The 57,671-nt window shown below is 45.0% G+C and carries 50 protein-coding genes and 3 tRNA genes (1 of these 53 running past the window's edge); 15 read left to right on the forward strand and 38 right to left on the reverse strand.

Features of this window, described 5'->3' with window-relative positions:
• Positions 1-140: 140 nt before the first annotated feature.
• From QZY95_RS15975 to QZY95_RS15985, 3 genes are all read right to left on the reverse strand, one after another.
• Complete coding sequence (locus QZY95_RS15975) at positions 141-527, reverse strand: hypothetical protein (protein ID WP_290925380.1); 387 nt, start codon at positions 525-527, stop codon at positions 141-143.
• A 226-nt stretch (positions 528-753) separates the two neighbouring features.
• On the reverse strand, positions 754-1,767 hold the full coding sequence (locus tag QZY95_RS15980; RefSeq protein ID WP_290925382.1) for a bifunctional ADP-heptose synthase: 1,014 nt from the start codon (positions 1,765-1,767) through the stop codon (positions 754-756).
• Positions 1,768-1,837: 70 nt separating this feature from the next.
• Entirely contained in the window at positions 1,838-2,731 is an 894-nt protein-coding gene (locus QZY95_RS15985; protein WP_290925384.1) for a ParB/RepB/Spo0J family partition protein, read from the reverse strand.
• A gap of 86 nt (positions 2,732-2,817) precedes the next feature.
• Here QZY95_RS15985 and QZY95_RS15990 point away from each other — a divergent pair, with 86 nt between their 5' ends.
• Positions 2,818-3,258 carry a hypothetical protein gene (locus QZY95_RS15990; RefSeq protein ID WP_290925386.1) on the forward strand — a complete coding sequence of 147 codons (441 nt, stop codon included), beginning with the start codon at positions 2,818-2,820 and terminating at the stop codon, positions 3,256-3,258.
• Between the two features lie 12 nt (positions 3,259-3,270).
• Here the strand turns inward: QZY95_RS15990 and QZY95_RS15995 are convergent, their stop codons facing one another.
• The 7 genes from QZY95_RS15995 to QZY95_RS16025 all read right to left on the reverse strand — a co-directional run bounded on the left by QZY95_RS15995 (position 3,271) and on the right by QZY95_RS16025 (position 10,500).
• Positions 3,271-4,053, reverse strand: coding sequence for a ParA family protein (locus QZY95_RS15995; protein WP_290925388.1), 783 nt, complete (start codon positions 4,051-4,053; stop codon positions 3,271-3,273).
• Positions 4,054-4,413: 360 nt separating this feature from the next.
• Complete coding sequence (locus QZY95_RS16000) at positions 4,414-5,421, reverse strand: NAD-dependent epimerase (protein ID WP_290925390.1); 1,008 nt, start codon at positions 5,419-5,421, stop codon at positions 4,414-4,416.
• Positions 5,422-5,492: 71 nt separating this feature from the next.
• Positions 5,493-6,254: a slipin family protein gene (locus QZY95_RS16005; RefSeq protein ID WP_290925392.1), complete on the reverse strand. Its 762-nt coding sequence runs from the start codon at positions 6,252-6,254 to the stop codon at positions 5,493-5,495.
• Positions 6,255-6,350: 96 nt separating this feature from the next.
• A complete protein-coding gene (locus tag QZY95_RS16010) occupies positions 6,351-7,709 on the reverse strand; it encodes a nodulation protein NfeD (RefSeq protein WP_290925394.1) in 1,359 nt (452 codons plus the stop codon).
• 201 nt (positions 7,710-7,910) lie between these two features.
• Positions 7,911-8,735: a hypothetical protein gene (locus QZY95_RS16015; protein WP_290925396.1), complete on the reverse strand. Its 825-nt coding sequence runs from the start codon at positions 8,733-8,735 to the stop codon at positions 7,911-7,913.
• A complete protein-coding gene (gene coaBC / locus QZY95_RS16020) occupies positions 8,717-9,925 on the reverse strand; it encodes a bifunctional phosphopantothenoylcysteine decarboxylase/phosphopantothenate--cysteine ligase CoaBC (RefSeq protein WP_290925398.1) in 1,209 nt (402 codons plus the stop codon). Before coaBC ends, QZY95_RS16015 begins: the two co-directional genes overlap by 19 nt.
• Positions 9,925-10,500: a hypothetical protein gene (locus QZY95_RS16025; protein WP_290925400.1), complete on the reverse strand. Its 576-nt coding sequence runs from the start codon at positions 10,498-10,500 to the stop codon at positions 9,925-9,927. Before QZY95_RS16025 ends, coaBC begins: the two co-directional genes overlap by 1 nt.
• Positions 10,501-10,654: 154 nt before the next feature.
• Here QZY95_RS16025 and queA point away from each other — a divergent pair, with 154 nt between their 5' ends.
• The 5 genes from queA to QZY95_RS16050 all read left to right on the forward strand — a co-directional run bounded on the left by queA (position 10,655) and on the right by QZY95_RS16050 (position 14,520).
• Positions 10,655-11,773: a tRNA preQ1(34) S-adenosylmethionine ribosyltransferase-isomerase QueA gene (queA, locus tag QZY95_RS16030; RefSeq protein WP_290925402.1), complete on the forward strand. Its 1,119-nt coding sequence runs from the start codon at positions 10,655-10,657 to the stop codon at positions 11,771-11,773.
• Between the two features lie 140 nt (positions 11,774-11,913).
• The gene (locus tag QZY95_RS16035) at positions 11,914-12,141 is read left to right on the forward strand and encodes a 4Fe-4S binding protein (protein WP_290925403.1); all 228 of its coding nucleotides are present in this window, start codon (positions 11,914-11,916) and stop codon (positions 12,139-12,141) included.
• A gap of 2 nt (positions 12,142-12,143) precedes the next feature.
• A complete protein-coding gene (locus tag QZY95_RS16040) occupies positions 12,144-13,208 on the forward strand; it encodes a 3-methyl-2-oxobutanoate dehydrogenase subunit VorB (RefSeq protein WP_290925405.1) in 1,065 nt (354 codons plus the stop codon).
• 3 nt (positions 13,209-13,211) lie between these two features.
• Positions 13,212-13,970, forward strand: a complete 759-nt coding sequence (locus QZY95_RS16045; protein ID WP_290925407.1) for a thiamine pyrophosphate-dependent enzyme — start codon at positions 13,212-13,214, stop codon at positions 13,968-13,970.
• A gap of 1 nt (position 13,971) precedes the next feature.
• Positions 13,972-14,520: a 2-oxoacid:acceptor oxidoreductase family protein gene (locus QZY95_RS16050; protein WP_290925409.1), complete on the forward strand. Its 549-nt coding sequence runs from the start codon at positions 13,972-13,974 to the stop codon at positions 14,518-14,520.
• Positions 14,521-14,917: 397 nt separating this feature from the next.
• Here QZY95_RS16050 and QZY95_RS16055 read toward each other — a convergent pair whose 3' ends face one another.
• From QZY95_RS16055 to QZY95_RS16095, 9 genes are all read right to left on the reverse strand, one after another.
• A complete protein-coding gene (locus QZY95_RS16055; protein WP_290925411.1) occupies positions 14,918-16,246 on the reverse strand; it encodes a transcription antitermination factor NusB in 1,329 nt (442 codons plus the stop codon).
• A 114-nt stretch (positions 16,247-16,360) separates the two neighbouring features.
• A complete protein-coding gene (locus QZY95_RS16060; protein ID WP_290925413.1) occupies positions 16,361-17,206 on the reverse strand; it encodes a DUF116 domain-containing protein in 846 nt (281 codons plus the stop codon).
• 15 nt (positions 17,207-17,221) lie between these two features.
• The gene (fmt, locus tag QZY95_RS16065) at positions 17,222-18,211 is read right to left on the reverse strand and encodes a methionyl-tRNA formyltransferase (RefSeq protein WP_290925415.1); all 990 of its coding nucleotides are present in this window, start codon (positions 18,209-18,211) and stop codon (positions 17,222-17,224) included.
• Positions 18,196-18,696 carry a peptide deformylase gene (gene def / locus QZY95_RS16070; RefSeq protein ID WP_290925417.1) on the reverse strand — a complete coding sequence of 167 codons (501 nt, stop codon included), beginning with the start codon at positions 18,694-18,696 and terminating at the stop codon, positions 18,196-18,198. The genes fmt and def overlap by 16 nt, the downstream gene beginning before the upstream one ends.
• A 394-nt stretch (positions 18,697-19,090) precedes the next feature.
• Positions 19,091-19,870, reverse strand: a complete 780-nt coding sequence (locus QZY95_RS16075; RefSeq protein WP_290925419.1) for a tetratricopeptide repeat protein — start codon at positions 19,868-19,870, stop codon at positions 19,091-19,093.
• Positions 19,871-22,312 (reverse strand): DNA gyrase subunit A, encoded by a 2,442-nt coding sequence (gene gyrA, locus QZY95_RS16080; RefSeq protein ID WP_290925421.1) that lies wholly within the window; start codon positions 22,310-22,312, stop codon positions 19,871-19,873.
• Positions 22,313-22,321: 9 nt separating this feature from the next.
• Complete coding sequence (gene gyrB / locus QZY95_RS16085) at positions 22,322-24,718, reverse strand: DNA topoisomerase (ATP-hydrolyzing) subunit B (RefSeq protein WP_290925423.1); 2,397 nt, start codon at positions 24,716-24,718, stop codon at positions 22,322-22,324.
• On the reverse strand, positions 24,718-25,872 hold the full coding sequence (gene dnaN, locus QZY95_RS16090; RefSeq protein ID WP_290925425.1) for a DNA polymerase III subunit beta: 1,155 nt from the start codon (positions 25,870-25,872) through the stop codon (positions 24,718-24,720). The genes gyrB and dnaN overlap by 1 nt, the downstream gene beginning before the upstream one ends.
• Before the next feature lie 135 nt (positions 25,873-26,007).
• The gene (locus tag QZY95_RS16095; protein ID WP_290925427.1) at positions 26,008-27,348 is read right to left on the reverse strand and encodes a DnaA/Hda family protein; all 1,341 of its coding nucleotides are present in this window, start codon (positions 27,346-27,348) and stop codon (positions 26,008-26,010) included.
• Positions 27,349-27,891: 543 nt separating this feature from the next.
• Between QZY95_RS16095 and QZY95_RS16100 the strand changes: the two genes are divergently transcribed.
• From QZY95_RS16100 to QZY95_RS16110, 3 genes are read left to right on the forward strand one after another with little or no spacing between them, the layout of a single operon-like run.
• Positions 27,892-28,818, forward strand: coding sequence for an RluA family pseudouridine synthase (locus QZY95_RS16100; protein ID WP_290925429.1), 927 nt, complete (start codon positions 27,892-27,894; stop codon positions 28,816-28,818).
• Positions 28,819-30,081 carry a DNA repair exonuclease gene (locus QZY95_RS16105; RefSeq protein WP_290925431.1) on the forward strand — a complete coding sequence of 421 codons (1,263 nt, stop codon included), beginning with the start codon at positions 28,819-28,821 and terminating at the stop codon, positions 30,079-30,081.
• On the forward strand, positions 30,081-33,152 hold the full coding sequence (locus QZY95_RS16110; RefSeq protein ID WP_290925433.1) for an AAA family ATPase: 3,072 nt from the start codon (positions 30,081-30,083) through the stop codon (positions 33,150-33,152). The genes QZY95_RS16105 and QZY95_RS16110 overlap by 1 nt, the downstream gene beginning before the upstream one ends.
• A gap of 197 nt (positions 33,153-33,349) precedes the next feature.
• Here QZY95_RS16110 and QZY95_RS16115 read toward each other — a convergent pair whose 3' ends face one another.
• From QZY95_RS16115 to kdsB, 5 genes are all read right to left on the reverse strand, one after another.
• Complete coding sequence (locus QZY95_RS16115) at positions 33,350-33,775, reverse strand: DUF1634 domain-containing protein (RefSeq protein ID WP_290925435.1); 426 nt, start codon at positions 33,773-33,775, stop codon at positions 33,350-33,352.
• Between the two features lie 12 nt (positions 33,776-33,787).
• On the reverse strand, positions 33,788-34,777 hold the full coding sequence (locus QZY95_RS16120) for a sulfite exporter TauE/SafE family protein (protein ID WP_290925437.1): 990 nt from the start codon (positions 34,775-34,777) through the stop codon (positions 33,788-33,790).
• A 509-nt stretch (positions 34,778-35,286) separates the two neighbouring features.
• Positions 35,287-36,087, reverse strand: a complete 801-nt coding sequence (locus tag QZY95_RS16125) for a tetratricopeptide repeat protein (protein ID WP_290925439.1) — start codon at positions 36,085-36,087, stop codon at positions 35,287-35,289.
• Between the two features lie 29 nt (positions 36,088-36,116).
• Positions 36,117-37,241: a glutamine-hydrolyzing carbamoyl-phosphate synthase small subunit gene (gene carA / locus QZY95_RS16130; protein ID WP_290925441.1), complete on the reverse strand. Its 1,125-nt coding sequence runs from the start codon at positions 37,239-37,241 to the stop codon at positions 36,117-36,119.
• Positions 37,241-37,990: a 3-deoxy-manno-octulosonate cytidylyltransferase gene (kdsB, locus tag QZY95_RS16135; RefSeq protein WP_290925443.1), complete on the reverse strand. Its 750-nt coding sequence runs from the start codon at positions 37,988-37,990 to the stop codon at positions 37,241-37,243. Before kdsB ends, carA begins: the two co-directional genes overlap by 1 nt.
• A gap of 236 nt (positions 37,991-38,226) precedes the next feature.
• Between kdsB and QZY95_RS16140 the strand changes: the two genes are divergently transcribed.
• Positions 38,227-39,420, forward strand: a complete 1,194-nt coding sequence (locus tag QZY95_RS16140; protein ID WP_290925446.1) for a DNA polymerase IV — start codon at positions 38,227-38,229, stop codon at positions 39,418-39,420.
• A 20-nt stretch (positions 39,421-39,440) separates the two neighbouring features.
• On the opposite strand, the gene QZY95_RS16145 is transcribed toward QZY95_RS16140, so the two are convergent.
• The 3 genes from QZY95_RS16145 to QZY95_RS16155 form a co-directional block, all read right to left on the reverse strand.
• Complete coding sequence (locus tag QZY95_RS16145) at positions 39,441-40,046, reverse strand: hypothetical protein (protein ID WP_290925447.1); 606 nt, start codon at positions 40,044-40,046, stop codon at positions 39,441-39,443.
• Positions 40,047-40,058: 12 nt separating this feature from the next.
• Positions 40,059-40,487 carry a hypothetical protein gene (locus QZY95_RS16150; protein ID WP_290925449.1) on the reverse strand — a complete coding sequence of 143 codons (429 nt, stop codon included), beginning with the start codon at positions 40,485-40,487 and terminating at the stop codon, positions 40,059-40,061.
• A 308-nt stretch (positions 40,488-40,795) separates the two neighbouring features.
• The gene (locus QZY95_RS16155; protein WP_290925451.1) at positions 40,796-41,305 is read right to left on the reverse strand and encodes a periplasmic heavy metal sensor; all 510 of its coding nucleotides are present in this window, start codon (positions 41,303-41,305) and stop codon (positions 40,796-40,798) included.
• 239 nt (positions 41,306-41,544) lie between these two features.
• Here QZY95_RS16155 and QZY95_RS16160 point away from each other — a divergent pair, with 239 nt between their 5' ends.
• From QZY95_RS16160 to QZY95_RS16170, 3 genes are all read left to right on the forward strand, one after another.
• Entirely contained in the window at positions 41,545-43,365 is a 1,821-nt protein-coding gene (locus QZY95_RS16160) for an ATP-binding protein (protein ID WP_290925453.1), read from the forward strand.
• Positions 43,365-44,720 (forward strand): sigma-54 dependent transcriptional regulator, encoded by a 1,356-nt coding sequence (locus tag QZY95_RS16165; protein WP_290925455.1) that lies wholly within the window; start codon positions 43,365-43,367, stop codon positions 44,718-44,720. Before QZY95_RS16160 ends, QZY95_RS16165 begins: the two co-directional genes overlap by 1 nt.
• A gap of 167 nt (positions 44,721-44,887) precedes the next feature.
• Positions 44,888-45,823: a hypothetical protein gene (locus QZY95_RS16170; RefSeq protein WP_290925456.1), complete on the forward strand. Its 936-nt coding sequence runs from the start codon at positions 44,888-44,890 to the stop codon at positions 45,821-45,823.
• Between the two features lie 205 nt (positions 45,824-46,028).
• Here QZY95_RS16170 and QZY95_RS16175 read toward each other — a convergent pair whose 3' ends face one another.
• Together QZY95_RS16175 and QZY95_RS16180 are read right to left on the reverse strand one after the other, a co-directional pair.
• Positions 46,029-47,045: an amidoligase family protein gene (locus QZY95_RS16175; protein WP_290925458.1), complete on the reverse strand. Its 1,017-nt coding sequence runs from the start codon at positions 47,043-47,045 to the stop codon at positions 46,029-46,031.
• A 211-nt stretch (positions 47,046-47,256) separates the two neighbouring features.
• Entirely contained in the window at positions 47,257-48,558 is a 1,302-nt protein-coding gene (locus QZY95_RS16180) for a GGDEF domain-containing protein (protein WP_290925460.1), read from the reverse strand.
• A 301-nt stretch (positions 48,559-48,859) separates the two neighbouring features.
• On the opposite strand from QZY95_RS16180, the gene mtnA reads away from it, so the two are divergent.
• A complete protein-coding gene (gene mtnA, locus QZY95_RS16185) occupies positions 48,860-49,909 on the forward strand; it encodes an S-methyl-5-thioribose-1-phosphate isomerase (protein WP_290925462.1) in 1,050 nt (349 codons plus the stop codon).
• Positions 49,910-50,212: 303 nt separating this feature from the next.
• On the opposite strand, the gene QZY95_RS16190 is transcribed toward mtnA, so the two are convergent.
• The 6 genes from QZY95_RS16190 to QZY95_RS16215 all read right to left on the reverse strand — a co-directional run bounded on the left by QZY95_RS16190 (position 50,213) and on the right by QZY95_RS16215 (position 53,310).
• A tRNA-Lys gene (locus QZY95_RS16190) sits at positions 50,213-50,288 on the reverse strand.
• Positions 50,289-50,431: 143 nt separating this feature from the next.
• Positions 50,432-50,507: transfer RNA gene (locus QZY95_RS16195), tRNA-Lys, on the reverse strand.
• Between the two features lie 137 nt (positions 50,508-50,644).
• A tRNA-Lys gene (locus tag QZY95_RS16200) sits at positions 50,645-50,720 on the reverse strand.
• Positions 50,721-50,790: 70 nt separating this feature from the next.
• Positions 50,791-52,080, reverse strand: a complete 1,290-nt coding sequence (serS, locus tag QZY95_RS16205; protein ID WP_290925464.1) for a serine--tRNA ligase — start codon at positions 52,078-52,080, stop codon at positions 50,791-50,793.
• Between the two features lie 132 nt (positions 52,081-52,212).
• Positions 52,213-52,593, reverse strand: a complete 381-nt coding sequence (locus QZY95_RS16210) for a hypothetical protein (protein ID WP_290925466.1) — start codon at positions 52,591-52,593, stop codon at positions 52,213-52,215.
• A 318-nt stretch (positions 52,594-52,911) separates the two neighbouring features.
• Complete coding sequence (locus tag QZY95_RS16215; RefSeq protein WP_290925468.1) at positions 52,912-53,310, reverse strand: PilZ domain-containing protein; 399 nt, start codon at positions 53,308-53,310, stop codon at positions 52,912-52,914.
• Positions 53,311-53,664: 354 nt separating this feature from the next.
• Between QZY95_RS16215 and QZY95_RS16220 the strand changes: the two genes are divergently transcribed.
• Positions 53,665-54,156, forward strand: a complete 492-nt coding sequence (locus QZY95_RS16220) for a YchJ family metal-binding protein (protein ID WP_290925470.1) — start codon at positions 53,665-53,667, stop codon at positions 54,154-54,156.
• Positions 54,157-54,229: 73 nt separating this feature from the next.
• Here QZY95_RS16220 and cydB read toward each other — a convergent pair whose 3' ends face one another.
• The 3 genes from cydB to QZY95_RS16235 all read right to left on the reverse strand — a co-directional run.
• Positions 54,230-55,258 carry a cytochrome d ubiquinol oxidase subunit II gene (gene cydB, locus QZY95_RS16225; protein ID WP_290925472.1) on the reverse strand — a complete coding sequence of 343 codons (1,029 nt, stop codon included), beginning with the start codon at positions 55,256-55,258 and terminating at the stop codon, positions 54,230-54,232.
• Between the two features lie 44 nt (positions 55,259-55,302).
• A complete protein-coding gene (locus tag QZY95_RS16230) occupies positions 55,303-56,601 on the reverse strand; it encodes a cytochrome ubiquinol oxidase subunit I (protein WP_290925473.1) in 1,299 nt (432 codons plus the stop codon).
• Positions 56,602-57,233: 632 nt separating this feature from the next.
• Positions 57,234-57,671: the 3' portion of a universal stress protein gene (locus QZY95_RS16235; protein ID WP_290925475.1), read on the reverse strand. Its footprint extends 15 nt past the window's final position; 438 of the gene's 453 nt are visible here — the last part of the coding sequence; its start codon lies off the right edge, out of view; it ends in the stop codon at positions 57,234-57,236.

Genomic DNA, 57,671 nt, shown 5'->3' on the forward strand with positions numbered 1-57,671 from the left:
TGGGCTGCTCCGTTGCAGCGAGAGACGTTCTATGCAAACCAGCCCTCTCCGTCAACAAGTTTTTAAAACTTTTTTGATTCTTTCTTCAAAAAAACTGACTAAAATAAACTAAATATCTGTTTTTACAACACCTTTATGCATTAAAAAAATAAAGGATTTTCAAAATTTTTCAGATCATACCAGCAGTCTTTATCTATGATCTGTCCATTTTCTATAACTAAAACACGGTTGTTCGCATTGGTAAGCCATTTTGAAAGAACACCTTCACCCTCAAAATTCCCTACAACTCTTACAACATCACCATTTTCAAGACCTATTCGAGCAATTTTTTTTATTTCGTCCTGTTGAAGCAACACAATTACCCTAGAATTAAGCTCAATAAACATGTCATTCAGCTTGCTTTGGTCTATCCGAGTAATTGTTCCTTCAACATGAACAATCTTTCCATCCAGCGACAACACAACTTCGTCTTTTGCCAAATAGCCTCTATAAAGCTCATTCGCACTATAGTTCTTTAATTTGGACATAGATGCACATCCAGTAACCAAGAAAAAGCAAATACAAAATAGCAGTGTTCGTACTAATGGAGTTCTTTTCATGCTCATGCGCTATACCAAAAAAAGCCCAGAGAACAGTCTCTGGGCTTTTTATATGCTTATTATGATGAACCGTGATGATTGTTGCAATACAACTTACGGTATAAAACATATCCCTAAACTAACGTTCCAGAATAGTTCTACACCTAACCATCAGCTAAGTCCATTTTTCAACTGGTGGAAGTGGTAACGTATGAATGGTCTCTACTAACTGTTCAGGAGTAACAGACGCTGCACCAACATGACCGACAACAACGCCTGCCGCGTAGTTTGCAAGAACACAAGAATCAACAAGGGAACAACCAGATGCTACAGCCAAAGCAGCTGTTGCTATAACAGTATCTCCTGCGCCGGTAACATCAAAAACTTCCTGCGCCATTGTAGGAACATGCCAGACCGTCTCTTCATCATCGAAAAGAGCCATTCCGAGAGGACCAAGAGTTGTGAGTAACTTATCACAACCAAGCAAACGAAAAATCTCACGTCCTGCTTCAAGAATCTCTTCACGACTGCCAACCGGAAGCTTGGCACCTTCGCTGGTTTCCTTGGAGTTTGGTGTAAGGATAAATACGTTTTGGTATAACTCAAAGTTTGGAGTCTTTGGATCAACAAAGATTTTAGGTCGATTTTCCTGAGCATCACAAAGGAAACTCAATCTATTCATAAACTCCTTACTTACAATTCCCTTCCCGTAATCAGAAACAATAACAACTTCATAATCACCAATGCAACGTTCTACACGAGCCATCAAGTTATCTAGATCTTCACCGCAGATGGTAGAAGTATCTTCACGGTCAATGCGGATCATTTGCTGATTACTGGCAAGAATGCGTGTCTTGCGTGTTGTCTTGCGTGTACCGATCTGCAAAATATCATGATCAATTCCCTCCGAATCCAACAAGGCATTCAAAAGGTCTGACCCCATCCCCGCACCGGAGACTGTAATAATTTTGGGTGCGCCGCCTAACGTACGAACGTTTTTAGCAACGTTTCCAGCCCCGCCTAGAACGTGGCGGTCACTGCTGACATGAACAACAGGAACAGGCGCTTCAGGAGAAATACGATCAGCACTCCCCATCAAATACTCATCAACCATAATATCACCGATGATGAGAACTTTAGATCCTGCAAAGCTGTCAACGCGTCCTGCGAGTGTATCTTTATTTACCATATATAATGTTATCCTCAGAATACTCCCGTATCACTTTATATATCAGCTTAAAAAAGCTTATGATACGCGGTTATCCTGCCTGTTCTAATCCTAATTTAGTGAGCAGTTCATGAAGCTCTTCCTCAGTGCTGTAGCTGAGGGTTACTTTTCCTTTTTTCTCAGTCCCTGTCATCGTGACTTTACTTGAAAAAAGCGTGCTCAAACGAGTTTGAAATTCTTTAAGTGCTTCCGGTTTTTCAACTTTTGCACTGTCTTTTTTTGCCTCTTCCGGAGCCACAAAACTTTTGTGCTGTTTCCAGGAAGCTGCCAATGCTTCCGCCTCACGGACAGTAAGCATCTGGGAGACTATTATACCGAGAAAATCAATTCGGGCAATTTCATCAACGGAAAGAATGGCACGTGCATGCCCTGCTGTAATGGTTCCCGTTGACAATGCGTCTTGTGCCATAGCCGGAAGCTGAAGAAGACGCAATGTGTTTGCAATGGCTGAACGGCTTTTACCAACCTGTTTGGCCAACTCTTCCTGTGAAAGATTAAACTGATCTTTTAATTCCTGAAGCCCCTTAGCTTCTTCAAGTGCTGTTAAATCTTCACGCTGTAAATTTTCTATCAGAGCAATGGCCAAGGTTTCCATGTCATCAAGTTCACGGATAACCACCGGAACCTCACGGATACCTGCAAGCTGACTGGCTCTGAAACGTCGCTCTCCAGCTACAATTTCATATATATTTTCTCCACCAACAACCTGAGGGCGGACAAGTAGCGGCTGAAGCACACCTTTTTCACGAATCGAGGCTGCAAGCTCTTCCAACGCCTCATCGTCAAACTGCTTACGCGGCTGATTCGGATTCGCTTGAAGAAGTCGCAATGGAAGCATGTTAGGACTCTCCTGCTCTGCTTCCGGTTCGGTATTTTTAAACAGTGCGTCTAGTCCTCTACCAAGCCCTCTTTGTGCGCCGGCCATATATATCTCCTTGACAATAAATCTATTCAAAACGACTCTTGGACATTCACACTCTTAAACAATCGGCACGTTATATGGAGGCTGAAATGTCCGAATATGAAAACCATGTTAAGCGGCTATACGACCGTGAAGGCAACTTACACGGTGTACTGCTTAGTCCAGAAATCTGGAAAAAAGCTGGAAAAAAAATATCAGAGATTCTTGATCAGGCTCAGGAAAAACCTGCTTCTGAGATTCATCAAGAACCTATTGAAGACTGGCAGATGTTCAAGGATTACTGGGATTTTAAATACCCATTCAATCCTAAAGTTACCTGTAAAGCATGTGGTGAAGAATCTGAAAATTGGGAAACAGATTCTCCAAGAAAATTTTACTTAACCAATGCTTCACTCAGCGGCCTGCTTGTTTTCCACTGTGAAAAATGCGGGGGAACCGTTCGTAAAAAGCATTTTAAAGACCATATATGCTTTGAAGCAACATCTGCTTCCGGTGAATCTTGTGAACCGGAATGCATCTTCCCCGAATAGAATATTACTCTTTTAAGACTTCACAGGCGCAGAGGCATTTCTCATTGCTACTTCTTTAGCAAGAGCAAGATATGCAGCTGCGCCTTTTGATTTTATATCATAATGAATGATAGATTTTCCATAACTTGGTGCTTCAGATAAACGTACATTTCGAGGAATAATTGTCTTAAAAACATGCTCAGGGAAACAACGCTCAACTTCACTTTTAACTTGTGTTGAAAGCTTGTTCCTTGTGTCAAACATAGTGAGCACAACACCTAGTAAAGAAAGATTTGTATTGAGCCGTTTTTTTACCTGCTCATAAGTTTGCAAAAGTTTAACAATCCCCTCAAGAGCATAAAACTCACATTGAAGCGGAATCAGCACCTCATGGGCAGCACACAAAGCATTCAACGTAATAAGTCCCAAAGACGGTGGACAATCTATAATAATGTAGTCAAATCTTGAAGCAACGTTGTTAAGAACATCTTGCAGGTAATACTCGCGTCCCATTTTATCAACAAGTTCAAGTTCAACCGCTACGAGATCAGTGGATGCAGGAAGTACGGAAAGATATGGTGTTCTGGTAGGGTAAATGGCATGCAGCGCTTTTTCCGGACTAAAAAAGGTACGGTATAAATTGCTGGACAAACTCTCTACATCAAGGCCGATACCACTTGTCGCGTTTGCTTGTGGATCACAGTCAACGAGTAATACCCGCTTTTCCATCACAGCCAAAGACGCTGCCAAGTTTACAGATGAAGTAGTTTTTCCTACCCCACCTTTTTGGTTAGCTACAGCAATAATCCGTGCCACATGAACCTCTCTTGTACAGTTGAAGTAGGAGTATTTTTCCTGATGTTTCACGTGAAACTACGAAAAAAACTCCAGTCCCACCCTCTCGAAATACAACTTTGCGTAGTAACTTTTCCATTGCTAGTTAAATTATTATGTTTATGTCAACACTGAGAAAAGTTTACTAAACAGATAAAGAGACCTCATTCCCCCGTTATACAAGAATCCCGACCGTAAACTAATTAGAAAATTTATTTAAACTTTTTTATGTTTCATGTGAAACACACACCCATCTTTTTTTAACCGAAAAGATCCTTTACTCAAAAAAAGGCAGCTTATCCGTTGATAAGCTGCCTTTGATGTTTCACGTGAAACGAAAAATTACACGTTGTAGTACCCACGATACCAATCAACAAAAGCACCAATGCCTTTTTCGATTGAGGTATCAGGTCTGAATCCTACATCGTTCATCAAATCGTCAACATTCGCATATGTCGCTTCAACATCACCTGGCTGCATCTCCATCATATTTTTAACTGCTTTCTGGCCAAGCTTTTCTTCAAGAACTTCGATAAAGCGTCCAAGCTCAACACTATTGTTGTTACCAATATTGTACACACGGTATGGCGCAGAACTGGATGCCGGATCCGGATTATTGCTATCCCACTCAGGATTTGGTTCCGGAGTTTTATTGGTCACACGCACTACCCCCTCAACAATGTCATCAATGTAGGTGAAGTCACGCTTCATTTTTCCATGATTGAACACATTGATAGGCTTGCCTTCAAGGATTGCTTTGGTAAACAGGAACAACGCCATATCAGGACGTCCCCAAGGGCCGTACACAGTAAAGAAACGTAACCCTGTTGTCGGTAACCCGTAAAGATGGCTGTACGTGTGTGCCATCAGTTCGTTTGCTTTCTTGCTCGCTGCGTACAAACTTACAGGATGGTTTACAGCCTTGTGGGTATCAAAAGGCATATTCGTGTTGAGACCGTAAACAGAACTGGAAGAAGCGTACACAAGATGCTTCACACCGTTATGACGACATCCTTCGAGGATATTACCGAAACCAACAAGGTTCGCATCAACATATGAATCTGGATTTTCGATGGAGTAACGAACGCCTGCCTGCCCTGCAAGGTTTACTACGTGTGTGAATTGTTCTTTTGCAAACAACTCACGCATAGCAACACGATCAGCTAAGTCAATTTCGGCATGGCGAAAATCAGAATTTTTAAGAAGGGGGGCAAGGCGGTCTTTTTTCAATTGAACACTGTAATAGTCGTTCAGGTTATCAAGACCAACTACAGTGTGACCTGCAGCTAAGAAACGCTGGGAAAGTGCTGAGCCGATAAAACCGGCAGCTCCAGTTACAAGAATATGCATTCAATAGCTCCTAAAGATGCAGTGATGTGTATGTAATCCGAGCCGCCGGTTTGTCATCCGTGGGTTCGGAATTAATTATCGTCTGTTGATTCAACGCCTTTTTGTGGCATGAGTTTAGTAACAATGTCTAGTGGTATTGGAATGAGTGTTGCTCCGGCATTGCTGGACATTTCCTGCATAGTTTGCAGATAGCGTAACTGCAATGCTTGAGGATGACGGGCAATAATTTCTGCTGCTTCAGATAATTTAGTTGCAGCCTGATATTCACCTTCGGCGTTAATAACTTTCGCACGGCGTTCACGTTCTGCTTCTGCCTGTTTAGCCATTGCGCGCTGCATTTCCTGAGGAAGGTCAATATGCTTCAGTTCTACTGAATTAACCTTAATCCCCCAAGGGGCGGTTTGTTTATCTAACAAATCTTGAATCTGCATATTCATCTTTTCACGATGAGCAAGAAGTTCATCAAGCTCTGCTCCACCACAAACACTACGTAATGTCGTTTGTGCTAACTGAGATGTCGCAAAAAGAAAATCTTCAACTTCAATGATCGACTTAGTCGGCTCAACAACCTTGAAATATACAACTGCACTCACCTGTACAGATACGTTATCTCGAGTGATCACGTCCTGTGAAGGAACATCCAGTGTTAATACACGCATAGAAACCCGAATCATCCGGTCTATAACAGGAATGAGGATGATAAGCCCCGGTCCTTTAGAATGCAGAACACGACCGAGTCGAAAAACGACGGCACGCTCATACTCATTCATAACACGGATAGAAAGTACCAAAAAGACGACAACGACACCTAATATTGCTGAAATAGAATACATAATTTCTCCTACTCTCTGCTTTGCTGCAGTTACGTTCGTCTAGTGTCCAATACTCTACGCTAGATGCAGAACAAATACTCCACTGCCTCTATCGTTTTATTCAACATCGATTGTTACCGTAAGCCCATCAACAGCCTTAACAACAACACTCGAACCATTTTCCAACTCTATTCCCTCAGGATACTTTTCAATATCTACAGTTGCAGACCATAACGTCCCATAGGCAAAAACCTTTCCTTTCGTGCCCTTCCATGACGCAACCTCAGCCTTTTCACCAATCATTGTCCCCAATCCGCTGGCCGGTCGCTTACGCAATGCTTTGGCTGCAAGATACGCGGTACCACCCATAATGACTGCAATTGATCCTGTTGTTCCTAAAATAAGAGAAATAGGAAGCGCCATGTGCCCCCCCTCTTCTGGGAATAAGATCAATGAACCTATTAAAAGAGCAGCAACACCGCCAATAGATAATAAGCCATAGCTTGTTACTTTAATTTCAAGAGCAAACAAAACTAAGCTGAAAAGAATAAGCAGCAGACCTGCAATATTTGTAGGAAGGATAGACATGGCATACAGCCCGAGCAGTAACGAAAATGCTCCTAAGATTCCGGGAATCATGGCACCGGCATGAGTAAATTCAATAAACAGACAAGCAACACCGGCAAGAAGAAGCAGGTACGCTATCTGCGGATCAATAAGCCATGAGAGCACACTATAACGGAAGGTTTCTTTATATTGAATAATTTCAAGCTGACTGGCTTCAAAGTGGACAAGACCACTTTGTGTTTTAATTCCATGCGTTCCAGCCTGAACTAAAAAATCTTCAATGGAAGGAGCAACAACTTCAACAACCCGCGCCGTGGCAGCGCGCTCACTTGTAATTGTTGTGCTGTTACGAACCGCATCTTCATACCAGTTTAAATTTCTATCCTGTCTCGCTGCAACTGTTCGAACCAGACTAACAAGGTCGTTGATAACTTTCTTGCTCATAGTGGAATCAATATTTTCACCACCTGCATCAACAGGTGAAGCAGCCCCCATTGTTGTCTGCGGAGCCATACCCGCAAACGTTGAAGCAGCTACTATAAATACACCAGCACTTGCAGCGCGTGCCCCTCTCGGCCCAACCCATACAAAAACAGGAATAGGAGAATTAAGCATGCTCTTCACAATTTCACGCATGGATGAAACTAATCCACCGGGAGTATCTAACTGCATAACAACAAACTGAGCACCAATACTCCCAGCCTGCCGCAAAACACTTTCAGTTAACTCCGCCTGTGCAGGGCCAATCCCTCCATCAATTGTATACTGTAGAATTTTAACTGAAGAATTTTGTCCATTTTCAGAGGCTTCTATGGGCGTTTTTTCTTCAGCTGGTAAGGTGTTTGCTTGGAAAAATACAAAAAATGCCGCAAACAGGCTAATAATGGCAATAAAACGCAAATGGCTCATTTTGACCCCCTAATAAGGAGCTAAAAAGGAATAATTCCTAAAAAGTATTCCAACAATAGAATCATTTAAGAGATAACACCAGTATGAACAAAAAATAAATTGTATTTTCACATACACCAAAGCTTCACGTGAAACATAAAAAAAGACTGCCTGTAAAAAACAGACAGTCTTTTTTCTTGTAATAAAAATTCAACCAACTCTCTAACGAGAAAGTCGAATAGCAGTTCTCAAATATGCAATGACCGGCGCTAGCATGTTTGGTGATTTCACCAGATAATCTACATCCGGCAACGCAATCAACCGGTGCCCTAAAAACTGTGTAAACAGATACGGGCGTAACTTGGAATCAGGCATAAAACTTTTTAATGCCTTAGATCCAAACACGACGCTATATCGAGGACGCAAGCGCCTCAAGCCGGCAAGATAAATCTCAGGAGCCGCTGTCAGCGAATCAGGAGTGTCACCACTGGAAGCAACAGGCCAAAATGAACTGGTGCCGCGTGGTAAGTTTAAACTGCTGATCAACCGTTTCAATACATCCCGACGTTTCGGGTCTGCATGTCCTGAAAGATCGTCCCCAAGAGACCAATATGTCCAGACCACAGGGCTGGGAATTTGGACTTTATTCCAATATCCCTGCCACTGCTGCGGCCACTCCTCCGGCGGCTTGTTGGTCGGATGAATAACAAGCGACGGCATAGCTCTAGGGGGAACAGCATTTGGACGCTGTTCCTGTTGCTGCCCACGAGGTGGTCTAGCCTGAGGAGTTTGTGAAGATCTCTGTTGAGGCTGTGATGCCGGTCTATTTTGCTGAGAATATTGCGGTGCGTGATCGGTATGTGAAGCCTGATGCGGCATAGACGCAACTGTAGATGAAGGACTTTCCTGAGCTACAGGAACAGACTGTGCAGTTTGTGCCTCAGCCATTGCCTGTGCAAGGGAACCATCTTCATCAAAAAGAAAGCGGAGTCCGGCATTATGCCAAGGACGTATCTGCTCACTAAGAACTACAGTTGAAGTAGCCAATCAAACACTCTCCATGCAACTTCAGGCTTCGGAGCCAAAGGCCAATCCTCCTGCCTGCCGTTACGGTCTACAATACACACTTCATTAGTCGCAGTCCCGAATCCGGAACCGCTCTTTGCGACATTGTTACCAACAACAATATCAGCATTTTTTGCAGCAAGTTTCTTTTTCACATTCTCATGAATATTATCAGTCTCTGCTGCAAATCCGATTACACGCTGGTCATCACGCTTTGCGTTTCCAAGGGTCTTAAGAATATCTACCGTCCGTGTAAAGGAAACAGTGAGATCATCTCCACCCTTTTTAAACTTGGAATCACCAAAAGGAACCGGAGTATAGTCAGCGACAGCCGCAGTGAACACACCAATACTCATGTCATTCCATAACGAATCAGCGGTCTGGTACATTTCAGCAGCGCTTGTAACATCATGCCTATGAATTGCAGAAGGAAGCCAAGGAGCTCCCGCACCACAAATGGCATGAACATCCGCTCCGCGAAGCCAGGCGGCAATAGCAAAGGATGCGCCCATGGTTCCGGATGATGGGTTAGACCAGAAACGCACACCGTCCCACTTCTCACGAGTAGGTCCTAATGTGATCATAACTGTCTGCCCTGCCATATCCTGTGGTGACAAAGCACGCAGACCGTGCAAATAAATATCGTCAACACAGGCAAGACGTCCCTGCCCTTCTTCCATGCAGGCAGTACGCCCGCATCCCGGCTCAACAATAACGTGCCCACGCTGACGGAGTTTTTCAACATTCTCCTGAGTAGCAGCATTGTGCCACATACGCGGATTCATTGCCGGAGCAATTACCAGTTTTTCTGGAAACGCCAAAGCCTGACAAGACAACATGTCGTCTGCCAAACCGTTAGCAAGACGCGCAAGCGTGGTTGCTGAGGCAGGAGCAATTACAAAAGCATGACACGCCTCACCCGGCATAAGATGTCCGAAAACGTCATCACCGACAGGATACATTTTCGAAAAAACAGGTGATGCACCAAGTGCTTCAAAACTTAACGGAGTAATAAACTTTTGTGCAGAATCAGTGAGAGTTACTCCAACATCTGCACCGCTGTCTTTAAACATTCTCAGCAAGTCCAACCCCTTGTAAGCGGCAATAGAACCGCTTATGCCAAGGTGCATACGCTTGCCAAGAAAGCCTGTAAAAGCTGTATGTGATTTCACTAGCTGTCCAATCCTTCTTCTGCCGGAAGATCTGCAACAGGGGCAGGGGTGCTTTTCGGCTTTGGAGTAGTAGTATTCATAGAAGATGATTTTGGCACATCAAGAAACGGAAGAGGCTTTTCAATCATCGTAGAATCCTGATCAGGACGAGGGGAAACCCAAATCTCAAGATCAGTATTAAACGAACTTGTATCTGTGATGTTCAAAATCGCAAAACGGGTCGGTTTGGTAAAAAGCAATAAGGTACGCGGAGAGGTAAACTGGAAACGCAGTTCCCATCCGTCCTGCTGCATTGTTGCGATCATGGCTTTCGTAAGAGACATAAAATCGACATTTCCGGAGAAAACCAGAACGCCAGTCTGCTTATGTCCCATACCATGGACAAACATCTGTGATTCATCAGCTTTCATTTCAACAGGTACACGAACATCAGGGAAGTTGTAGTACATGAATCGGGATTCAGCAGGCGCTTGTGCACCGCCTGTTGGCTCTGCTGTGCCAGACATATTCGAAAGAGTACAACCGGATAGCATCACACAAAGAGCTACTACAGAAAAAACTAATCGGGCTCGCATTGGCCGCTCCTTTATGATTGAGTCTTAGAGAGTTCAGGTGTAGGCACATGAAGTGCACATCATGTATATAATGTTACGTGAGATATAAATAGCGCAATGCAAGATAAACCGCAATTTTCCACCATCCTTAAATAACAGAGAATGGATTATTATAATGGAACGCGATAGCCACTGTACAAAAAAAGATTTACATACAATTCCTGAAGATTTCAGGCTTTCAGCATATACATATGAACTTCCGGAAGACCAAATAGCACAGCATCCTGCTGATAAACGCGGCAGTTCACGTCTTTTTGTCATTGATAGAGAAAGCGGCGAGAACCATGCAGCAATGTTTGCAGATCTGGGTAAGTACCTTCCAAAAAACGCTTTACTCGTAATTAACAATTCAAAAGTTCTTCCTGCACGCCTTTTCGGCAACCGCCCTTCCGGCGGGAAAGTAGAATTTTTGATGCTCACACCGCTCCCTTTGGTGGAGCCGGTGGAAAACGGCGAGTGGAAAAGCGCCTCAGTCGAAGGACTGATGCGCATGTCCAAACGCGTAAAGGTCGGAACAGTCGCAGAGTTTGGTGATGATCTGTGGGTTGAAGTGACGGAAACAGCAGACTTCGGACGCTGTCAGGCAACAATCAACTGGCGCGGAGAATTAAAAGACCATTTTCTCGCTCAAGGGCATCTGCCGCTTCCGCCGTATATCAAACGTGAGGACACCACAGCGGATAAAGATCGCTACCAGACTGTCTATGCTGATGACAGCCAGCTGGGATCAGTTGCAGCTCCTACTGCCGGACTGCATTTTACTGAAGAAATGCGTAATCAGCTTTCAGAAAACGGCATTGAATGGGCAGAAGTAACACTCTACGTCGGGTACGGAACGTTTTCTCCGGTACGATGCGACGACATTCGTGAACATTCAATGCATAAAGAATTTATTGAATTATCAGAAAAAACTGCACAGCAGATTGCCAAAGCAAAAGCAGAGGGTCGCCCTGTTATTGCGGTAGGCACAACGTCTTCCCGAGTATTGGAAGGCGCATTCAAAGAAGCAGGTGGACTCGTTCCGTTTAAAGGATGGACAAATATCTTCATCTATCCGGGCTACGAGTTTAATGTCGTGGATCATATGATCACAAACTTCCACCTGCCGGAGTCTTCACTCCTTATGATGATCAGCGCGTTTGCTTCAAAAAAACGCGTTTTGGCAGGGTACGAAGAGGCAATTTCAAAAGGTTTTAGAGTATTCAGCTACGGGGATTCTATGTTTATTCTGTAAACATTATACAATGGTTATAATGGGTATTGTAATACACCCCCACTTTTGACATAATTGTCTAAGTCACTCTATAAATAAGCCGTTCGTTGCACTACGACACGCGGCAAAAATGATCTTACTTATAAAATTGAGGTGAAAACATGGCACGCGTTGAATTCCGCGAAGAACGGTGTAAGGGCTGCATGCTCTGTTCTACCGTTTGCCCAAAGCAGATTATCTGCCAGTCTTCCCGCTTTAACAAGCAGGGGTACAAAGTAGCAGAAGTAAAAGAAGAAGACATGGAAAACTGTACTGGTTGTACTTCCTGTGCGCTTATTTGTCCTGACCTTGTTATCAAGGTTTACCGCGAAGAGAAAAAGGAGAAGTAGCCATGTCCGAAAAGAAACGTATTTTCATTAAGGGTAACGAAGCTATTTCCCGCGGTGCACTTGCTGCAGGATGTACTTGTTACTTCGGCTACCCTATTACTCCTCAGAACGATATTCCTGAATTTCTTTCAACAGAAATGGCTGCCGTTAACAACGGTGAATTCGTTCAGGCTGAATCCGAAGTTGCAGCTGCCAACATGCTTCTCGGCGCTGCTGCCGGTGGCGCACGTGCAATGACCACCTCATCTTCTCCGGGTGTTTCTCTCATGCAGGAAGCGATTTCCTACATGGCAGGCTCTGAACTTCCGGGTGTTATTGTAAACGTTAACCGTGGCGGACCGGGTCTTGGCGACATCGGCTCTTCACAGGGTGACTACTTCCAGTCAACCCGAGGCGGCGGACACGGTGACTACCGTACTCTCGTTCTCGCTCCGGGCACCTGTCAGGAAGGCTATGACATGATGATTGAAGCATTTGACCTTGCTTTCAAATACCGCAACCCTGTTCTCGTGCTTGCAGACGCAATCGTCGGTCAGATGAAAGAGCCTGTAACTCCTTGGGAACCGAAAGCTGCTGACAATCACGGTGCAGAAGACTGGTGCATCGACGGTGCAAAAGGTCGCGAAAAACGTCTGCTTAAATCCCTCTTCCTTGAAGACGGTGCATTAGCAGGCCAGAACCGCAACCTGCAGTCTAAGTATGAAGCAATGCAGGCAGAAGCACGCGCAGACGTTTTTGAATGCGACGATGCAGAGCTCGTAGTAGTAGCATTCGGCTCTATCGGCCGTATTGTTAAATCTACAGTTCGCCGCCTGCGTTCCGAAGGAAAAAAAGTTGGTCTGGTACGTCCTCTTACCCTGTACCCGTTCCCTTCCGAAGTCCTTCGCGATCTTGCCAAACAGGGCAAACGCTTCCTTACAATTGAACAGAACTGCGGCCAGATGGTAGACGACGTGCGCCTTTCCGTACGTGGTATTGCAGATTCCGAATTCCACGGTCACATGCCAGGCGACCTCCCTGGTTCTGATGACTTCCTCGCACCTATCATCAAGCACTTGGAGGACTAGGGAATGTCTGAAAAACTCGTTTTCGACGCACCTGAAATCATGATTGACCGCCCAACGCATTACTGCCCGGGTTGTCATCACGGCGTTGCACACCGCCTTGTTGGTGAAGTGCTTACAGAAATGGGACTCGTGGACGACACCTTGTGTGTAGGCTCCATTGGTTGCTCTGTTTTTATCTACAACTACCTTGATGTAGACGCAGTTGAAGCACCACACGGTCGTGCTCCTGCGGTAGCAACCGGTCTCAAACGCGCCCATAAAGATAAATTTGTTTTCACCTATCAGGGTGACGGCGACTTGGCTTCTATCGGCCTTGCAGAAATCGTTCACGCTGCAAACCGCGGTGAAAAAATCTCTGTTGTATTCGTAAACAACACTGTTTACGGCATGACCGGCGGCCAGATGGCTCCTACTACTCTTGTAGGCCAGAAAGCTACCACCTGCCCTGACGGTCGTTGTGCAGAAGAGCACGGTCAGGCTATCCGCATGAGTGAAATCATCGGTGGTCTCGGCGGAACAGCTTACTGCGAGCGCGTATCTCTTGACTCTGTAAAGAACATCCGCCGTGCGAAAAAAGCACTGCGTAAGGCGTTCGAAATGCAGGTTAACGGTACAGGCTTCGGCTTTGTAGAAATGCTTTCCGCATGTCCTACAAACTGGAAAATGGATCCAATCGCGGCAAACACACGCATCAAAGAAGAAATGATCCCGTACTTCCCACTGGGCGTTTTCAAAGATGTGACTAAGGACGGGGAGGAATAAGATGTATCAGGACGTTATTATCGCCGGTTTCGGTGGTCAGGGCGTTATGCTCATCGGTAACCTGCTCGCCTACGCAGGTATGGAAGCAGGTTCAGAAGTAACCTACATCCCTGTTTACGGTCCGGAAATGCGCGGCGGTACAGCAAACTGCACCGTTGTAATTTCTTCAGAAGACATCGGTTCCCCGATCATCCAGAGCCCAAAATCTCTGATCATCATGAACCAGCCTTCTCTGGACAAATTCCAGCCTAAACTCGTTGACGGCGGCATTCAGATCTTGAACTCCTCCCTCGTTGACGCTGCAAAAGCAGAAGACCGTGTAACAACCTACACTGTTCCAGCTAACGAAATTGCCGATAAACTCGGTAACACCCGTATGGCTAACATGGTTGCTCTCGGTGCTTACGTGCAGGCAACCGGCTGTGTTCCACTTGAGCAGGTTAAAGACTCTCTTAAATCTGTTATCAGCGAACGCTACAGCCACCTGATCCCTAAAAACGCAGAAGCTATTCAGGCTGGCGCGGATCACGTAGCTGAGCAGATGAAGTAATAAAAAAGAATACGTGCCTCCGACGGGTTTGCGACGCATTTATTATGCCTCCGGCGGGCAAGGCGGGTTTCACCCCCTTGCATCCCCCACAAGGGGACTCGTCCCCTTGACCCCGTTTAGGTATCGTTCTTTTTAGCGATTAAAAAAAGGGGGGAGTTTTTACTCCACCCTTTTCTTATACCCAAAAAAAGCTGCCTCGAATAAACGAAGCAGCTTTAATATTCTCACAAAGGTAGTGGCGCATAAGCCGCGAGGATATCATAAACAAAGAAAGACCTCACAACTGAAAAGTTTTGAAGGGGGTCTGGGGGAAACTTTTTCAAAAGTTTCAGCCCAGCCGCCGGAGGCATCCAGCTGACAGGCGCCACACGGAGGCATCCCGCTGATAAGCGCAGTCCTATGGTTTACGCAATAACGCTACATAGAAATATTCACCATACTCACTGTCATCAGGAGTCTGCCATTCTTTTTCAAGCTTGACCTCTGGGTGACGTTCAAGGAATGCCTGTACCTGCTTCTCGTTCTCATCAGGATTGATGGTACATGTCATGTACACAAGAAGCCCGCCCTCTTTCAGAATAGAATAGGTATTTTCCATAATGGCTTTCTGCACCTCAATGAGGTCAGAAATACCTTCTGTTGTACGGTGGTAACGTACATCAGGACGACGGGACAGCGTTCCGAAACCAGAACAAGGAACATCAGCAAGAATTGTTGCAGGCGGCTCCTGTAACAATGGAGATCCTTTTTTCGGCGGCTCTGCAGCAGACATCTGCAAAGAATCCGGCGGATACATAGCAAGACGTTCTGCTTCTTCACGCATTCCCAGCAAACGCTTACGGGAAGTATCAGAAGCAAAAACAACATCAACATCCTGCTCAAGAAGCGCATAGGTTTTGCCACCACGTCCGCAACAACAGTCCCATACAGGACCTTCCCATGTTTCAGGCAAAGCTTCACGAAGCACTTCCTGAGAAGCCATGGACTGACGGGAAACAAGACCATCGTTAATCATAGTCTTAAGCTCGGCTGGCTGAGATCCGGCAGGATACATAACACCGTATCCAATGGTCTCAACGCTTTTTCCATCATTGGTGAGTTCGTTCACCAAATCCATTCCAGCTTCAAAAGTCTGGTTCACGCGAATTCCAAGCGGTGCGTGCTTTTGAGCATTCGCAAGTAAGACCTGCGTGCGCTCTTCTCCGTAAGCGTCCATCCACGCGGATACAATCCATTCAGGCATAGAGTGCCAGGCAGCAAGAAGAGCAATGTCAGACATGCCGTCTTTACGAATAGATTCCATCTCGTGTGCTTTGTCACCCATTCTATCGAGGTTACGAAGCACTGCGTTTGTCAGCTTACCAAGTCCAAGTGAAAAACGTTTCTTAACGTACCCAACACACCAGTCAACTGAAGCGTAAACAGGAATACGGTCAAGATACAGCATTTCATACGCTGCAAGCCCCATTACATTTGCGGCTTTTTTAGGCAATTTCGAGCTATCCTTCAGGAACAATCCTAAAAGAGCCTCAATACGCCCTTTGTAGCGTAAAAAGCCATACACCAGCTCAGTACACAGTGCAGAATCCTGTGCTGTAATCTTTTGATTATTAAGCTGATAATCCAACGCAGCCTGAACATCGCGCCCTTTGTCTAAAACCTGAGAAATTACTTCAAGCGCAACCGAACGAGCTGGCGGCAATGCTGAATCTTTACGTCTAGCCATGTATATTCCTTACAATAATTCTATAACAGTGCATCAGCACTTTAGACTGTTGATTACGTCATTTTTAAGAGATTGAGACAACTATGTGCATTTCTGTCATCAATCTACAGTGCGTTAACACTTAGTATCAGCTTGCCCGAACGCTGCTTCAAAAAGCAACGGTGGAGCTGGATTTTTAATAAACATGCGAAGCGCACGTTCCATGGAAAGTTCCGGAACCGTTGTATCAAGACACGGGCCGCATGGGCGTTCATTAAGTACGCCGTAGACAGGCAGTGGATATGTATCCTGAATGCCGGAAGTAAGATCCCGTTCACAGGCAACAGCAATAATAAACTTCGGACGTTCTTTAACAACGATACGCCGTGCAATAGTACCGCCTGTAGCGATCGCAAATTTTACACCGTAATGATCACGTAAATTAAGCAACATAGCTACAGGACACTTACCGCAGCGTTTACAGTTATCGACATTATAGGACAGCCGTAACGAACAGTCGCTAGCCTGAAGACAATGAGGCGTAAGTATTAAAATATCGCTTGCTTCAAACTTACCATTCTCAGAGCGGACAAGCTCATTATTTACGCGGATAAAAGATTGTCTCACCCTACGTTTATCAATACCCAGCAAGCGGGCAAGCATCGTCATAAGAGGCAGAAAAAGCCGTATAGTCATCCCTCGCATTTTAGCACTGCCGAGCACTGCCCGCCCTTTCAATATTTGCAAAACCAACCCGAGGGTTGCCCAGCAGATAAATAAAATTGCAGAGCCGAAAAGTACGCCGAAAATATACGATAACGAAGGATGAATATTAGAGAATCCAATGAACGGAATAATCCACCCTGCAAGCAAAATAATGCACAGCAAAATAGAAGTGCCCGTAATTAGCCCGATAAAGAGGCGTTTACGGGCTCCGTAGTACCGTTCAGGATTATCTAAATCTTTTTTATGAAACAGCATGTTCTTTCTTTTATATTAGCAAAGCCCTTCACCGGAACAAGTAGCATCTTCACACTGGGCAAGATATCCGCAGGCAAATGCTTTTGCATCCATAACCTTTTTGTTTGCCGGACGCAGCTTACGGACAAGATAAACACGATCTGCCGTAGCAATAGCGATAGCATCATCCTGTAAACCAAGCACTGTACCGGGAGCAACTTCACCCTCAAGTGCAGGGCCGATTGTACCCGGCTCAATTGCGACACGCACAGATTTTTTTCCGGCACGCTCAAGTACAAAATATCCACCCGGCCACGGGGAGATACCACGTAAATGTGCATGAAGTTCAACCGCTGTCTTGCTCCAGTCGAGCAGACCTTCGGCTTTTGTTAACTTGGCAGCATGTGTTGAACGTTCATGATCCTGCACTTTAGGGTGCAAATCACCGACAACAAGTTTTTGTAATGCTTCAACAAGCAACTCACCACCAAGAACAGCAAGCTCATCATGTAACGTGCCGGCAGTGTCATCAATGCCGATAGCAAGAGCACGCTGAAGGAGAATCGGGCCGGAATCCAAGCCCTTTTCCATCTGCATGATAGTAATACCGGTAACAGGGTCACAATTCATGATTGAACGCTGAATAGGAGCTGCACCACGGTATTTAGGCAACAAGGATGCATGAACATTAATGGCACCGTGTGTTGCTATATCAAGTACACGCTGCGGAAGAATAAGACCATAGGCAGCAACAAGTAAAACGTCAGGTTTAAGCGCTGCAAGCTCTTCTACGTCTGCATCGTCTTTAAAATTCAGGGGCTGGTAAATGTCGTACCCTTTTTCAAGGGCAAGCATTTTTACCGCAGAAGGTTTACACACCTGTCCACGCCCGCAAGGGCGATCCGGTTGTGTGTACACACCCACAACTTCTGCTCCGTCCCACTGAGAGACACGATCCAAAATGGTCGCGGCAAAATCAGGGGTACCCATATAAACGACGCGAAGTTTACCTACCGTTTCATCCATTTTTTCACCTTCTTGTCGTACATTGAACGTTTAAGACGGCTGATTTTATCGATGAAAAGAACGCCATCAAGGTGATCAATTTCGTGCTGCAAGCAAATAGCCAAAAGGCCTTCACCTTCAATAGTCACTTCATTGCCGTCCAAATCCTGTGCTTTTACAGTCACAGTTTCAGAACGTTTTACCTTGGCGCGGTATCCCGGAACAGAAAGACAACCTTCTTCAGAATCACAAGACCCTTCTGAAGAAACGATGACAGGGTTAACCAGTGTCATCAGGTCATTACGAACTTCAGGGCCGGAAACGTCAATAACAACGAGACGATGTAAAGAACCCACTTGCGGAGCAGCAAGACCGACACCATCTTCTTTGTACATGGTTTCAGCCATTGCTTTAGCAAGTTCTTTAATCTCTTCTGTAATCTCTTCAACAGGCTTGCTTTTTTCAGCAAGACGATTGTCAGGGTAGTGTAATACTTCGCAAATCATATATATCTCCTTCCGATTACTTGTAACCGGAATGCTTGTATGCCGTGTCTTTAAAAAAGACAATTTAAACTCGATAACTTTTCTGCCAAGCCGTATTTTCTCAACCAATGGAAAAAACAAGCCGAACAAACGTACCAATTATGTATATAAGCACTATTTTACCTGCTGGAAAGGAACGTTTTTTATCCAGCGTAACCTACCGAGCAATAAGCCTTTTCAGCAATAGAAATCCTCATGTTCTCCCGCTAAAAAAAAGAGGGAGTGCAGAGGGGGAACCCCGTTGCAGTTTTTAGCGCAACCCGACCTCGAAAACGTCTCGGGTAACGACAAATAAACAACGGGGTTCCCCCTCTGCCCGCTTGAGGCATCAACAGCATAATCCTTCCGGTTTATGTTATCTCTGTAAATTTTTCAGCCTGAACTCAACCACTCTAGGATTCGGATATGTATCCTGAATCTCTTTCAGCATTGCTATTGCCTTTTCAGGTTGCTCCTGCTGCTCGTAAATATCTGCAAGAAGCAATTTAGCACGAGCCATCAATGTGACTTCCACAGTCTCATACTGCAATAACACGTTCAAATTCTGCTCAGCTTCAAGATGATTCCCTAAGTAGGCGTAAGCCTGAGCGAGTTCATAAATACAAAGCTGTTTATGGGTTTCGTCATTATAATCAAGCTCGCGACAGTCTTTAAAAGCATCAACGGCCAGACCATATTCTCCGCGCATCAGGTATGCTTTTCCAAGATTAGCATACGCATTCGCTTCTTCTTCAATCAACACACCGGGAGCACTTAACAACTGCGACCATGCAGTAACAGCATCAGACCATAATCCGAGCTCAATCAACATAGTGCCTTTGTTGATAAGAATCTTTCGATAACGTGCCGGCTCTCCGGAATATTCCAACAGCATGGCATCAAGCAATTCGATAGCTCTGCTCTTATTCCCTCGAACAGTACCGGAAATTTCAACAAGCCGGTTCCACACACGCCACCGTTCAGCACCATTGTCATTTTCGCGCAGGTATCGTTGATATCCCTGCTCCGCATCGGTGTATTCTTTATTAATAAATGCTTTACGTGCTCTAGAAAGTACATCCTCAGTTTCCGGCTGCGTACAGCCGGAAACGAGGATGGTAATCATCACGAGAAGCAAAAGAACGCTTCGGTTCATTTACTGTTCCTGATCGTCCTGCTGCTGTTCAACAACACGGTCAAAGCCGACAACATGTCCGCCTTTATCCATGTTAACAAGGCGTACACCCTGTGTTGCACGACCTACAGAACGAATCTCTTTCACTTCCATACGGATAACTTTGTTATCAGAAGTAAGGAGAATCAATTCGTCTTCGAGAAGTACCGGAATTGCGCCGAGCACTTTACCGGTTTTCGGTGTCACCTTGAAGTTGATGATACCTTTACCGCCACGAGACTGAATTCTGTACAGGTCAATTCGAGTACGTTTACCGTAGCCGTTTTCAGCAACAGTCATAATTTCGCAATTAGTATCTTCACGCAGGGTAACGCAGGCAACAACCTGATCTTCACCTTTAAGTGCAATACCTTTTACACCGGTTGCAGAACGTCCCATTGCACGAACATCAGTGCATGAGAAACGGATCGCAATACCGGAAGCTGTTGTCAGAACGATCTGGCAGTTATCGTCAACCTCACGAACCATGATGAGTTCGTCTGCCTCTTTAAGACCTACAGCAATAATGCCGGTGCGACGGCTCTTTTTGTAGAGCTCTGCACTGGAGCGTTTAACCATGCCGTTCTTGGTAGCAAAGAGGAAGTAGCGATCCTGCTCAAAATCACGAACGCATAAGGCGGTTGTAATCCACTCGTTATTTTCGAGCGGCAACAAGTTTGCGATATGCACACCTTTAGCGGTTCGAGATCCTTCAGCAACCTGATGAACTTTCATCTGGAACATACGACCTTTGTTACTGAAGAGCAGTAAGTGCTGATGGTTGGATGTTGTCAGGAAGTCCTGAACAAAATCACCGTCACTAGTATGGAGACCTGCAACACCTTTACCGCCACGACGCTGAGCGCGGTACACATCAAGAGTAGTACGCTTAATGTATCCACGGCGGGAAAGGGTAATTACAACATCATCGTCAGGAATAAGATCTTCAATCTCAATACCGTCAAGCTCATCAAACTCAATAGCAGTACGACGAGGTGTCGCATAACGCTCGTTGATGTACTCAAGTTCTTCGCGAATAACGCCGCGGAGAACTTCACGGTTTTCAAGAATAGATGTGAGGTATTCAATAAGTTTGATGAGTTCGTTGTATTCTTCAAGAAGCTTTTCGTGCTCAAGGTTTGTCAGGCGCTGGAGACGCATATCCAGAATAGCCTGTGCCTGAACATCTGAAAGCTCAAAGCGTTCTTTCAAGGAAAGCTTTGCATCCGCAGCAGTTTTAGAAGCGCGGATAATCTTAACAACTTCATCAATGTTATCGAGCGCAATACGCAGACCTTCAAGAATATGAGCACGCGCTTCTGCTTTACGCAGATCGTAACGGGTACGGCGAATAATAACTTCGCGACGGTGATCAAGGAAGTGAAGTAACGCAGTGCGCAGGTTAAGAAGCTGCGGTTTGTTATTCACAACTGCAAGCATGTTAATACCGAAGGATGTTTCCAGCGGAGTAAACTTGTAGAGTGAGTTAATAACAATCTCAGGAATTGTACCGCGTTTCAAATCAATAACAACGCGGATACCTTTGCGGTCAGATTCATCACGAAGGTCTGTAATACCTTCAATCTTACGCTCGTTAACCAGAGAAGCAATTTTCTCAACCAGAGAAGATTTGTTCAGAGCATAAGGAATCTCACGAATAACGAGAGACTGAAGTCCTTTTTTACGCTCTTCAATTTCCATCTTACCACGAACTTTAACAGTACCGCGACCTGTGTTGTAGGCATCAACAAGCCCTTTCCCTGCGTAGCAGAAGCCACCAGTAGGGAAGTCCGGGCCTTTTACATGCTCCATCAACTGGGAAACTTTTGCATCGCGATCTTCAAGAAGAATGAATAACGCGCCAATCAGTTCACCAAGGTTATGCGGAGGAATGTTTGTTGCCATACCAACCGCAATACCGGAAGTACCGTTCAACAATAAGTTCGGTACCTTTGTAGGTAAAACAGATGGTTCAAGCAGTGTGTTATCGTAGTTAGGACGAAACTCAACAGTTTCTTTTTCAATATCGCTCAGGAACTCGCCGGCAAGACGGGACATGCGGGATTCGGTGTAACGCATTGCCGCAGCAGCGTCACCGTCGATGGAGCCGAAGTTACCCTGACCGTCAACAAGCGGATCACGCATTGCAAACGGCTGAGCCATACGTACCAACGCATCGTAAACAGCAGAGTCACCGTGCGGGTGGTACTTACCGATAACGTCACCGACGATACGCGCGGATTTTTTATGTCCACGGCTGAATGAGTTGCCAAGCTCATGCTGGGCATACATGATACGTCTGTGTACCGGTTTAAGACCATCTCGGGCATCCGGAATAGCACGGCCGACAATAACACTGAGGGAGTACTCAAGATATGCTTTCTTGAGCTCCTCTTCGATCGTAATTTGCGGTTCTAGTGACACGTACCTCTCCTAAATATCCAGTTCCTGCACGTTAAGCGCATTTCGTTCAATAAAGTCACGGCGCGGCTCTACTTTGTCGCCCATGAGTTTTTCAAAGGTCTCACTTGCTTCTTCCGCATCATCAACTGTTACCTGCAAGAACACACGGTTTTCCGGGTTCATTGTAGTTTCCCACAGCTGATCAGGGTTCATCTCACCAAGACCTTTGTAACGCTGTACATTAAGCCCTTTACGAGCTTCCTGCATAACAGTGTCAACCAGCTCAAGCACGTCATCTACCTGCGTTTCTGTTTCCTTACGACGCAGTGTGAAGCGTAATCCGCCGCACATGGTACGCAGGTCATCAAATGCAATATATGGAACTTTGTACATTTTGGAGTTGAAGAACTCTGTTCCGATACGGGTACGGTGACCGTTTAAATCTTCAAAAACAAGGAAGGTACGGGCATCAAGCTCGTCTTCTTCTTTCTCGATCACAACGGAGTAGCCACGCTCTTCAAGCAGTGTGCCCAGTCCGTTAAGTTTCTCTTCCTCAAAGTTTTCAGGGAAGAGACGTTTATCGTGATCAAGAAGCGTACGGAAGAGATCGTCTTTAACGCCCACATTTTCAACCTCACGCATTTTTCCTTTAATGGAACGTACGGTTGTCAGCAGACCTTTTAAGTCGTCTCCGGCGAACTCAACGCCATTTTCGCCCACAATGGTGAGCTCCTTCGCAACTCGTTCAAGAAGGAAGGTTGTCAGTTCATCGTCGTCTTTAATAAAACGTTCGAATCGGGAAGCGTGAGCACGGTACAGCGGAGGCTGCGCAATGTAGAGGTGGCCTCTGGTGATAAGCTCAGGATACTGACGGAAGAAGAAGGTAAGCAGCAAGGTACGGATATGAGCACCGTCAACGTCCGCATCTGTCATGATAATGATTTTGTGATAACGAAGTTTTTCGTAATCAGTATCTTCTTCACCGATACCGGCACCCATTGCCGTAATCATCGCCTTAATCTCTTTGTTCGCGAGCATCTTGTCGAAACGTGTTTTCTCAACGTTCAAGATTTTACCGCGAAGAGGCAGAATAGCCTGCGTATTAGGGTTTCGTCCCTGTTTCGCAGAACCACCCGCAGAGTCACCTTCCACGATGTAGAGTTCAGACTCTTCCGGCTTTTTAGACTGGCAGTCAGCAAGTTTACCCGGCAAAGAGTTATCCCCGAGAGCACCCTTACGGCGAACGAGATCTTTTGCTTTACGCGCAGCATCGCGAGCACGAGCCGCATCAACAGCTTTTTCAATAACTGTACGAGCGTCTTTCGGGTTTTCCTCAAAGTACGTCATCAACTGTTCGTACACGAGACCGGACACGATACCGGCAACTTCGCTGTTACCAAGCTTGGTCTTTGTCTGCCCTTCAAACTGAGGCTGAGGAATTTTCGCGCTGATAACACCGGTAAGACCTTCACGGACATCATCACCGGAAAGTTTTACTTTGTACTTACGAGGCAGATCAGCTGCCTGAATGTAGGCGTTAATTGCACGGGTAAGCGCGGTTTTAAACCCTTGAAGGTGAGTACCGCCCTCTTTAGTACGAATGTTGTTACAAAAAGTAAGCAGGTTTTCTTTGTAGCTTGCATTGTACTGCAATGCATATTCAACAAAGATATTTTCGTGCTGACCGGAGCCGGTACCGCTGCCGTAGATAATAGCATGCATACCGCCTTCACCGGTGTTCATATCTTTAACGAACTGTTTGATTCCGCCTTCAGCTTTGAAGGTGATGGTATCGCCGGAACGTTCATCAATAAATTCAATTTCAAGACCGGAGTTCAAGTACGCCAGTTCTTCAAAACGCTTTTTCAGGGTTTCAAAAACAAACTGGTTGGTCTCAAAAATTTCTTCGTCTGGACGGAAGCGTACGGTTGTACCGCGACGTCGTGAGTTACCGATATTATCAACGCCGGTCACAGGCACACCACGCTCGTAGCGCTGCTTGTAACGAACCCCCTCTCTGTCAATTGTGACTTCGAGGTACTCGGACAATGCGTTAACACAGGAAACACCTACGCCGTGCAGACCGCCGGACACTTTATATGTGTCGCTGTCGAATTTACCCCCTGCGTGCAGAACAGTCATAACAACTTCCACAGCAGGACGTTTTTCTTTCGGGTGCATGTCAACAGGAATACCACGACCGTTATCTTGAACAGTTACGCTGTTATCAAGATGGATTTTCACAGTGATCTTGTCACAAAATCCAGCCATGGCTTCGTCAATGGAGTTATCTACAACTTCATAAACGAGATGATGTAAACCGCGAACGTCCGTGCTGCCGATATACATAGCCGGACGTTTACGAACCGCGGAAAGCCCTTCAAGAATTTGAATACTGTCCGCGGTATACTGACTCTTACTGGTCATTAAACTTCTTCCTCGCTGTAGTAAGTCTCTTCTACAATCTTCATTGGCATAATAATCACAGTGTATTCCGGATCATCATTACCGCGTAAACCACAAGGACCTTCTGTACCGGTAAGAATAAAGGTCAGCTTTTCAGATTGGTAATGGTTGAGAATTTCAATGAGGTTACGGGTCGGGAAGGCAATCTTCTCGATGTCACCGCTGAACTCAGCATCGACATATTCTTTTGCAATACCAACTTCCTGTCCCTGAGATGCAAGCTCTACTTCACTGCCGTTAAAGGTAAAGTAGGTGCAACGGTTATTATCTGTGTTGAAGATAAGCAGACGATCAAGCGCTTCAATCATAAGTTTACGATCAACAGTAAGCTTAGTTACATCATCACACCCGAGACGGGATAAGAATGAGTTGTAGTCAGGGTACTGGTAGTAAGACAGAGGAATGGTGAATACCTCGCGCTTATCTCCGGTACGGAAGAAGAGACGTTTGTTATCAATATTCAGCTCGATTTCATCACCACCGAGCCATTTTTTAAGTTCGTTAAGATATTTCTTCTGAAGAAGGATGCCATCCTCAGGAAGGAGTGCATGAAGTTCATCATTGAGGAAGCGCTGCATGGAGAACTGGTGTCCGTTAAGACCGCATGCTTCAATGTACTGATCTTCCATAGGCTTGATGGAAAGACATGCAATTGCTTCCATTGTATCTTCATCAGAAATACAAAAAGAAATTTTATCGATTACTTCCTGAAGGAAATCTCCAGACCAGTAAACAGAGTTTGCTTCAGGGAAGTCAGAAAAGTTCTGGAACCATGTCGCTTCATTAAGAGGAAGCTTGTAACGCTTTCGTCCCTGTTCAATAAGAAGGTTCTTACCGTCTTCTTCAAGACGTAATGTAATTTCGCCTGCAGGCATTTTCTTAACCAGATCAACAAATGCTCTGCCCTGAACACCAGCCAGCCCTTCTTCTGTTACTTCTGCTGTATAGTTACCACTGAACTCAATATTTGAATCAGTAGAGAAAATCTGCAGCATGCCGCCTTCGGCTTTCAGCCAGATGGAACGTAAGTAGGCTGCTCCTGTCTTTGCAGGAATGATATTCGCAGCTTTCAGGAGACCGTCAATGACGTCTTCTTTAAATACTTTTAAATACATATGATCTCCTTGTAGTAGTTGTAGGGGCTGTCACTATGTTTTTAACTTTAATAACCATTTGATTTTTCATAACAATATTGTGTCACTAAAAATAACCCGTTAGTAACCGGGTGCGCGTAACTGAAGGAGTATTTTTTACTTTGTTGCTGTTAAGCACTTTTCCTTCAGCTCGTTTATTAAAAGTTTCGTATCTTTGTTCTTAACTATAAATTTTTTAATTTTATTAACGGCATAGATGACGGTGGAATGGTCTTTTCCGCCGAACATTCTGCCCAACGCCGGATACGAGGAACCAAGAAGTGTTCGGGTCAGATACATGGCAACTTGTCTGGCCAGAACAATTTTCTGGTGTCGTTTTTCACTCAACAAATCTTTTGTCTGCAACATGTAGTGCTTGGCTACAACCCCGATAATAATGTCAGCGGTAAGCGGATTAGACTTGGTGTTATCCGTATGCTCGATAATCTGATTAAATTCATATTCGGAAACTTCAGTATTCATCAGGTCTTTGAAGGCTGCGAGCTTGAGCAGAACTCCCTGAAGCAGTCTGAAGTCATCAAAGCGCTGACAAAGCAGAATAATCTGGTCATTCGTCAGCTTTATCTGATTATCTTTCAGATGAGCTGTGGCATACTTTATTCTGATATCCATATCCTGCGGCTTAAGTTGAGCCAGCAGGCCCCACTCCAGTCTTGAACGCAGGTTAGGCAGTAGAAAGTCATGCGCTGTCAGCCCGTCCGTACAGCAAAATACCATCTGCTTATTGTTGTCATGGAAGGCATCGAAAAGGGCAATCAACTCTTCCTGTAAAATAGGAAAGTCTTCAAGCCGTTGCAGATCATCCAGCAGGAAAAAGTCTTTGCGTACAATGTTTTTACGCATCTCAAAGCGGGCGCCGGGGCTGCCGTCCTGATACAATGCCGCGAGATCTTCAACGTTTCCTAAAAACACTGAATCTTCACCGCGTTGTTCAATTATTGAGTGAGCAATTGCACGTAAAAGATGGGTTTTTCCGCTTCCGGAAGGGCCTGCAATAACCAGCGGGTTATATTTTGGGGAAATATCCGCTTTGGCTACTTCTTTAGCACTTGCAACAGGAAACACATTTTTAGCGTTGTGCAAAAATGTATCGAATGTGAACTGACTTCCTGGCGCGGCACGGTTTACAACAGGGGGATTCTGTTTGTGTTCCGTTTGTGCAGATGCTTTTGGAGGTTCAGTAATACCGTGTGGTTGTTCTGAGACCGGAGTGTCATACATAACAACAACTTCCGGACTAATGTAATCCCGCACAGCCTGTTCAAGAGCAGCTTTTCCATGTGTAGCAAACCATGAGCCGAAAAAAGCGTGCGGAAAGGCTACGGATACGCTTTTTTCTACATCACCGTAGCGTATCGTGAGTGGATCGAACCAAGTGCGCAGATCCCTTTCGGGATACTGTTGTTCGAGAAAAGATCTCAGCCCGTTTTTCAGCAAAATAAATCTACTACTTTCGGTTGGTTATTAACAAAAGTGATCACCCGATTTCTTGTACGTAAAATCAGGCGACGTAACCTTAGTTATATATCAAAAAACAATGGGTAAGCCAAGCAATGGCCGTTCTGAGCCTGTTTTTTTCGACATCATGAGTTCTTATCTATCTTCAGCCATTTTAAGGCATTCTAAGGGCATTGTGTGCGAAATCGACCATCGGACTAAAAATAATCATAAAACTAATTCATATCATGATTCTGTGTAGTGTTCTTCTACTGAGTAGTCTGTTTGAAAGCTTTTTTTGTATATTTTGTCTTTCCATAAGATGTTAGGAACAAGTTATGTACAAACATAAATGTTCGTAATTTGTCGTTTGATTTTCCTGTAAAAAAAATGAGATACTTAATTTAGGAACATTTTCCACTGAATGGAGTTAGGAACACTTTGTAGATAACCTCGCGCAGTAGCTATTTGAAAAGTGATGCAGTACAAATGCAGATACATTTTATAATGACGTGCCGTTTGGTTGCGTAAAAAAGGAATTACATGGGACAGGTTGAGTTTGTTACGGTCACACCGGAAGAAGCTGGTCAGAAATTATTACAGTTTTTGCAACGTCGAGTTGATAACGATGTTCCTAAAAGCGCTGTAATGCGCTGGATACGAACCGGACAGGTGCGCGTAAATAAAGGGCGGGTAAAACCTTTTGTGCGTTTGGAGCAAGGGGATCTGGTCAGGATACCACCCTATTCTGTTGCGGAAGCTGCAGCTGAGAATGTAAAAAAAGATATTGGATCGGTTGATGTAACTATTGTGGGAGAAGCTGACGGCTTACTTGTTCTGCATAAACCTGCCGGACTTCCGGTGCAGCCGGGAACCGGACATACTGATGCTGTTACAACACGCTTGAAACTCAAATATGCAGATGCCCCCTTCTGTCCCACCCCTGCACATCGTCTGGATAAAAACACTTCCGGCTTATTGTTGATTGCTACAAGCTATGCTCGATTACAGCAGTTGCATGAATTGTTTCGAAATGAACATGCGCTCGGTAAACACTACCTTGCTTGGGTTGAAGGGCGCTGGGAGCATGAAGAAACAACTAAACTTTATGATCAGATATCTAAACAGTCGCAAGAGAATGGAAAAGAACGGATGGAGACAGGCGCTGGCAAAGAGGCTTTGTGTTCTGTAACCCCGTTGCTTGTGACAGATAAAAAGTCACTGCTGCACGTTTCATTACAAACTGGACGCACACATCAAATTCGTGTTCAGCTTTCAAGCAGAAACCATCCAATTATCGGCGATACTAAGTATAACGGCTCTTCAAATCCGCAGGGCATGTTGCTTCATGCTTGGCGGATAGTGCTTCCTGATGAAGTTTTCACCTGTTTACCTGTATGGAAACGTCCTTTTGATGTTGAAAGAAATTTTCTTGAAAAAACGTTACGACTCCACCACCTAGAGAATTAAATGAAATCTACATTTTCTTTTATCCACGCAGCGGATTTGCATCTTGATGCTGCTTTTAAAGGTGTTGCTCAAGCATCACCTTCAGTTGCTGAAGCACTTCAGACGGCAACATTTGATGCTCTTGAACGACTGACAACACTTGCCTGCGAGGTTCGCCCTCTTTTTGTTGTCCTTGCGGGCGATATCTACAATCAGGAAGATCAGAGCTTAAAAGCCCGATTCGCGCTACGCGATGCATGTAAGAAAATGGGGCAGGCCGGAGTTCGTGTTTTTATTGTGCATGGAAACCATGATCCCCTTTATGAAACAGACCAGACTTTCACGTTGCCGGATAACGTCTATGTTTTTGGAACTGAAGGCGTTGAGCAGGTGCGCGTAAAAAATGCTGCGGGTGAACTGGTCACGGTTGTTCATGGTATCAGTCATGGAAAACATAATGAGCGCAGAAAGCTTGCCCGTCAGTTTGAACGGACTGAAGATACAGTCTTTCAAGTTGGAGTGCTGCATTGCACTGTCGACTCTGTGGCTGCCTCAGAACAGTACGCGCCGGCAAGCGTGAGTGATTTTACAAAAACAGGGATTGAATACTGGGCGCTTGGTCATATCCATGAGCAGCAAATTGTCAGCCGTGAACCCTTTGTCGCGTATTCCGGCAATATTCAGGGGCTTCATATCAATGAGCAAGGTGAGCGCGGATGCTTACTGGTAACTGTAGATAACGGGCACGTTTCCGCACAGCCTCATACTCTTGGCGGGGTTGAGTGGAAAATAGAACGAATTGATATATCGAAGATAGAGCACCTCGATAATCTTGAAGAAGCCATAGAGCAGCGTTTTGATGCAGTAAAGGCTCAGCTTCCTGATACAGCAAAGGGCGTGATTGTTCGGCTTATTATAGAAGGTCGTAGCTCGTTAAATGGCGAATTACGCAAAAACGGCTCTGCAAAAGAACTTACCGAGCGATTACGTGACGGGCAGACAGAGCGGGCACCTTTCCTCTGGCTGAAAGATATTCAGCTTGAATGTAAGCCGGATGTAGATATTGATAGCATGAGAAAACGTCCGGATCTGTTAGGCGAAGCACTGACAGTAGCGGCTGAATTGACAGATGAAGACGGCGTCACAGAATTACGCGAAACTGTCAGTGACGTTTTTACCTCAACAGCAGGAAAGCGCCATCTCACCATTCTTTCAGATGATGAGTTGATACAGCTTGCAGAAGAAGCACAGTATGTTTGTCTTGATTTACTGGAGGTTGAATAATGCGGATTACTGACCTTCAGATACAGGGCTTCGGCGTTTTTGCAGAGCAGAAGCTTTCAGATTTTTCATCAGGTGTGAATATTTTTATCGGTAATAACGAAGCCGGTAAATCAACCTGTCTGGCTTTTCTTCGATACATGCTTTTCGGATTACCCCGAAAAGGTAAAGGTATTTCGCATCACGAACCATTGCGTGGTGGAAACCATGCAGGGGCACTGGGCATTGATTCACAGAAGTTTGGAACACTGCGTCTTGAGCGCTCATTTAAACCCAAACGGGTTACGATAACTAAGCAGGACGGTTCAGCACTGGAAGAAACAGCCTTACAGGCACTTCTTGGGAATGTTTCTAGAGATCTGTATACGAACGTTTATGGTTTTTCATTAACCGAGCTGCAAAGCAAAGATGCGCTTTCCGGTGATGCTGTGCGAAATGCATTGTACGGAACCGTTCATGGCGGTGGGGCATCATATACTGAGGTTATGAAAAATCTTGCTGCTAGGCGTGAGGCGTTGTTTAAAAAAGGCGGTAAGGTCCTACCGTTGAATAAAAATTTAAAAGAACTTGAACAACTGCGAAAAGATCTGAATGCCAGCGAAGACAGTGTTGCAGCCTACCTTACGGTCTCCAAACAAGTTGCCGAATTTGAGGAAGAACTGAGTAAACTCAATGCGGCTCTGCGTGCGTTAGCAACACAAGAGGGAATTATTCAGACAGACCTGCGGTTGTGGAAGACCTTTTCTGAATACAAAGAGAAGAAGATAGTACTTGATGCAGAGGAGCCGTATGTAACGTTCCCTGCCGAAGGACTGAGCCGTTTTGAAGCTCATGCCCGCATGCTTCAGGAAAAGCGTGAACAATTGGCCGGCATACAACGTACAACTGAACAATTACAGCGAGAGATTGTTCAGAAAAAATCGTTAATAAACACAGAACTGGTCGCTCAACAGGATGCTGTACGGGCTTTAAGTGAAGAAAAAGCTGTGATGGCTGAAAAAAGTCGAGAAGTTGAGCAGCTTGAAAATGAGTATAAAACGACAGAACGTGAGCTTGCAGGGTATTGTGATCAACTCGGTTCAAATTGGACTCCCGAGAAGATTACCGCATTTGATATTTCAGAAAATACCCGTCGGGAAGTTGCTGAGCTAGAAGAGGCAATAACCGCAGCGCATCAGCACCGTGCGTTAACAGAAGCGGAATACACAAGGCTGGGGTCTGAGCGTACTGATGCAAAGCGTAACCTTGAGCAATGTCGGGCAGAATATGAAGCTGATGGTGATGTTCAGCGTCTTGCTGCACTTAATAAAGCCTGTGAAAAGCCATTTTCCAGCGAAGAATATAAAGAAACATTACGTGATATTCGGGCACAGCTTTCAGCATTTCAATCAATGGAGACCGGCATAGGAGCGGGGACGTTATTTGCTGCAACAACGTTCGGTGTAACCGGATTAGCTCTCCTTTTACTTCCATTTATTACGCAGCTTCCCCAATACATGATGTATGCAGGGGGAGTTTGTTTACTCTTTGCAGTAGGAGCGGTTTTTTTACAGAAAACAAAAAAAGAGAAGAATGTTCGGGAGCAGAAGCAGGCTATTCTCAATGCCATGGCTACTGTTCCGGTACTTTTTCCGACACCTGAAGTCTCTGAGCATTGTCTGCTTAACGCAGGTGACGTTTTTGCAGAAATACAGCAAGCAATTCTCGTAGAGAAATCCTTACGAAGTAGCCTTGTTACAGCACAGCAAAAGATTGAGCAGGTAGAAGCAAGATATCGTGACGCAGAAAAGGCGTTCCACATTGCCGAAGCTTCTACGGAAAAAGCAAAGACCAATGTGGATGAATGGCTGAACGAAAGAGGGCTGAACGCTTCAATACGTATCCAACATGTTCCGGACATTATTCAACTGGTCAAAGATGCAAAAGCGAAGCTGATTCGTATTTCAGAGGTAACCGCTCGTAAAAAAATACTCTTAGCGCAGTTACATGCTTACAATGAACAACAGGACGCTCTTTGTACTGTAGCGCACATTGAACCTGAATTAGCGTTTGACCGTTCTGTAAAACGTGATGCAACGCAAGATAAGTTGCTTCGAATTCTGACGGAATCTCTTTCAGCATTAACTGAGATGCAAGGGTTGTCTGTTTCAATTCAACGTGAGCAGGATAACGCGGCTGCACTGCATGATTCAATTGCTGGATTGGAAAAAGAAATTAATGGATTATTCGTTGCTGCTGAGGTGACAGGTGAAGAAGAATTTAGATCCAAATTTGCCGTCTACACAAAACAGCAAGTATTGCTCTCTGATGTTTCAGCATTGAAAGCCTCTTTAACAGCGGCGAGTGACGAAGGGGATATTGACCGGCTGGTTGCCCGTATCGGGCAGCAAAGTGAGCAGGAGCTTCGTGTAAAAGCATCTGAACTTGCAGCAGAAATTACTGCTAAAGAGTCTGCGCTTGAAGAGTTTCGACAGAAGCTGATTGAAGCCAGAGTTCGACAGGAAAAGTTAACCTCTACTGAGGAAAGAGCACTTGTGCGGGCACAAGGTGAGTCTGTTCGGGAAGAATCAAACAACCTTGCTAGAGAATGGGCGCGCTATAAGATTGCGGAACATTTGTTATCCCGTGCCCGCGAGCGATTTGAGCGGGAGCAGCAGCCGGAAGTTATCAAGCAGGCAGGGATGTTCTTTTCTACAATAACCAAGGGAGCATACAGCAAGGTATTTAAACCGCTTGGTGAAGATACAATTTTCGCTGTTGCTGAAGATGGAACCCGTCGTGATCCCGATCATCTAAGTCGGGGTACGGTCGAACAACTGTATCTATCTCTGCGTCTTGGACATATATTAAGCCATTCTACACAAAATGAAGCCTTACCGGTCATCATGGATGATATTATGGTTAACTTTGATCCGGACAGAGCTGCTACAACAGCACAGACAATTGCGGAATTATCAAAACATAATCAGGTGTTCTTATTTACCTGTCATCCGCAAACTGTTGAGTTAATGCAGCGTCATATTGATAATAGTAAAGTGTTTTCCGTTGCAAACGGTACTCTTTCTATGAATTAGTACGATGTTGCGACTATAATCAGAAGATGTTCAGGGCTGCCTTTGTGATAGAGGCAGCCTTTTTTTGTTCAGAAAGAACATTCATCAGAGTTTTATGAAGTCATGCAACGCTGCTCTTTTTGCGAGAGAGCTAAGTAAAAATGCCCCTGATTGGTGACAATCAGGGGCACAGTTAATCAACAGTAACGAGCGGAGTCTTAGTGACCGCCACTTCCAAGAATACCGGAAGCTGCCAGTGTAAGAACGGCAATTTCAGCTATTACAATGGAAAGGTAGATGTAATCACCGCATCGGTAGTAAGGCAAAATCAATGTCGCGTAACAAATGATTGTCATAACAGCGAGCAATGCTAACCCGATAAAGTTAATAAAGTCACCGGTTCCGACAAGAGCAACCCAGTCCCAGCCTGTAGGACTGTTTGTCGCTTCAAGGTAATCATGCACGCCGAGATGCCAGCTATGTGTAACTACTTCGATCGGTACGTGAGGAGTTAAAATTCCAAATGCATAGATCGCGTAGGTAATGAGCATAATAAGAATGCCAAGGTAAGCGCCGCGTTCCAAGATAATCGCATAACGCATCTGCTCCGGAGGAGTGACACATACATTTTTCTGTTTAGTCATGTTGAGCCTCCTTTAACCCAGAATACCAAGTCCAAGGCCTTTATCAAGCGCCTTGAAGCCGGCAAAGAAGAGAACGCCAATAACCATGTAACGGATGAAAGACGCTTTAGCTACAGCAAGCAGGCGTACGCCGACAAGTGAGCCGAGCATCAGACCGATAATGGAAGGGATAGCGATCAGTGGAATAACAGCACCTTGGTTCATGTAAACCCATGCAGCAGATGTATCTGTGATGGAAAGCAAGAACTTGGATGTTGCTACAGAAACTTTAAGCGGAGCACCCATCAGCAGGTTAAGAACCGGAATGTTTGCCCAGCCTGCACCCAGACCGAACATACCCGCCATAATACCGATTACTACGAAGAGTAACAGACCTGTGAAGGTACGGTGGGTTTTCCATTCAAATTCTTTGCCGGTAGCCTGATCCTGATACAGACCTTCGATACCGAGAGCATGACTGATAGCGTCCTGCTTGGTTACAACAGGGTACTCAGAGTTCTTAGAACAGAGCAGCAGGATAGAGATACCCATAATTGTCGCACCGAGTGCAGTTTGAACATAGCGTGGGTCGAGCTTTGAAAGGTAAAGACCGAGCATAGCACCGACCACAGCACAGGCTGAGGCAATAAGAGCCATCGGGAGTGCAAGACGAAGGCTTGCAAGGTTTCGTTTCAAAAGCCCCGGTCCGGCAGCAAGAGCACCGGCAAGAGCAACCATAAGACCTGCACCACGTACAAAGTCAATATGGAACGGGAAGAAGCCGGACACGAGTGGTACGTACAAAACGCCACCGCCAACACCGGCCAGAACCGCAATCACACCCAAAACAAAACAAAAAACCAACAATACAAGCGGCCAGAACCACCATACATGAGCATCTGCACTTGCTGTAGGGCTTGCAGCTGCTGCTTCAGTAGCAAAAGCACCCAGAGGGGATGCAAACACTACTGCGCTTACCCAGAGGGAAAGCATTGTGAATAATCTAGTAACGTTTTTCAGCATTTTTTCCTCGCATAACTTACGTTGACCTCTAATCAAATGTTGTTCCGTGCTTTTTGGGTAAAAGAATGTGAAAAATATGTCAATCACCATAATTCAAGAAAAGAAACGGATTAACCCACTGAAATTCAAGTTTATTAAAAGTAGAGCATCCTTTTTTTATGAAGTATGAATTCAAAAAAACTTGAAAAAAATGGTGAGATAACGACATTTTTCACGTACTTTTCAAAAGCATAATGGTTTGAATTTATGATGAAATATTATTTTTATTGCAATATTGTGTTTTTTTGCACAAAGCCAAATATTTCGAAAATCAAACTTTATTGCGCAGGTGCTGTTTTTTCTAATTTTTATGAAAAGTCAACTAAATAAGTGTATGTGAGAGATAGAGATAAAAATAACGCGAAGGCAAAAAAAGAGCAGGTAGTCGTGACTACCTGCTCTTTTATAAGCTGCTTATTTTCAGGGGGCTGTGTATAAAAACGTACTTTCGATTCAGTATGCTTTTCGAATTACGCTATTCTTTTTTTTGCAAATGCGAGCATTTTTTCCGCTTCTTTAAATTCGGGATCCAATTTCAGCGCCATAAGCGCTGACTTTGCACATTTATCCCATTTTTCCCAGTCAACGTATACACGACCAAGGTTAAAGAAGAGGTGCGGGTCTTGTCCGGCAACCTTAACGGCTTTTGCAAAGTATTTCTCTGCAACGTCGAATTTACCCATTTTTCGAAGCGCCATGCCGATACTGTTGTAGTAGCGGATGTTTTCCGGAGAAAGCTCGATTGCTTCAGCAAGTTGCGAGAAAGCTTCGCTATACATTCCTGCACGGATGTACCGCTCTGCGATATCGCTTTTGAGTTCTGCGTCTTCTGAAAATCTGGTGAGCAACGCGTTGAATACAGCAACAGCATCTTCATGCCGTTGTGTATCAAGAAGGAGTTGCCCTTTTTCCAGTTCTGCTTGTTTTTGCTTTTCCAGCGCTTCAAGCATTTGCTGAGCTTCGTCCGCAACATTTTTTTGTAGCTCAGTAAGTAGTTCCTTCAGCGTTTCAATAAGCTGACGCTCTTCACCTTCTTTGAAGATAAGTGCGATAGGAAACACTTCTTTAAGCTTTGGTGCGGCAGCTAAGTACATTGTACTGTCTTCAAGCAAGCGTAAAAATTCCTGCTTTTCGGCTTTCATTAACGGATGCTTTAAGTAAGCAATTAATCCGTCATGCAGCGCCTGAGCAGCCATTTGAATTTTATCTTGTTTTAAGTACGTACGAACATTGCTCAGCTGGGTACGAGCTCTAGTCAGTTCAGCAGACATCCAAACCCCCTTTTGGAAGCGTGATGAAACTACTTGTCCAGACTGTCTTTAACCATGTCACTGAATCGTTTAAAGAAGTAGTGACTATCGTTAGGTCCAGGACAAGCTTCAGGATGGTGTTGAACAGAAATTACTTTTTTAATTTTATGTGCAATACCTTCAACGGTGTTGTCGTTGAGGTTGATATGTGTAATTTCTACGTCATCACTATCCAGTTCAACACAGAACCCGTGGTTCTGCGAAGAAATTTCAATGCGCCCAGTTGTCAAATCCTTAACAGGATGGTTACAGCCGTGATGCCCAAATTTAAGCTTGGATGTTGTGCCGCCTAATGCGTGTCCAAGCAGCTGATGACCAAGGCAGATACCGCCAACAGGCATCATATCGCAAAGCTTAGTAATTTCGGCAATTTCATCTTTAAGAGTAGCAGGGTCACCAGGGCCGTTGGATAAAAATACTGCATCGGCACCAGTTAAAGCAACCTGCTCTGCTGTAAATGACGGAGGAACAACTAGTAAGTCAAGTCCCTGTTCATGCAATAGGCGTAAAATATTCCATTTAATGCCAAAGTCGTACACAACAACCTTTGGACCTTTGCCGGTCCAGTTGTAAACACCGTCTACAAGTCGGATGTTCTGAGGTCGAACACCGTCCCATCGGTATACATCAGTTGGTGCAACGTCTTTTACAAGATTCAATCCTTCCATAGAAGGAAGCGCTTTTGCTTTTTCTACAAGCTGTTCAACATCAAGTTCTTCTGTAGAAATGATTGCGCGCATTGCGCCGTTCTTACGGATATGGCTTGTAAGAGCTCTCGTATCAATACCTTCAATACCAAGCACGCCACTTCTCTTAAGGTAATCCGGCAAAGAAGCAACGGAACGCCAGTTGGAAGGAACTTTACAGCATTCTTTAACGATAAGTGCTGCAGCGTGAACTCCGCCTGACTCAATATCCTCTTCTGTTACGCCGTAGTTACCGATAAGCGGGTATGTCATACATACCATCTGCCCAGCGTAGGAAGGGTCTGTCAAAATTTCCTGATACCCGGTCATACCAGTGTTGAAGATGACCTCACCGCCAGTTTCACCAGGTCCGGTGAATGAGCGACCCTCAAGTACAAAGCCGTCTTCAAGTGCCAAAATGGCTTTCATCAGGCGTTCTCCCGTAAAAGTTTTAAAATTACGTCTATATCTTCAGGACGATCCACACCGTGTGTCTTATGCTCCGTGCATACCACTCTGATTGGAACATTATTCTCTAAAAGACGCAGTTGCTCAAGTCGTTCTATGCGCTCTAAGCGTGATTGATCCCACTCTGTGAACTGCTTTAAAACTCCAAAACGGAAAGCATATAAACCGATATGCCCAAGATACCCGTCAGTTAACTCCTCATCCCTTGAGAAAGGAATCGGTGAGCGTGAAAAGTACAGCGCATCACCGTTAACAGCCTGAACAACTTTAACTTTGTTCGGACTTTGTGCCTCTTCTGTGGAAATTGTATGTGCAAGTGTTGCCACCTGTACATTTCCATCTGTTAAGAAGGGAGTAACCAACTCGGTGAGCATAATCGGGTTAAGCGCAGGTTCGTCGCCTTGGATGTTCACAATAACAGCATCTTCACCAGCACCCAGCAGACAAGCCGCTTCATATACTCTGTCTGTACCGCTTGGGTGGTCTTTGCGGGTCATAACGTATTCTACATTAAGTTCGCGAGCCATGCTTGCAATACGTTCATCATCAGTTGCCAGCACAACCTTGTCGAATTCCGGACAGGAACAGGCACGCTGATATACATGCCAGAACATGGGCTTACCCTCGATAAGGGCAAGTGGTTTGCCTGGAAAACGCGAGGAGTCGTACCGGGCAGGGATGATGCCGAAGCAGGAAGCTGTTAGAGCCATATGCACACCTATTTCCCTGTATTCAGGGATTTTCATAGATTGGACACAGAAAAGCCCCACGCTATGGGGCATTGTTTAAACCGTCAGAGAGTATGCTAGTTCTTTAGAAAAGAAAAGCGAAAAAATCTATTTTTCTATCATGCTGTTTTAAAAACATTCTTATTGAAAATGGCCCTAACAAGCGTTGCCTCTTGTCAGGGCTTCTTTCCTGTTGGTCATTCTGCTATAGAAAGCGCATGAAACGTTGCATCATGCACCTTGATATGGACGCTTTTTTTGCTTCAGTAGAGCAGCTGGATCATCCGGAATGGCGGGGAAAACCTGTTATTGTGGGTGGCTCGGGTGATCGTGGGGTCGTTTGCGCAGCTTCTTACGAAGCGCGTAAGTTCGGCGTGCACTCAGCCATGCCTATTGTTCAGGCAAGAAAATTGTGTCCGCATGGCATTTATACAGGCAACTCTCGTGAGCGCTATGTGGAGCTTTCCAGAAAGGTGATGCATGTTTTGTATTCATATTCTCCTGTTATTGAAAAAGCTTCTATTGATGAAGCCTACATTGATGCCACAGGCACTGATCATTTGTTCGGATCTCCCGTGGAGATGGCAAAGGAGATGAAACAGAAGATTCATGATTCTGTTGGGTTAACCTGTTCAATCGGCATTGCACCGGTAAAATTTCTGGCAAAAATCGCCTCTGACTACAATAAACCCAATGGGCTCTATGCTCTTTTTGAAAAAGATGTCCCTGCGTTTCTGCAAGAGCTTCCAGTGCGAAAGATACCGGGAGTGGGAAAGAAATTTGTTGTTAAGCTCGATGAATTGGGCGTCAGCACCTGTGGACAGGTTCTTGAATACTCATTGGATTTTTGGGAGCGTCGGTTCGGAAAAAGCGGCATTGCGTTATGGGAACGTGCTCAGGGCATAGATCCGCGAGAAGTGGAAACGTCAACCGAGGCAAAGTCAGAGAGTGCAGAAAACACACTTCATAAGGATACCCTTGATAAAGCGCTTCTTAAAAAATGGCTTATGCGTCACGCTGACCGTGTGGGACAGAATCAAAGAAAATATGGCTTGAAAGGGCGTACCATAACACTCAAACTGAAATATTCAGACTTTCAGTCTCTTACCCGCAGTAAAACATTACCCGATCCTACCAATACCACAGATGTCATCTATCAGGTTGCCGCTGATCTTTTAGACGGTATCGATCTCGTACGGCCTGTACGGCTGATAGGGCTGGGGCTTTCCAACTACAACACTACCGGTGTGGAACAGATGAACATGCTCGATCATATGACGCATAAATGTTCAGGAGTGGTTCGCGCAACCGAGCAGCAGCAAAAGCTGGATAAAGCGCTTGATGCCGTGCGCAGTAAATTTGGAAATAAAGCTATTTGTCGCGGCAGCCTGTTTAAGTTCGATGACGATTAGCTCATGAGCTATCCCCTTCGCTAATATTGCCCCTCTTTTATTTTCAGCTGTTTTTTCAGGTGCCGCAGTTTACTCGGCGCTATTTCTTTTGGAAGAAACTGAATTCGTGTTTTCAGTGTTTCATCACAACATGGGCAGAGAACAATTTTGCCGCCCAATGCTGCATGTTCCAGTAAGAGTTTTTTCAATCGAGGAAGATAAGTTGCCTTATCGCTGGGGAGAACAACTTCAGGAACAACAGGCTTAATTGTTATTCGCTGCTGGTCAGGACAAATTGGCATTGGCTGATGCGCCTTGTTTGTTCTTTTGAGAGAATATGTTGTCATCTGATTAAATGGAATACCGCGAAGAATCGGAAGAGAAGCTGCGCTGCTTTTGAAAAGGATGACAGTTTGAATTCCTGCCTTTTGGCGTTTGGTAGCAAGCGCTATCGTCAGGGCAGCTTGCCGAAGCATGGTCGCTTCAGGGATGACAAAGGTCATAGAACCATATCGAGGGGGAGTAGCAGAATAAAATTGTGAAGGAAGCGGTGTACCGGCAAAACAGATTGTCGAAAAGAAAAGCACAAGGCTTATCGATAGGAGACAATGTTTGCCATGGAGTAATCCTCTGCTCAGTGCGTACATCAGCCTCTCTCCCTATTCAAATGCCGGACGCATTGTATCACCGGCATGAATGCTGAATGTAAGTTCATCCGGTGCCTTGTAGGCATTTGAGGGCAGTTCATTTGGTCTGATGCCAAATTTTTCCATACAATGAGGACATACCGCAATTCCACCTTCGTATTTAGCGCTTCTTAATACAGCAGAACGCAGTAATGTCACCCCGCTCCCCTCTAGCAGGACAGTTGTATCAACGCCTTTGTTGTAAAGGTCAGTAGCAAGGTTCAAAGTTGTTTCGGCTTTTTGAGGATCAGCAGTGTTGATAATGAGGGTGAGCTCTTTTTGCTCCGGTTTTTCCATATAAATTGCGCCGGAATTACGACGAGTCTCGTACTGCATGGCAAGCGCAGAGAGTATGGGTACCAGTGTAATTATTGCTATCCAGATAAGGGTAGTTCGACGCATATTTCTCCCCCAAGAGTGTCTTTACGTACAACTGTACACAACATTGTACTATCCTGAGAGAACGCCTCAATGATAGAGGGCGTGATGAGGAGCGAGTTTTGTCTGAGATATAGAAAAAGCCCTGAACTTGAGGAGGTGTTCAGGGCTCTTCCTTATGGGGGAGAAAGGGTACCTATTACCCTTTTATTCATATTACCCGGGGAGGGGTAAGTATAACCTGTTTGCAATAGCGTCACGCGAGGTGAAGGACTCGCTGCCACGAGTTGTGACGTTTTTGCTGTGTATATGAAGGAAAGTGTGATGGATGGTTATTGTTGAGCTGGTGCCTGCATAGGTGCGTTCATTGGCATATTGCCGCAGTTACCCATGCCGTGTCCGCCACCGTGACCACGATTCATCATCATGCCGTGACCGCCGTGTCCGCCACCGTTCATACCAGGGCAGTTGTAGCCCATTTTGCCTCTACGATGAGGATTCATAAGTGGCTCAATACCAACTTCTTTTTTTACAGCTGCTGCAAAGGTGGCACGCTGGTCACGCATTTCAGCACGAAGCTTGTTCATTTCAGTGACAATGCTCTTAACTTTGTCAGCATCAATATTTTCATTATTCATAACTGCATTAAGTTCTACATTTTTTGCCCACATAGCATCACGGAGCGGAGTAGTATCTTTAATGAAGTCATCGTGCAGTTTCATGTATTTCTGCTGCTGTGCTTCGCTAAGGTCCGTCCAGTTTGGACCTGCTGCCAATGCTACTGTCGCCACTGCCATAACACACGCTGTCGCAACTAATAATCTGAATGCTTTAAACCGCATAATGAACTCCTATGTTTAAGAATCAAGTAATGGTTCGTGTTTTGCTAGTTCTTCTAGAGCAACGCGTGTGCCAAACTTTTCAAAAAATATAAAAAGTTATGTAAAACAGTGCGTTAAATGATTAAGTAATGACTCGGCAGATTATATGCTGAAATAAGTGTGTAAAAAAAATATACAGAATGTTTTGTGCAGATTGTTCATTTTTTTTACACTGAAAAAAAAGAATACACAGGGCTGGTATGAAAGAGACTAATCTTCGTAATAAAAAATTTGTACGATCTCAGTTTGCTACATCGTTGTGGCTGCTTATCGGGGGAATAATTATCCTCGGGGTAGTCATCACGTTCATGACAATTCGTGGCATTGAGCAGGAAAATCGTCAGCTCGAATCCTTTTATGAAGAAAAAGGTGCTTCTATTATTACGGCACTTGAAGCAGGAACACGAACAGATTTACGTCATAATATGCGTACGCTGAGACTCCAGACCTTGCTGGAAGAAATGTCAGAGCAGTCAGGTATTCTTTTTTTAATGGCTACAGATGCTAATGGCATGATTATCGCCCATAGTAATCCTGATGCAGTTGGTTCACAGGCATTTACAACACAGCAGATACAAGAACTTCGCCCCGGAAAAGCCGTCTCATGGCGAATTATGGAGCAAGGCAAGCACAAAGCTTTTGTTGTGTATAAAGAATTTCGTCCTTTTGCTCCTCCAGTGGATGGTCGGGACCGCATGATGTCTCATGGAATGGGAATGATGCGTCATAAAATGCATGCAATGCGGCGTGATTGTTCCAGAGAAGAGCATATGCTCAGGCAAAAGCTGTTTCCAGCTGACGGGCGTCCGGCTCCTGTTATTTATATAGGGTTAGATGAAAAAACGTTTGCAGCAGCACAGCGGGTGAACAGGGAACATGCCATGGTCAATGCCGTGTTCATTCTCCTGATAGGCCTTGCTGGCTTCTTGGCGTTGTCATGGGCGCAGAAAGCCAGACAATCCCGACGAAGCATGCAGAGCTCTCAAGCGTTAGCGAACGAGGTTATGTTCAGTCTTCCGGACGGATTACTTGTTACGGATGATGAAGGGCGCATTGCCTTGTTGAATGACGTGGCTCTTGAGCAACTTAATCTTTCAGAGAAGAATGCTGTGGGGAAACTTCCTTCAGAAGTTCTTCCGGAGTGTGTGGCACGCCTTGTAGAATTGACAGGCGGTGAAAGCCTTTCGGAAGTAGAGGTTGAATGCCACGGTGAACGCGGTGAAGTTATCCCTATAGGTGTCAGTGGATCAGCGGTAACTCTGGATGACGGTACAGCCGTCGGGTATGTATATTTGTTGCGCGACCTCCGCGAGGTACGCAGGCTTGAAGCAGAAGTACGCAGGAAAGAGAAGCTGGCAGCAGTAGGCTCTCTCGCTGCGGGTGTTGCCCATGAAATTCGTAATCCGTTGAGTTCCATTAAAGGGTACGCAACGTACTTCGGCAGTCGTTTTGATGAAGGGTCAGAAGACAGGGAAGCAGCAAATATTATGGTGCATGAGGTAGAACGGCTGAACAGGGTAATTACAGATTTGATCAGCCTTTCCAGACCGTCAGACCTTCGTCGGGCTGAAACTGATTTAAATGTTTTGATAAAGCACTGCTTCGGACTCATAAAACAGGATGCAGCCACGCATGGTGTTGAACTTCAATTAACTACGGATGAAACATTACCGTCGTTGTTTGTTGATCCGGACAGGCTTTCACAGGCCGTATTGAATATTTGCCTCAATAGTCTTGAAGCAATGCAGGATGGCGGAACACTTTCTATGCAGTTATCCCATACTGATGAAGTTGTTACGCTTGTCATTGCTGATGATGGAAAGGGTATAAGTAAAGAAGACGCTGTTCGTATTTTTGAACCGTACTATACAACAAAGAGCCAGGGGACAGGGCTGGGACTGTCTATTGTTCTCAAAATTATAGAAGCACATGGCGGCACAATCCGTGTGAAGTCACAGGAAGGTGCAGGTGCTCAGTTTATTATTGAAATTCCAGTGTCACCGGTAGGAGAAAACGCATAATGAGCGCGCAAGTATTGATAGTAGATGATGATTTAGCGCACCGTTCCATGCTTAAAACCATCATCAAAGGCTGGGGCTACGATGTAGCCGAAGCTGATGATGGTGACATTGCAGTCGAAATGGTTCGTAACCAATCGTATGATTCTATTCTGATGGACATAAGAATGGTGAAAATGGACGGGATTACAGCCCTTGAGCTTATCAAGGAGTATAATCCATCAATTCCAATTTTGATCATGACGGCGTTTTCTTCCGTAGATACGGCTGTAAAGGCGTTGAAGATAGGGGCATACGACTACCTTACTAAGCCGCTGGATTTCGATGTGCTTAAGCTTACGCTCGAACGGATGTTGGACCACACTCGTCTGGCTTCAGAAAACGAAGAGCTGCGAAGCATTCTTGAGCCGAATAATATGGGAATGGTCGGTAATAGTGACGTCATCAAAGAGTTGCGTAAAATTATTGCTACAGTGGCTCCTTCAGAAGCTTCTGTTCTTATTACCGGAGAATCCGGTACCGGTAAGGAGCTTGTAGCCAACGCTATTCATAGTGCCAGCACGCGTGCGGATAAAGCGTTCGTTGCTATAAACTGTGCTGCGTTAAGTGAAAATTTGCTTGAATCGGAATTATTCGGTCACGAACGCGGGGCATTTACCGGAGCAGACAGGCGCAGAGAAGGACGTTTTGTGCAGGCAGACGGAGGAACCCTTTTCCTTGATGAGGTAGGAGAAATACCGGTTTCTCTGCAACCGAAGCTTTTACGTGCCCTCCAGCAGGGAGAAGTGCAGCGTGTCGGCAGTGACACCGTTGAAAAGGTTGATGTACGTGTGATTACAGCAACAAACCGTGATCTGCCTGAAGAAGTTGAAAACGGTAATTTTAGAGAAGATCTATACTACCGTCTTAACGTTATTGCGCTGCGAGTTCCGGCATTGCGGGACCGTCCGAGCGACATACCGTTGCTGGCGGAATTTTTCATGAAGAAATATTCAAATAAAAACCGCAAAAGTATTAAGGGGCTTGCTCCGCAGGCGATGGATACACTTATTCGTTACGGATGGCCTGGCAACGTTCGTGAACTGGAAAATGTTATTGAACGTGCAGTAATAATGACTATGGGTGAGTATATTTCTACCCGTGAATTACCGCTGTCCTTATCGGCCAAAGAAAACGAAGCCCCTGTTCAGCCTTCCCAAGCAGCTGCTTTAACAGGAATGTCTCTTGATGAATTGGAGCGTAAAGCCATTTTGGCAACGCTGGAAGAAAGTGAATACAACAAAAGTAAGACCGCAAGAAAATTGGGAATAACGCGTGCTACTCTGCATAATAAGCTAAAACGTTATGGATTTGAGTAGCATTTTATTGATTATACTAGTATATACGACCAATCGTTATCTCATTTATACTACGTAATCCTTCTTATCGCCCTAGTTACATGTACAAATGATGCCCCCTACCTGCCACTTTAAAGGGGTATTCTGGTACATACGCTAAGAAGGAGAGCACAAAAAGTGGAGGCAGAATGGAACCGTTAAGCTTAACGACGTTACTAATCTGTTTTGGTGGAGGAATTCTTGGCGGCGCTCTCGGCGGGTTGCTGTCGTTCGTTCTTTGTGGTCTGTTCGTATTTTCAGGCTGCTTAATCGCTTTAGCCGGCGGCGGAGATTTTATGATCGCCGCAGTTGGTTTCGGTCCTATTTTTGGACCGCACGTTGGTGGCTTCGCAGCTGGTGTTGCTGCTGCTAACTACGCACAGGGCATTCGCAAGAATCATCCTACAGGTGGAGCTAAGGATATTCTCGCATCTTTGATGCCTACATCATGGGACGTACTGTTAGTTGGTGGTCTGTTCGCAGTATTCGGTCACCTTTGCAACTTGTGGTTCAGTTCTTTCATGGTGGGTCAGGATACAATCGCACTTACTGTTCTTACCAGCGCTTTCGTATCTCGTGCATTATTCCTTCGTCAGAGCCCGTTTGGTAACTCTGAATCAATCAAAAAATTCGGTCTGTTCGGTACCGATGACACTAACTTGTCATGGGTTCCTTGGATGCTGCCGTTCTCCCGTATGATCATGTTTGCTATCGGCATCGGCCTCGTAGGCGGTGGCGCAGCAATGGCAATCGGTGAATATGCTGTAGCACAGGGCATTGCTTCACCATTAACAACTACTGCTCAGGTTGTAATTGGTTGGGCAATCGCCGCAATCTCTCTTATTTCCTTGCAGCTTGGTACAGATACCGTTCAGCGTGTACCTGTTTGGCATTGTCAGGCGATTCTTGCCGGTATCGCTTGGGTTAACTTTGGTAACCTCGGAGTTTGTGTTGCAGCAGCAGTTGCAGGCGCACTTCTTCAGGAACTCGGCGCACGCTTGTTCTGGAACCATGGTGACACCCACGTTGACCCGCCAGCATTCGGTATTGCTGTAGGTACTTGCATCCTTAATCTTCTTGCGTAATTTTAATGAACAGTGCTTTTCGTAAGTACTGTTCATTTTTGTTTGATAGAAGAAAAGATGTATTAACGAGTGGCAGAGTTAATTTTGAAGCGGCTTTTCCTTTAGGAAAAGCCGCTTTTTTATGTGCTTGCAGTTGCGAGTAGTATCAATATTGATTTTAGATAGTTTCTGTTGTCTTCGATTAATTACACTGCTCAATAGCATACTATGGCTGAACTGTTAGCCATTCACTGAGACTTGTAAGCCATTCAGAAATTGGCTCATTGTTTGACTCAAGATACTGTTCACACAGCTTCTTTAAGCGATCAGGGTCAGCAGCTAATCGTTCAACTTCAACCCAGCGATTCCACTCAACGGCCACCGACCAGTCCGGTTCATCTATCCGGCAATCTGGAAGTCTGTAATGGTAGGCAGGGCGGGCCTTAACTAGATTGTGCTCAACATTGGCATGAGCAATGCTGTCTGGAAGAGCAGCAGCAAAGAGCGGGAGCATATCAAGAGGTCTGTTTCTGGTGGGATTGTGCTCCAAATAGTCTTTAATGAGTGTTTCTAAATCAGGAGCATAGGTCGGGGCGAGAACGAGTTTTACATAGGTTTCAGGAAAGTCATCAATGAACGGTGCAATTCTGCGGGTTAAGTCGACATCAATTTTTTGCTTCAACCAGTCGCACAGGAGTAAAAATGCACGAATATGGGCAAGGATGGATTCGCACGTAAGAGAAGGTGCTTCCGGATTAATATGTAGCCCAAAGTTAAAAAGGAAAGAAGCTTTTGTTCCTAACGCATTGTGTTCCCTTAAGTCCTCTGTAAGCAAATCAAGCTTTGTGAGGTTGTCTATTGGCAACGGTGGGGTAACAATTTCGAACGGAACGCCAAGTGAAGCTATCCTTAGCATTATGGAGTCAATACTTTCAAGCTCATCATTCGTTAGATCAATACCGAGAGCTTCAAGAGCCCCTTCCCAGGCTCGTTTTTTTATGATGTCTGCATCAACCTCAACGGTAAAATCACCGTATTCACTATCTGTAACAGCAATTTCAAAATTTGTTTTTGGGGCGATACGGCCTCCAAAACGATTCGCAACAATCGAGGCAACATTTTTTAAATTTACTCCAGTAAATTCGAATTCGAATCCTGCACGACGGGGATTGCCATCTTGATTAAGGAGATGGGGAGGGAGTACAAATTGGTGTACCTGTTTGGAGTTGTCTCGAGTCTTCATGCTGATTCTCCTAAATCATAACAGTATAATGGAACAAAGTATTATGTACTTGATGCACCTGAAGAGCATCACATTATACGGGGAATTTTTCTTGATTTAGAGAGAATAAGTACTTTTCCCCCTTTGAAAAGGGAGTAGGTACGTGCTGGAGCTGTGAACCATATAGCGAAAACAGCAGGCATGTTACCTTGTCGCCTTATTGCGAAGGGGATCAGCGTGTATTGCGTTTTCGTGAAGAGCTGTCTTTTGAGCGGTTTCTTGGAGCTGCTGCGAGCTTGACGATGTTACGTCCCGCTCCTTTAGCCTTGTAAAGGGCTCTGTCGGCTTGTTTTACCACTTCCATAGGTGATTGTGCCCCGTCGGTTCTTTCGGCTACGCCAATGGAAATAGTGACGTTTACGGAGCCTTTTCGAGCATTGCGTTTTTTAGGAGCGCGCTTGCCGCTTCGAATATGAAAATCGGTCGTAGCGATACGCTGGCGTAATTCGTCCAGATGCGACTGCACTTCCTTTGCTATCCCCTTCGGAAAAACAATTGTGAACTCTTCTCCGCCGTAGCGATACGCCTTTCCGCCGCCGGAAACTCTGGAAAGATGACCGGCAACCATGCGAAGAACATCATCACCGATATCATGCCCGTATGTATCGTTGAATTTTTTGAAATGGTCGATGTCTACCATTGCCAGCGCGTACTTTCTTCCAAGTTTTTTAAAGTCGGCGTTCAGTGCTCTGCGTGATGGCAGATCAGTCAGCTCATCAACATACGCCATGAAATATGAATCTTGAAAAAGAGACAGCGTCACAATAAGTGCGGCAGCTGAGAAGAAAAGGGCACTTGCATTGGGGACTGCAACATAATGGTATGCCGCTAATACAGCAATGCAGCTGGTAATCAGTGTGACGTAGAGACTGTCCCGTTTACCACGGTTCGAGATAACAAAAAGAGCAAGAACCAGAAGAACTGAGCCTGCCAGAATAAGTACGGATTGTGGAAGAAATGTCCAGTTACTGGCCCACGCAGGGAGAATATCGACTCGATCAAGGGAAAGGGCAACTCCTTGCAACCAGCTTATGATTCCGCTTTGTTGTGGAGGAGCAAGCATGGAAGCAACCATTGCAGACTGGATAGCGATAAAGGCAAAAGAAATAGATCCCCAAAGAGTAAGAACACCTCTGTCCTCGCTATTGGCAAAGATAACAAGGTTAACTGGCAGCAGTAAGGCCGAAAGCCCGTACGCAAGGCGCAAGCGCATGCCTGTACTGCTCATATTGGGCAGATACAGTGTAATAAACCAGCAGCAAAGCGCTATCAGTAATAGAAGAAATACAGCTCTGCTTCGTTTAAATTGCCACGCCATGGCACCGCCGCTGAAGGCGAAAACAAAAGGAAGAGCAGGCATAATAGGAAAAACTGACTGCGGAATAGCGTGCGGGTTCATTACGGCAAAGAACGTTCCCCCAAGGATCGTAATAGGCAGGAACAAAGAGAGTACTAAACTGGTAAGTGCTCTCATAAAAACCTCGTAACCTTTGATATCATCTTAAATTCCAACCCTCTCTAATACATCTCATAGCCTGAAGTGTCATCGGGAGCAATCCCCTGTGTAGTGCCTTGCCCAGATAGAACCAACAGGGTATCTGTTTGGACACAACTTTTACTCACAGAATGCGTTTCTCACTAGTTTTTTACCCGGATTCATGGGTAGAGAGATAAAAGCAGATTTGTTGGCTTTTATGAATATGGCTTACATCTGCCCCCCCAAATTCATATATCGGCGTGTTGAGGCGTTTTCTAAACCCCATAGAGAGTATTTAATGGAACGTCATATTCGTTTTTCTGATGAAGAATCTGCACTTGTGTTGCTTGACCAGCGCTACTTGCCAACTCGCGAGGATGATTACTACTGCCGCACTGTCGAAAATATTATCTATGCGTTGCAGACCATGGTTGTTCGCGGTGCACCGGCCATCGGTGTTACAGCAGCATATGGTTGCTGGATTGCCGCAAAAGAAGTTGCTGGCAGTGATAACTGGAAGGAAGCCTTGCAGGTAAAGCTTGAAGAGATTGCTGAAGCCCGTCCTACCGCAGTAAACCTTCGTTGGGGTGTAGAGCGCATGAAGGCTTTGTGGGAATCTTCTCAGCCGGAATCTTTAGAAGCTCTGATGGCGATCTGGCTTGAAGAAGCAAAGGTCATTCATAAAGAAGATATTGCAATCTGCAAGCTCATCGGTGTGCATGGCGCAACCGTTATTGATGACGGCGATACCGTTATGACCCATTGTAACGCAGGCGCTCTGGCTACAGCAGGATACGGAACAGCGTTGGGTGTTGTCCGTGGTGCTGTTGATGCTGGTAAAAAAGATATTTCTGTCATTGCTAACGAGACCCGTCCGTTTCTTCAGGGCGCTCGTTTAACTGCATACGAACTGAAAGAAGATAATATTCCGGTTTCAGTTGCGTGTGATAACGCCTGCGGACTGCTTATGCGTCGCGGTATGGTTGATAAAGTTGTTGTCGGTGCTGACCGTGTTGCTGCAAACGGTGACGCGGTGAACAAGATCGGCACGTACTCAGTTGCTCTTCTCGCAAAAGCACACAACGTTCCTTTTTATGTGGCTGCTCCGCTGTCTACCATCGACAGAAATATGCCGGATGGTGACTCTACCCCGATTGAAGACCGAACTCCTTTGGAAGTAACCCATGTCGGAGAAACACAAATTACACCGGACGATGTTCCAGTATACAACTTTGCATTCGATCCGACCCCTCATGAACTTATTGCGGGTATCGTAACAGAAGTTGGCGTGTTGCGTCCTCCTTTTGCAGAGTCCATTAAAAAAGCGTTTGAAGAACAGAGTAAGTAGCGTTTGCACTTGTTTTGTTTGAGAGAGGTCAACATTCTTAGAGATAAGAATTGCTGATCGATTTATCTAACAGTAAAGACTGTCTCAAAAAAATGGGGCAGTCTTTTTTATTGCGCTGTGGAATTATCTCTGCCACCGCAAGGCGTAAAGGCGTAAAGGCGTAAAGGCGTGGAGATGGAAAGCTTTTCTTTTAGTTAACGCATAACTTGAATGTGATGTGGAAAAGCCTTTTCCTGTGTTGTTCTAAACAATAGACATAAAAAAAGCCGTACTCGCTTTTGCGAATACGGCTTATGAGTCCAGTGGTGGGTCGTACTGGGCTCGAACCAGTGACTCTCTGCTTAAAAGGCAGATACTCTACCAACTGAGTTAACGACCCGTTCGGAGATGTGGTTTATAGATTCCGTGTTGTCTTGTCAAACACTTTTCAAAAAAAATATTTTTTCTTGATGAACTCTATTTTTCATCTCTTGCACCCAAAAAAGCCGCATTCGCTTTCGCGAATACGGCTTATGTATCCAGTGGTGGGTCGTACTGGGCTCGAACCAGTGACTCTCTGCTTAAAAGGCAGATACTCTACCAACTGAGTTAACGACCCTCTTGAGGAAAAAGTTTTTATAGGCTTCGCTTCCTCATGTCAAATGTTTTTCAAAGAAAAATTTTGACCGGCTAAAGCCTTACTCAAACGGTTGGTCAGTAATAGACCGGAACCGAAGTTCCGGTCTTTAAATCCCATGGTGGGTCGTACTGGGCTCGAACCAGTGACTCTCTGCTTAAAAGGCAGATACTCTACCAACTGAGTTAACGACCCGTTTGAGGAGTGCAGTTCTATAGTTGAGCACTCAGATTGTCAAATACTTTTTTAAAAAAAAGTGATTTTTTTATTTAGTTGCCATTTCAGGAGTGATTTTTTCAAGACCACCCATGTAAGGGCGCAGGGCTTCAGGGATTACAATGGAGCCGTCTTCCTGCTGGTAGTTTTCAATGATAGCAATCATTGTACGACCGGTAGGGAGTCCGGAACCATTCAGTGTGTGAACAAATTCCGGCTTCTTAGCACCCTTGCGTTTGAACTTGAGGTTCGCACGGCGAGCCTGAAAATCAACGCAGTTGGAGCAGGAGGAAACTTCACGGTATTTGTTCTGACCCGGCAGCCATACTTCGATATCGTATGTTTTTGCTGAGGAGAAGCCCATATCGCCAGTGCAAAGAGTCACAACACGGTAGTGCAGGCCAAGGCGCTGGAGAATATTTTCAGCATGCTGACGCATATCTTCAAGTTCTTCATAAGACTTGTCAGGGTGTGCGTAGCGAACCATTTCAACTTTAGTGAACTGGTGCTGACGGAAAAGTCCTTTAGTGTCTTTACCGTAGCTGCCGGCTTCAGAGCGGAAACACTGAGTCTGTGCAGTGAAAGCACGCGGCAGATCTTCTTCTTCCAGAACTTCACCGGAGTGCATGTTGGTTAACGGCACTTCAGCAGTTGGAATAAGGTAGTAGTCTTTGTGGTTCAGACGGAACAGATCTTCTTCAAATTTAGGCAGCTGACCGGTACCGGTCATGGTGGTGCTGTTCACGATAGCAGGCGGGAATACTTCGGTGTACCCGTGTTCCAGAGTCTGCATATCGAGGAAAAAGTTAATGAGCGCACGTTCTAAGCGAGCAGCCCAGCCCCAGAGTACCGCAAAGCGGGAGCCGGTAAGTTTAGCAGCGCGTTCAAAATCAAGACCGCCCATGGTCTCTGCAATCTCCCAATGTTCTTTAGGAGTAAAGGTCATGGATGGCTTTGTGCCCCATTTGTGCAGCTCAACGTTATCGTCTTCGTCTGCGCCAACAGGAGCACTTTCGTGAGGTATATTAGGAACGGCAATAAGCCATTCATTCATAGCAGCTTTAATGGTCTCTGTTTCAGCATCAAGCTCTTTAATTTTATCGGACAGTGAACCGAGACGGGAAATAAGTTCAGATGCGTCTTCGCCAGCGCGTTTCATCTGAGCAACTTCACCGGATGCTTTGTTGCGTTCGCTTTTAAGAGATTCGAGTTCTACGAGTAATTCTCTGCGACGTGTGTCAATTTTAGTAAACTCTTCAACATCAATAGAAGAGTTTCGCTTAGCCAAAGCTTCGGCTACAACTTGCGGATTTTTCTGCAAAAGTTTGAGATCGAGCATTGAAATGCGGCTCCTTGAAATTTTGTACGATTTGTTAGCATAGCCGCAGGAAAATATGGCGTCAACTTAGATAGTTTGACGCCATAATTTTGTTACCAGAAGTTGTATCAGACTTGGGGAGAATGCAGCTTTTTATGAATTGAATATCTCTGGATGGATTTCCTGCAGATAATCCATAAGGCGCGGGTATTCAAAATCTTCCACCATTTCCCGTTGGTCACCGTGGGTGTAGTAGCCAACCCAAACTTTTTCCAACAAAGAACTCGGGTATCCGTTTTGCGGTTCATTCATTACCCAGACACGAACATCAATTCCTTTGTACTCTGTCTGGCGTGTAAAAGCAGTGCTGCCGGTGGGGGTAAGCGCAATGGCATATCCAAGGGCAAGCATAATTCTCTGAATATCGTTATGTACTTCTTCCTGAATAGGAACATGTTGTATTTTTTGTTTAAACGATTCTGAAAGTAGAGACTGCATTTCCTGTTTTTTACGTGTAGTACGAGGTTCTGCCATGACTGTTTCCTTTGTTTTTCCTGCATAACAGGGACGAAGTAAGCGTAAACAAAGTAGCTGAATCATTACAAATATGCGAAAACAGTCGGTTTGTGTCAATGAACATTAAACAAGTTTATCCGCATCAGAAGTCCTCAAAAGTCGGGAGTGCACGGGGGCTGTGTGCTGCGGGAGGTTGTTGATTGCATTATTTTTTTGAAAAAAGGATAAAATTGATGTGGTTTTGCATCATCAATTAGAAAGTAGCTGGTTAGAAAATAAAAAAGATCGCAAGTGGATGCGATCTTATCGTTGGCGAAATTTGAATGAATCTGGAGGCTAGGTTCGCTTATCCTTCAGATATCTGGCAAGAGCCTGCTCAGCACTTTTACTCATATTTAAAAATTCAATACCGATAGTCGAGGCATTATCTTCAATATTCGCCCAGATAACACGTGAAACAACTCGGATCTGACAAGGAACATCACACGTGAGCAGAGCGTTGTTCTGTAATTTCTTTTCGAATCCGGGAAGCTCGATGTTTACTTGCTGGACGCTTCCCTTGGGGATAACGCAATCAACTTCAAGCATGGCTCCTTTAGAGGTAATGTCTACGCATTCTGCTTTGTAGGCCTGCTGGCAGGACATTGGGAAGACAAACTCCGCAATGGAAGCAGAAAAAGGGTGGGTGTAACGTGGCATTGCCCTGCGTTCTTGATGGTGAACTTCGTGTGGCATGATGCATTGTCCCATACTGTTTAAAAGGGGTTATGTGCGCCGCGTAGTTTTGCTTCTCTATATATAGTGAGAAGCGATAGAAGAGTGCTTGCGTGGAAATATCACAGCAATTACCTGTTGATGCTATTATAAATTGTCTGTTATTTTAAGAGGGTATGGTTCTCTTGCCAGACTATTTTGAATGTTGTACGCACTCTCCAACATGTTGTAGCCGTCTTGAAATATGTGGCGGAGAGCGATGCACATGCGCTTTTTGTCCGTATGACTATCCTGATACTGTTGCAATTATGTTTCAACAACGTAGTATATATGAAAATAGACCATAAATTTTAAATGGATATAGAGGAATACATCATGGCTAAATGTCCTTGCGGTTCTGAACTTGAGTTTTCTGCATGTTGCGAACCTATTATTTCCGGTGAGACCCCTGCCCCGACAGCGGAAGCACTTATGCGCTCCCGTTACTCTGCACACGCAACAGGTGTTTACGAATACCTTGGTACTTCTATGCACCCGGAAATGCGTGGTGATTTGTCCGTAGATGAAATTAAAGAATGGTCTGAAAAGATTTCTTGGACAGGTCTTGAAATTCTCGGCACCAAAGAGGGCGGAGAAGGCGACGAAACCGGTGAAGTTGAATTTGTAGCACATTACAAACTTGGCGGCGTGCCTCAGGAACTTCATGAACACAGCTTCTTCCGTAAAGAAGGTAAAGACTGGTTCTACGTTGAAGGCATGGTTCAGAACCATGACACCTACCGCCGCGAAACACCGAAAGTAGGCCGTAACGAGCCATGTCCTTGTGGTTCCGGTAAGAAGTTCAAAAAGTGCTGCGGTAAAAACTAAGCACAGGCTAAAGAATAAAAAAAGGGTGTCCTTCACATGAAGGACACCCTTTTTTTATGTATTTTAGTTCGTGCTAGTAAGCTTCGTCAGAATCAAGCACTTCGTCATCTACTACGTGCATGAGCAGTCTAACTGCCCACAACTGGTAGAGAAGAACAAGCGGAATGATAACAGCAACTACACCAAGCATAATCTGCAAAGTAAGTGTGCTGGAAGCACCGTTGAAGATAGTAACCGAAGCAGCTGGATCAAGGTTTGATGGCAGAAGTTTCGGGAACATACCTACGATACCGAACATGATAACGAAGAAGATGGAGATAGCGTTACTGATCCAGGCAAGGTGATGGCGTCCTCCGGCAAGGAAGATGCGAACCATAAGCAGCGCTGTTACGCCGATTGCAGGGATAGCAAGCAGTACACCGTTTTTCTGGTAGTTAGCAAACAGGTCTGTGTAGATGCCGGTAGCAGCAAGGAATGCAAGAGCAAGTGCTACAGTAAACGGCCACAGTCTTTTTGCATATACGATTGCGCGATCGTGGATTTCACCGTCAGATTTCATGGAAAGCCACATAGCGCCGTGCATAGCGAAGTTGATTACAAAGAATGTACCGCCGATGATGCCGTATACGTTAAGGAGCTTAATGATGCTACCGTGGTATACGCCGTCTGCGTCAAATGGAATTCCCTGGAAGATGTTCGCAAATGCCACACCGAAGAGCAGAGCAGGGATGAAGTTGCCGAGGAACTGGAATACGTCCCACATTCTGCGCCATCCGTCAGAATCTACTTTGTTACGGAACTCAAAACTTGCTGCACGCATAATGAGTGCAAAAAGAATAATGAGAAGCGGTGCGTACAGTGCGCTGAACATAATCGCGTATGCTTTAGGGAACGCAGCAAAGGTGATACCGCCGGCGGCAATCAGCCAAACTTCGTTACCGTCCCAGAAAGGAGCGACAGTATTGTACAGAACGCGCTTTTCGCGCTCGTTTTTCGCAAAGAACGGGAACAGGGTTCCAAGCCCCAGATCGAAGCCGTCTAACACGAAGTAGACGCCCCACAGGACTCCCCATAATAAAAACCAGATAAGTTCAAGAGTCATACAAAAAACCTCTCTATTGATTGCTTAGGATTTGTCCTGCCGGCCTATTTAGGGCCTTTCATTGCGTACTTCCTCAGCAGGTAGATATCCAGCAGACCAAGGAAGGTGTAAATTACAGTAAAGGCGACAATAGACCAGACAACCATGGAGGCTTCAATCGGAGAAGCCGCATCTGAGGTTCGGAGCATATTGTATACAATCCAAGGCTGACGACCAACTTCAGTTACTGTCCATCCAAGCATAATTGCGATGTATGGCAGCGGGATGAGCCAAGGAAGTATCTTAAGAACCGTAGTTTTTTCTTCAATTTTCTTACGCCACACAAAAAGAGCGATAGCAAGAAGCGGGAAGAAGGAGCCTAATCCAACCATCAGGCGGAAGCTGATGAATGTAGGCAGAACCGGTGGACGGTCTTCTTTCGGGATATCGTTCAGACCGGTAACTTCTGCATTCGGGTCATTGTAAGCAAGGATAGACAATGCATCCGGAATTGGAAGAGCCTGAATCGCGTTTCCTGTGTTCTCAGCATTTGGCCATGTGAGAAGGTACATAGGAACATTTGTGCCGGTTTCCCAATGGGATTCCATAGCTGCGAGTTTTGCAGGCTGGTATTTTGCGGCAATCTGTCCCTGATGGTGACCTGCTGCTGCTGTGGTCAAAGAGAAGATAAGGAAGAAGATGGAAGCAATTTTGAAAGAACTTTTAAACAGTTCCACTTCGTTTTTGCGTACAAGGTGCCATGCTGAAATACCAAGTACAAACAGGCCGCCGACCATCCATGAGGAAGATACGGTGTGGGCAAATTCACCAAGGCCGTAAGGGTTTGTTATAACAGCAAAGAAGTCGTTTAACTGAGGTTTTCCATCAACCAGTTTGTATCCTATTGGATTCTGCATGAACGCGTTTGCCATGATAATCCAGTATGCTGACATGTTGGAAGCAAGTGCTACAAGCCAGATACACATACAGTGAACTTTTTTGGAGACTTTTTTCCATCCGAAGAACCAGACAGCAATAAAGGTAGATTCAAGGAAGAAGGAAGTACTTGCTTCGATAGCAAGCAGAGAACCGAAAATATCACCTACATACTCAGAGTAGCGTGACCAGTTGGTACCGAACTGGAATTCAAGGGTAATACCGGTAACTACACCGAGGGTGAAGTTGATGATAAACAATTTACCCCAGAACTTAACCATACGCTTGTACATCTCGTTACCGGTGCGCACATACATGGTTTCCATGATGGCAAGCAGTACAGACAGTCCAAGCGTTAATGGTACGAAAATAAAATGGAAGAATACAGTTACTGCAAACTGAATTCTGGACAGCATTACTACGTCCATACATTAACCCCCTTCGGCTTACGTCCTGTAAACAGGCAGCGGACGCCAAGGTTTCGTAAAAAATGTTGAATATTTTTAACAGAACACACACGATTGTCCTGTCAGTCACTCAGTAATGGTAATCAATACTAAAACGGACATTTTTGCAACTACTAAATCGCGTTTATGTCGTGAAAGATATGTAATTACTCCTTCTTTTTAGCATCATATTAAAAAAATAGGTAACGAAAAAAGTATGATACAGTTATATTGTGCGGCTGGATAAGATTTTCGTTCAAAACACAGAAATTTAGTTTCACTTACGTTAATTGTCGGCATCTGGCTAGAGAACTTCATTTTCTTTAGTGTGCTATTTTGAAATTTCCTGAAACGTGTGTTGATTACCAAACTTCCCGGTGGATTATTGTGCATCTTTTTTTGTCCTGAACGGGACAAAGATAATCCTTTTTTCCTCATAATACTAATAGGTAAAAAGGTGAAATTGGGCAAGAAACAATAGAAAAGCCCCACCTGAATGAGCGGTCAGGCGGGGCTTTTCGTTTTTGCGTTACAACAATTTGAATGTGTGGTGTCCGTCTATGTTCGAACAGAGCTCACATTCAGCTGGCTGAGCGGGGAGTAGAAGGGTGTTGCTAACCTTTGCACTCAGCCGGATGGATAGTAAGAACAGGAGTGTTGGAGTGTTTCACAACTCTGTTGGCAACAGAGCCGAAAATTACGCGTTCAACACCTTTGCGACAATGGGTTCCCATAATAACCATGTCATACTCATCAGAATGGATCATATCCATGATGATGTCTTGAGGTTGTCCTCGACGTAACTTGATGGCTACATCAACTTCTCCAAGGAGTTCTTCGGAGAGTTTTTCAAGCTCGTCTAACGCGCGCTGCTTAGAGTCAGCTTTTAGTTTTTCAACGATGTCATCAGTGAGATAAACATCATAGAAACGGTCAAGAGGCGGACGTGCATAAAGCAGGGTAATTTTTGCATCAAGTTTTCCTGCAAGCAGTTTTGCATATTCAATAAAATATTCATTGTCTTCCATTACATCAACTGGAACGAGGATATT

It is taken from the genome of Halodesulfovibrio sp., from assembly GCF_015482765.1.
GTDB lineage: Bacteria > Desulfobacterota > Desulfovibrionia > Desulfovibrionales > Desulfovibrionaceae > Halodesulfovibrio.

Excerpts from the sequence above, each read along its gene's own strand:
- QZY95_RS16050 (WP_290925409.1), top strand. The coding sequence starts at position 13,972 with ATGTATCAGGACGTTATTATCGCCGGTTTCGGTGGTCAGGGCGTTATG.
- QZY95_RS16145 (WP_290925447.1), bottom strand. The coding sequence starts at position 40,046 with ATGTACGCACTGAGCAGAGGATTACTCCATGGCAAACATTGTCTCCTA.
- QZY95_RS16120 (WP_290925437.1), bottom strand. The coding sequence starts at position 34,777 with ATGCTGAAAAACGTTACTAGATTATTCACAATGCTTTCCCTCTGGGTA.
- QZY95_RS16150 (WP_290925449.1), bottom strand. The coding sequence starts at position 40,487 with ATGCGTCGAACTACCCTTATCTGGATAGCAATAATTACACTGGTACCC.
- QZY95_RS16035 (WP_290925403.1), top strand. The coding sequence starts at position 11,914 with ATGGCACGCGTTGAATTCCGCGAAGAACGGTGTAAGGGCTGCATGCTC.
- serS (WP_290925464.1), bottom strand. The coding sequence starts at position 52,080 with ATGCTCGATCTCAAACTTTTGCAGAAAAATCCGCAAGTTGTAGCCGAA.
- QZY95_RS16060 (WP_290925413.1), bottom strand. The coding sequence starts at position 17,206 with ATGCTGTTTCATAAAAAAGATTTAGATAATCCTGAACGGTACTACGGA.
- queA (WP_290925402.1), top strand. The coding sequence starts at position 10,655 with ATGGAACGCGATAGCCACTGTACAAAAAAAGATTTACATACAATTCCT.
- QZY95_RS16110 (WP_290925433.1), top strand. The coding sequence starts at position 30,081 with ATGCGGATTACTGACCTTCAGATACAGGGCTTCGGCGTTTTTGCAGAG.
- QZY95_RS16055 (WP_290925411.1), bottom strand. The coding sequence starts at position 16,246 with ATGGCTAGACGTAAAGATTCAGCATTGCCGCCAGCTCGTTCGGTTGCG.
- QZY95_RS15980 (WP_290925382.1), bottom strand. The coding sequence starts at position 1,767 with ATGGTAAATAAAGATACACTCGCAGGACGCGTTGACAGCTTTGCAGGA.
- gyrB (WP_290925423.1), bottom strand. The coding sequence starts at position 24,718 with ATGACCAGTAAGAGTCAGTATACCGCGGACAGTATTCAAATTCTTGAA.
- QZY95_RS16010 (WP_290925394.1), bottom strand. The coding sequence starts at position 7,709 with ATGAGCCATTTGCGTTTTATTGCCATTATTAGCCTGTTTGCGGCATTT.
- QZY95_RS16040 (WP_290925405.1), top strand. The coding sequence starts at position 12,144 with ATGTCCGAAAAGAAACGTATTTTCATTAAGGGTAACGAAGCTATTTCC.
- QZY95_RS16160 (WP_290925453.1), top strand. The coding sequence starts at position 41,545 with ATGAAAGAGACTAATCTTCGTAATAAAAAATTTGTACGATCTCAGTTT.
- QZY95_RS16125 (WP_290925439.1), bottom strand. The coding sequence starts at position 36,087 with ATGTCTGCTGAACTGACTAGAGCTCGTACCCAGCTGAGCAATGTTCGT.
- QZY95_RS16000 (WP_290925390.1), bottom strand. The coding sequence starts at position 5,421 with ATGCATATTCTTGTAACTGGAGCTGCCGGTTTTATCGGCTCAGCACTT.
- QZY95_RS16115 (WP_290925435.1), bottom strand. The coding sequence starts at position 33,775 with ATGACTAAACAGAAAAATGTATGTGTCACTCCTCCGGAGCAGATGCGT.
- dnaN (WP_290925425.1), bottom strand. The coding sequence starts at position 25,872 with ATGTATTTAAAAGTATTTAAAGAAGACGTCATTGACGGTCTCCTGAAA.
- QZY95_RS16075 (WP_290925419.1), bottom strand. The coding sequence starts at position 19,870 with ATGAACCGAAGCGTTCTTTTGCTTCTCGTGATGATTACCATCCTCGTT.
- QZY95_RS16220 (WP_290925470.1), top strand. The coding sequence starts at position 53,665 with ATGGCTAAATGTCCTTGCGGTTCTGAACTTGAGTTTTCTGCATGTTGC.
- QZY95_RS16155 (WP_290925451.1), bottom strand. The coding sequence starts at position 41,305 with ATGCGGTTTAAAGCATTCAGATTATTAGTTGCGACAGCGTGTGTTATG.
- QZY95_RS16140 (WP_290925446.1), top strand. The coding sequence starts at position 38,227 with ATGAAACGTTGCATCATGCACCTTGATATGGACGCTTTTTTTGCTTCA.
- QZY95_RS16175 (WP_290925458.1), bottom strand. The coding sequence starts at position 47,045 with ATGAAGACTCGAGACAACTCCAAACAGGTACACCAATTTGTACTCCCT.
- QZY95_RS16165 (WP_290925455.1), top strand. The coding sequence starts at position 43,365 with ATGAGCGCGCAAGTATTGATAGTAGATGATGATTTAGCGCACCGTTCC.
- QZY95_RS16005 (WP_290925392.1), bottom strand. The coding sequence starts at position 6,254 with ATGTATTCTATTTCAGCAATATTAGGTGTCGTTGTCGTCTTTTTGGTA.
- QZY95_RS16230 (WP_290925473.1), bottom strand. The coding sequence starts at position 56,601 with ATGGACGTAGTAATGCTGTCCAGAATTCAGTTTGCAGTAACTGTATTC.
- cydB (WP_290925472.1), bottom strand. The coding sequence starts at position 55,258 with ATGACTCTTGAACTTATCTGGTTTTTATTATGGGGAGTCCTGTGGGGC.
- fmt (WP_290925415.1), bottom strand. The coding sequence starts at position 18,211 with ATGGATGAAACGGTAGGTAAACTTCGCGTCGTTTATATGGGTACCCCT.
- QZY95_RS15990 (WP_290925386.1), top strand. The coding sequence starts at position 2,818 with ATGTCCGAATATGAAAACCATGTTAAGCGGCTATACGACCGTGAAGGC.
- QZY95_RS16210 (WP_290925466.1), bottom strand. The coding sequence starts at position 52,593 with ATGGCAGAACCTCGTACTACACGTAAAAAACAGGAAATGCAGTCTCTA.
- QZY95_RS15985 (WP_290925384.1), bottom strand. The coding sequence starts at position 2,731 with ATGGCCGGCGCACAAAGAGGGCTTGGTAGAGGACTAGACGCACTGTTT.
- QZY95_RS15975 (WP_290925380.1), bottom strand. The coding sequence starts at position 527 with ATGTCCAAATTAAAGAACTATAGTGCGAATGAGCTTTATAGAGGCTAT.
- kdsB (WP_290925443.1), bottom strand. The coding sequence starts at position 37,990 with ATGGCTCTAACAGCTTCCTGCTTCGGCATCATCCCTGCCCGGTACGAC.
- def (WP_290925417.1), bottom strand. The coding sequence starts at position 18,696 with ATGATTTGCGAAGTATTACACTACCCTGACAATCGTCTTGCTGAAAAA.
- carA (WP_290925441.1), bottom strand. The coding sequence starts at position 37,241 with ATGAAAGCCATTTTGGCACTTGAAGACGGCTTTGTACTTGAGGGTCGC.
- QZY95_RS16105 (WP_290925431.1), top strand. The coding sequence starts at position 28,819 with ATGAAATCTACATTTTCTTTTATCCACGCAGCGGATTTGCATCTTGAT.
- QZY95_RS16170 (WP_290925456.1), top strand. The coding sequence starts at position 44,888 with ATGGAACCGTTAAGCTTAACGACGTTACTAATCTGTTTTGGTGGAGGA.
- QZY95_RS16025 (WP_290925400.1), bottom strand. The coding sequence starts at position 10,500 with ATGCGAGCCCGATTAGTTTTTTCTGTAGTAGCTCTTTGTGTGATGCTA.
- QZY95_RS16100 (WP_290925429.1), top strand. The coding sequence starts at position 27,892 with ATGGGACAGGTTGAGTTTGTTACGGTCACACCGGAAGAAGCTGGTCAG.
- QZY95_RS16180 (WP_290925460.1), bottom strand. The coding sequence starts at position 48,558 with ATGAGAGCACTTACCAGTTTAGTACTCTCTTTGTTCCTGCCTATTACG.
- QZY95_RS16045 (WP_290925407.1), top strand. The coding sequence starts at position 13,212 with ATGTCTGAAAAACTCGTTTTCGACGCACCTGAAATCATGATTGACCGC.
- mtnA (WP_290925462.1), top strand. The coding sequence starts at position 48,860 with ATGGAACGTCATATTCGTTTTTCTGATGAAGAATCTGCACTTGTGTTG.
- QZY95_RS16215 (WP_290925468.1), bottom strand. The coding sequence starts at position 53,310 with ATGCCACACGAAGTTCACCATCAAGAACGCAGGGCAATGCCACGTTAC.